The sequence below is a fragment of the Streptomyces sp. NPDC059477 genome, assembly GCF_042749375.1.
Classification (GTDB): domain Bacteria; phylum Actinomycetota; class Actinomycetes; order Streptomycetales; family Streptomycetaceae; genus Streptomyces.
In genome coordinates, this window is record NZ_JBHYUG010000046.1 from 1 (window position 1) to 56257 (window position 56257).

A 56257-nucleotide genomic window follows, 5' to 3' on the forward strand; every position below is an offset into this window, starting at 1 on the left:
CCGACCTGGCAGGGCGGATCGACTGGGGCATGGTCGGCGTCGACTCGACGTCCTGCCGGGCCCATCAGCACGCGGCCGGCGCCCGCAGAGCCCGTCCGCGGATCCCGAAAAAAGGACGACGCCCCGGCACCACCGCCCCGACGAGGGACTCGGACGGTCCCGGGGCGGCCTGACCTGCAAGATCCACCTCGCCGGCGAAGGCGGCTGCCGCCCCATGGCCGTCCTGCTCACGCCGGGTCAGTGGGGCGATGCCCCGCAGATGGTCGAGGTCCTGGACCGGATACGGGTTCCCCGGCCGCTGGGCGGACGGCCCCGCACACGGCCGGACCACGTCAGTGGCGACAAGGCTTACAGTTCACGCCGAAACCGCCGCTACCTGCGAAGACGCCACATCAAGCACACAATCCCCGAGCCGAAGGACCAGCGGGCCAACCGCCGACGCAGAGGCAGCAGCGGCGGCAGACCCGCCGGCTTCGACCGCGACCGCTACCGGCGCCGCAACGAGGTCGAGCGGACCATCAACCGGCTCAAGAACCCCCGCGCGGTCGCCACCCGCTACGACAAGCGGGCCTACGTCTTCCACGGCACCGTCACCGCCGCAGCGATCCGACTCTGGCTCCGCCAGTGATCCGCCGGACAGGACCTAGGGCGTGTGAGCGGTGGCCGCGCATCCACCTTCCTGGGCGGCCATGACCTCTCCCCCATATGGAAGCGTTCATACCCAGGGAAATCGCCATCCCGGACGACACCGACTCCCCTACTCGCCAACCGCTTCGCGAGCGCCCGGAGCGAGGTCACCACAATCGCCGGATGCGCCTTCGGGCTCGGCCGGAAGTCCTCCTCGACGCCCAGATGCACCTCCAGCCCACCACCCCGGAACCAGCACCCGCCCCGAGCCGCCAGCACCGGAGGCTTCTCCACCTCGGCCATCCAAAGGGCACGGCGCCGTGCTTGACCGCTGTCGTCCAATCGAGGCGTTCGACAGCGAACCTGGTCGTCTGAGGTGTCGACGCGGCACCTGCCCCAGAGTCAGCGCCTGTCACACGTCGCCCACGGGGCCAGGGCTGAGCCAGGCCGTCTCTTTCGGATCTTGCATGATGATCGGCATGAACACGGAAGCCTGCGACCCGGCCGAGTTGGCCACGCTCCGCGAGATCTTCGCACCCCGTCCCGAGGCGGCGCCGCCGGCCGGCTGGGAGGCGGTGCGGTCCTTCGAGTCGGGGCACGGCATCGTGCTGCCGGAGCCGTACCGCACATTCGTGGCGGAGGTCTGCGACGGCCTGCGGGCCGGGCCGCCCTACTACGGTCTGCTGCCCTTCGCGCAAACACCCTCGGACTGGGGCTCCGACCGCCCCGAGCGCCTGCTCACCGAACCGTTCCCCCTCACGACGACGTGGATGTGGGAGAACGACGAGGAGGAGGAGAAAGCGCTGTCGGAGCAGGAGTTCGAGGCCCGGATGGACGCCGCGTTCGACCACGGCTCCCTGTTGCTGGGAACCGATGGCTGCGGCATGTACTGGCATCTGATCGTCACCGGCCCGCAGCGCGGTCACGTCTGGCTGATCGACGAATACGGCGCGATGCCCTTCGGTACCTCGCCGAGCACCTCCCCGATGCCGGGCACCCCTGGTTTCACCGGATGGGTGACCCACTGGGCCCAGGGCCGCTCCTGGTTCGCCGGTGCTCCGGGAGGTGATCCGGAAGAAGCGGCCTAGCCCCACTCCCTGGTCGAACGGACTGGCTCGGATGGCAAAGGACAGCGCCGTCCAAGGGCGGTGACGACTCGCCGCGTCTCCGGCCGACCTTTCAACGCGAGGCCGGCGTTCGCGCCGGAACGCGACCTGCCTCGGGCGGATCGACGGCCGCGCGGTGATCCTTCCGCACGACCGGCTTCCCCGCTCTGCCACCTCTCCCGCACACGAGCGAGCGGATCCGGCCGACGGGATCCGCGATTGTAGGATGACCTAATGCGCTGGACCAAGGACGATGTCATCGACGCCGCGTTCACCCTGCTGGAGCGGGACGGGCTCGAAGGGCTGACGCTTCGGGGGGTGGCCCGGGAGCTGGGGGCCCATCTCAATTCGGTCAGCTGGTACGTGAAGACCAAGCGCAGCCTGATCGAGACGATGGCGGACACGGTGGTGGGCTCGGTCCGCACCGACGACCTGCCCGCCGCCCCCGTGGAGCGGGTCCGGGTCGTCGTCGGCCGGTACCGCGCGGCGATGCTCGCCCACCGGGACGGCGGCCGGCTGGTCGCGGGGACGTTCGCCGGGACCGGCCGGACCCTGCGGGTCGCCGAGGTGGTCGTGGCCGGCCTGCTGGAGGCGGGCTACTCGGAGGAGGACGCGGCCCGGCTGTGCTGGGCGCTCGTCTACTTCACCCTCGGCCTCACCCAGGAGCAGCAGACCAGCCCGCCGGACACGCGGGCCCAGGCCGGTTATCTCAGTGCCGAGGAGGGTTTCCCGGCGCTGGCGAAGGTCGGGGCCCGGCTGATGACCCAGGACTCCTTCGACGCCCGTTTCGACTACGGCCTGGCCCGGCTCCTGGACCTCGGCTGAGACCAGCCCCGGACCTCGGCGGAGACCTGCCCAGGACCTCGGCCGAGACCAGCCCGCGGGGTCACCCGGTGTCCCCGTCCGTGTCCCCGCCGGGGGTTCCCCGGCCAACGCGCCTGCCAGTGAGCCCTCCTCACTCCTAAGCACCCATTCATTCAACTCGCCCCCCATGCGCCACAGTTGCCCCGGATGAGGTCAACGGCAGGGCAATTCCGGTACCAAGTCTCTCCCCGGCCCCCGATGCCGACCGGTGACAATGTGTACTGTGCTGCGAGCATCACGTCACCGGGGTTGTGGATCGTCCCAACCCCCGGCCCGCTCCTGCCCGTTGTTCGCGCCGACCTCCCTGGAACGCCCTCGATGATCGAACTACCGGAGCTTGCCGTCGGCTCTCTCGCCGCCGGCACCCTGTCCGCCCTGGCCCTCGGCGGCGGCCTGCTGCGGTCCCGGAAGAGACAGGCCCGCCAGCGGGCAGAGATCGCCGCCCTGCACGGCCGGCTCGACGACACCATGGCCTCCTTCATCGCCGAACTGGAGCAACTGGCGGACCACCGGATGCCGTCCGCCGCCCGCCAGCTCACCCACCCCCATATCGCCGTGCCGGGCCCGCGCCGGCCGCAGACCGCCGGCACCCCCCTCGGTATCGCCCTGGAGGACGTCCTCAACGGGCTGCGCGTCGAGTTGCAGGCCCAGCGCACCCGGATCGACGCCGCCGCGCAGGCCGGGATGCGCGGCGCCACCCGGGAGATCCAGGCCGCCCTCTACCGTCTCCAGGACGCGCTGCGCGGACTCCAGCAGCGCTACGACGACCCCGAACTGACCCAGACCCTGTTCGCGCTCGACCACGAGAACGAGCAGTCGCTGCGCCGGGCGCAGGTGGCCGCGGTGGTGTGCGGGGCGTGGGTGGGGCTGGCGCGCGAGGAATCGCATGTGGTGGACGCGGTCACCGGCGGCCAGTCCCGGCTCGCGGGCTACCACCGGGTGCGGGTGCACAACCATCTGGAGGCGGGCACGGCCCTGGTGTCGCACGCCGTGGAGCCGGTCGCCATCATCGTCGCGGAGCTGCTCGACAACGCGCTGCGGCACTCGGCTCCCGACACCGAGGTGACGGTCAATCTGGAGCATGTCCACCACGGGGCCTGTGTCACCGTGGACGACGCCGGGCTCGGTATGACCCAGGACGAGCGCGGTCGCGCCCAGCGGCTGGTGGCCGGTTCCGACCCGATCCTGCTGACCGACCTCGGTGATCCGCCGCGGATGGGGCTCGCCGCGATCGGCCAGCTGACCCGGCAGTTCGACCTGGGCGTCGATCTGTCGTCCCCCTCTCCGTACGGCGGGGTGCGGGCGGTGCTGCGGGTGGACAGTCATCTGCTGACCCGGATCGACCCGGATGTGAAGCCTCCGGCGGCCAGTGCCCCGCGCTCCACCCGCGTCGGCGGCGACCGGCCGCCGGCCGAGACCCGCGACCCGGACGCCGAGCCGCTCGCCGGGCCCGTTGAGCCGGTCACCGCGCACGGCTACGGCGCTGACCTTGACGAGGAGGCGACCGCGCCCCTGAGCGGGCCCGAGCCGGAGGGACTGCCCCGGCGCAGGCGCCGTACCCGGGCCGAGATCCCCGCTCAGGGCCCACCGGTACGGGAGCCGGTCACGCCGATACGTCCGGCGCCCCGCCCGGAGGACGCAGCCGCCGCACTCGGCGCGCTCCAGTCGGGTACCGCGGCGGCGCGCTCCTCGGCCCACGGCGAACCGGCGGCCGTATCGGACGAATCAGCCGGGCAGGACACCGAAATCACCGACCATGAAGAGGGAGCGGCCCGATGATCAGCCGCGACGCCGCAGACACCGCGTGGGTGCTGGATCCGATCCTGGAAGTGCCGCATGTGGTGGCGGCCGTACTGCTCACCCGAGACGGGCTGGTGACGGGGTACACGGACGTGCTGTCCCGCCCGTCCGCCGACCGGGTGGCCGCCATCATCAGTACCGTCCAGGGGGCGTGCCGGACCGCCGCGGCGGCCTTCGCCGACCGGGACCGGGCGGAGGTGCGGCAGATCGTGATCGAGTCGGAGCACGGCTATGTGCTGATCGTGCCGACCGACCACGGCACGGTCGTCGCCGGGTACGGGGACGCCGAGGTACGGCTCGACCTGCTCGCGCACCGGGTCCACTCGCAGGTGGCCCGGCTCGGCGAGAAGGCCATGGCCGCGGCGCCCCGAGGGACCGACGGCGGCGCACCGGCATGACGGGCCGCCCCGGCGGCCGTCCCCTGGTTCCCGCGTATCTGTCGACCGGAGGGGTGGCGCGGCCCAGCCGCCCGCACCTGGAGCGGCTGTCCGTCATCACGGCCGGCTGCGCGGACGAACCCGACGATCTGCCCGCCGCCCAACTGGCCCTGCTGGACGCGCTGGACGAGGGATCGCTCACCGTGGTCGAGGCGGCGGCCCTGCTGCGGCTGCCCGTCTCCGCCGTGCGGGTGCTGGCCGCCTGTCTCGTCGACCGGGGCCTGGTCCTGGCCCGCGCGCCGATCCCGCCCGCCGAACGGTTCGCCCCCGACCTGCTGAAGAGAGTGGCCGATGGCCTCCGCGCCCTCAAGCACTAGCGACACCGCCCGTGAGGGCTCCATCCATCTCCCGGACACCGCCAAGGATTTGGTGAAGATCCTGGTCACCGGGCCGTTCGGGGTGGGCAAGACGACCCTGATCGACTCCGTGTCGGAGATCCGCCCGCTGCACACCGAGGAGCAGCTCACCGAGGCGTCCGCGCAGGTCGACGATCTCGACGGGGTGCGGGAGAAGTCGACGACGACCGTCGCCATCGACTTCGGGCGGATCAGCCTGGACGGCGGGATCGTGCTGTATCTGTTCGGCACCCCGGGGCAGGAGCGGTTCCGTTCGCTGTGGGACGACATCGCGTACGGGGCGCTGGGCGCGCTGGTCCTGGTCGACAGCCGCCGCATCGACGCCTCGTTCGACGTGCTCGGTCTGGTGGAGGAGAGCGGGCTGCCGTACGCGGTGGCCTTCAACGCCTTCCCGGACGCGCCCCGGCACTACACCGGCGAGCAGTTGCGCGAGGCGCTGGACCTGGAGATCGACACGCCGATGGTGACGTGCGACGCCCGGGACCGGAACTCCTCGATCGACGCGCTGCTCGCCCTGGTCCAGCACCTCATCGACAGCAATCCCGCGGAGCACCGGTGACCACCTATCCCCCCGCTCAGGACGCCTTCTCCCGGTCCGCTCCGGTCCGGCTGTGGGAGGACGGCTTCGCCGTCGATCCATACCGCTACTACGCCGCGCTGGCCAAGCAGGGCCCGGTGGGCTGGGCCGAGCTGGCGCCGGGGGTACCGGCGTACGTGGTGACGGACCGGCGGGCGGCGCTGGATCTGCTGCGGGACGCGGAGACGTTCTCGCACGATCCGCGGCCGTGGGAGGCGACCGTCGCCGATGACTCGCCGGTGCTGGGCATGATGCGCTGGCGGCCCAACACGCTGTTCGCGGACGGGGCCGAGCATGTCCGCTACCGCACGGTGCTGATCGATTCCCTCGATCTGGTCGAGCCGCACGATCTGCGCGACCGGGTGCACCGGGCGGTGCATGTGCTGGTGAGCCGGTTCGGGCCGCGCGGCGAGGCCGATCTGGTGGCGGACTTCGCCCGGCCGCTGATGGCGCTGGTCTTCAACAGCCTGTTCGGGCTGCCGGAGAGCCAGAGCGACCGGCTGCACGCGGCGCTCGGGAAGATGATGGAGGGCGGGGCGCAGGCGACCGAGGGCGAGCAGGAGTTCGGCGGGTATGTGCTGGAGCTGATCGCCGGGAAGGTGCAGCGGCGCGGCGGGGACGTGCCGAGCGCGCTGCTCGACCATCCGGAGGGGCTCAGCCCCGAGGAGGTCACCCATCAGGTGTTCCTCATGCTGGGCGCCGGGCACGAGCCGACCACGAACCTGATCTCGAACGCCCTGTCGCGGATCCTCGGCAACCCGCTGTACTACTCCACCCTGACCAATGGCGCCCGGCCGGTGATGGAGGCGGTGGTGGAGGTGCTGCACCACGAGACGCCGATGGCCAACTACGGCATCCACTACGCCCGCAAGGCGCTGACCTTCCACGGGACCTGGATCCGGGCCGCCGTGCCCATCGTGATCTCCTACGGGGCGATGGGGCACTTCGCCGAGCAGGCGGACGTGAAGGACGGCCGGCCCCGGGACGCCTCGCATCTGTCCTGGTCGGCCGGGCCGCACGCCTGCCCGGTCAAGCAGCACGCGCTGCTGATCACCACCGAGGCCATCGAGCGGCTCACCCAGTGGCTGCCCGATCTGGAGCCGGTGCTGCCCCGCGAGCGGCTGACCTGGCGTCCGGGACCGTTCGTCCGCTCGCTCACCGCACTGCCCGTCCGGTTCAGTCCCCGCTCCCCCGACCAGCCCGGAGAGTGACCAGGACCGTGACCGACCGCATCGTCCTCGACCCGTTCGGCGCCGACATACCCGCCGAGAGCGCCCGGTTGCGCGCGCTCGGCCCGATCGTGCCCGTGACGCTGCCCGGCGGTATCCCCGCGTGGGCGCCGACCGGCTACGACACCCTCAAGGAGCTGATCCTCGATCCGCGGGTCAGCCGGGACCCGCGTCTGCACTGGAGGCTGTGGCCCGAGGTGGGCGACCATCCGTCCTGGGGCTGGGTGCTGGGCTGGGTCGGTGTGGTGAACATGTTCTCGACGTACGGCACCGACCATGCCCGGCTGCGCAAGCTGGTCTCACCGAGCTTCACCCTGCGGCGCACCGAGACCCTGCGCCCCCGGGTGGAGGCCATCACCGCCGAACTCCTGGACGCGATGGAGACGGGGGGCGAGCGCGCCGATGTGCGCGAGCAGCTCGCCTTTCCGCTGCCGATGCGGCTGATCTGCGAGCTGTTCGGGGTGCCGGACCACCTGTGGGAGGGGGCCGGACGGGTGGTGGCCGCCATCATGGACACCTCCGATCCGAGCGCCGAGCACGCGGCGTTCGTGCAGGAGCAGATCTCCGTCGTGCTGCCCGCGCTGATCGGGTACCGCCGCGAGCATCCGGGCGACGATCTGACCAGCGAGCTGATCCGGGTCCGCGACGAGGACGGCGACCGGCTCAGCGACGAGGAGCTGCTGTACACGCTGCTGCTGGTGATAGGCGCCGGGTCCGAGACCACGGTGAATCTGATCGGCAACGCGGTGGTGGCGCTGCTGCGGGATCCGGGGCAGCTCGCGGCGGTGCGGTCGGGGGCGGTCGGCTGGGACGCGGTGATCGACGAGACGCTCCGGGTGCACCCGTCGATCGCCTCGCTGCCGTTGCGGTACGCGGTGACGGACCTGAAGGTCGGGGACGTGACGATCCCGGCGGGGGACGCGATCATCACGACGTACGCCGCCGCGGGGCTGGATCCGGTGCACTACGGGCCCGGCGCGGGGGTGTTCGACGCGGCGCGCGGGGCGGAGGACCATCTGTCGTTCGGGATCGGGGTGCATCGCTGCATCGGCGCTCCGCTGGCCCGGCTGGAGGCGCTGACCGCGCTGCCGGCGCTGTTCGAACGGTTCCCCGAGCTGACGCTGGCCGTGGACGCGGGTGAGCTGCGGCAGGTGCCGTCGTTCATAGCGTTCGGCTGGCAGGAGGTGCCGGTGCGGCTGCGCGGCTGAGTCCGCTCCGGGCGCCGCGCGTCGCAGCCGCGTTCTCGTGTACGGGCCGTGGGAGCCCGACCGGACCCCCGTGCCGGTCGGCCTCCCACGGTCCGTTGAACTTACGTCGGCGACCGGCCGATTGTGAACCGTGTCGATGCCCCATCCCTCGGCGGAAACACTCAACCGTGCACAGGTGAGTCCGGTTTGTTTCGCTTTGCAGCGGCCCGGGTTGTCATCCGGGTTCAGCTCGCCCGGTCCAGATCCGGCGGTGTCAGTTCCCCGAGCGCCAGATGGGACAGCACGACCTCGTACAGATCGCTGCCCGCGGCCAGCAGTTGCCGTTCCAGTACGGGTTCGGCGCCCCGGACGTGTTCGCGTACGGTCTGCGCGTGCACGCCGAGGAGCTGGGCGGCCCGTTCGGCGTTGGCGCCGGCCGCGAGCCAGGTACGCAGGGTGCGGCGCAGATCGCGGCCGTCGGTGTCCAGGCGGGCCAGGAGGTCGCGGGACCAGGTGCGCAGCGCGGGTCCGGCCAGCAGTTCGCCGAGTTCCGGGCGGCCGGGCCGGGGGTCGGTGCCGGTCGGCTCCGGCTGTCCTTCCTGGGTGTTCAGCGCGAGATGGACGGCGGCCCGTGCGGGCAGGTCGGAGAAGTCGGTGCCGAGCATGCTCTCCACCCGGTCCATGCGGGCGCGCACGGTGTTGCGGCTGACGCCGAGCACCTTCGCGGCGCTGACGGCGGTGAACTCCAGGCCCAGCCGGGTGGTGGCGAGGAGTTCGGCGCGGGTGTGGTGGGGCAGGGTGTCGAGCGGGCGCAGCAGCCGGGTGGACCAGGCGCGCAGTGCGGCGGGGTCCATCAGCCGTTCGGGGTGGGTGCGCTCGGCGTACACGGCCGACTGTTCGGGGCGGAAGCGGGCGACGGCGAGCGCGCTGACGGCCTGGCCGTAGGCGGTGGCGGTGCGGGCGAGGTCCTGGCGGACGCTGCCGCCGAGGAAGGTGCCGGGGCGCGAGCCGATGAGGGCGCGCAGCTCCCGTACCTCGGCGTCGTCCGGGAGCACGACGATCACATGGGCGTCGACGGCGGGGCAGCGCACCACCAGGGCCCGTTCGCCGGTGGCGTGCAGGCACTCCTCGGCGAGCCGGTCGCGTTCCTCGGGGGTGGACTCGGCGACGTACACGCACGCCGAGTCGGTGTCGAGGAGGCCGGGCCACAGTCCGGCGGCGACCCGGCGGGCGGCGACGATGTCCTGGACCATCAGCAGTTGCAGGATGGCCAGCCGCAGATCGGCGGCGGCCCGCCGCAACCGGCGTCCGGCGGCCGTGGACTCGCGGGCCCGCAGCAGGAGTTCGAACACGGACGCGGTGTGGGTGACGACCTCGGCGGTGTGCCGGTCGAAGGGTTCGGTGCGGGCGACGGCCAGCACCCCGGTGGTGGCGGGCGGGGGCAGTTGGACCCGGACCAGTCGCAGATGGCGGCCGGCGTCCTCCACGGAGGCGGAGGCGATCCGGCCGGTGGCGACGGCACGGACGATGTCCGGTTCGACGGGGATCCTGCGGCCCGCGAGGAGTGCGCCCCCGGCGTCCTGGACGCACACCGTGGCGTCCACCGCGTCCGCGAGCCAGGCGGCGAGCCTGCCGGGGTCGCGGCCCGCGGGGCGGAGCTGATCGAGCAGTTCCCCGGCCCAGGTGGCCGCGCGGTCCTGTCTGTCGCCGTCGGTGACGTTGCCGTCCCCTTCCTGGCCGGCCATGTCTCCCACTCCTCGTTGTCTCGCGTCGGCCCGGTCCTGCCCAGGGACGTTACCTCACGGCCCTGTGGGGCCCGGTGTACTGACCACCACGGCGGGGGTGTGACCGGGCGGGGCGGGCGGTGCGCTGTGGGCTCGTGCGGGTCCGGCGCGTCGGCGGCGGCTCAGAGTGCGCCGACAGCGGCTCAAGGTGGCTCGGACGGATGGACCGTACGCCGCCCCGTGCGCACCCCGCCCGGCGGCGGTGCGGGTCGCTCGGAGACGGGGACCGGCGCCGTCCGGCGTACCGTGGGCCCCTCCTGTGCCGCCCGCCTCCCCCGTACCGCATAAGCTCGGTCAATGGCGAAGTACTACGACGTGCACCCCGACAATCCTCAGCCGCGGACCATCGCGCAGGTCGCGGAGAGCATCCGCGCGGGCGCGCTGATCGCGTATCCGACGGACTCCTGCTACGCGCTCGGGTGCCGGATCGGCAGCCGTGACGGCATCGAGCGGATCCGGTCGATCCGGCGGCTGGACGACCGGCACCACTTCACCCTGGTGTGCCAGGACTTCGCGCAGCTCGGCCAGTTCGTGCGGGTGGACAACGATGTGTTCCGGGCGATCAAGGCATCCACACCGGGCAGTTACACCTTCATCCTCCCGGCGACGAAGGAGGTGCCCCGGATGCTCCAGCACCCGAAGAAGAAGACCGTCGGGGTGCGCATCCCGGACCATGTGGTCACCCAGGCCCTGCTGCACGAACTGGGCGAGCCGCTGCTGTCCAGCACCCTGCTGCTGCCGGACGAGGCGGAGCCGCTGACCCAGGGCTGGGAGATCAAGGACCGGCTGGACCATGTGCTGGACGGGGTGGTCGACTCCGGCGACTGCGGCACCGAGCCGACGACGGTGATCGACTTCTCGGACGGCGAGGCGACGATCGTCCGGCGTGGGGCGGGCGACACCTCCCGCTTCGAGTGACGTCCTCGCAGCGTTCGTTGTACACCACATGAAACGATGATCGGCGACCGGGCCCGCGGGGTGCCCGTCGTCGAGCGCACAGGAGGCAGCACGACATGACGGCCGTACAGGGCACTCTTGTCGACATTCCCACGGCGGACGGCATCGCCGACGCCTATCTCGTCCGGCCCGCCGAGGGCGGCCCGTACCCGGGCGTGCTGATGTACATGGACGCCTTCGGGCTGCGGCCGGGGCTGAAGGCCAAGGCGGACCGGCTGGCGGCGGCCGGGTACACGGTGCTGCTGCCCAATGTGTTCTACCGCCAGGGGCGCGCGCCGGTCATCGAGTTGCCGGACTTCATCGACCTGGCGGCCCGGCCCGGCCTCTTCCAGCAGCTGATGCCGATGATCCAGGCGCTCACGCCGGAGCCGGCGATGCGGGACGCCGATTTCTATCTGCGCCGCCTCGCCGAGGACCCGGCGGTCCTGGACGGACCGTTGGCCGTCACCGGCTACTGCCTGGGCGCCCGGCTGACCCTGTTCACGGCGGGGACGTATCCGGAGCGGGTGGCGGCGGCGGCCGGTTTCCACGGCGGGAACCTGGCGTCGGAGGCCCCGGACAGTCCGCATCTGCTGGCCGACCGGATCACGGCCGAGCTGTACTTCGGACACGCCGACGGTGACGCGTCCAACCCGCCGGAGGCCATCGAGCGGCTGGAGAACGCGCTGACGGACGCGGGTGTGCGCCACACGTGCGAGGTGTACACGGGCGCGCACCACGGCTTCACCCAGCAGGACACCTCGGTCTACAACCCGGAGGCCGACGACCGGCACTGGGCGGCGATGCTGGGGCTGTTCGGCCGTACGTTCTAGACCGGTCGTTCCCTCCTTCCGTACTGCCGCGCTTCCGCGCGGAGGGGCCCGTCGCGTTCCGGTGCGGCGGGCTCCGCGTGTCTCCGCCTGCCTTCCCCTCTTCGCGCACCCCCTCTCGACGCCCTCCCCTCTTCACACCCTCCGCATTGACATGCTCACGCCGCAGCGAGACGGTGAGAGCGCTCTCAAGTCTCGTACGGACCCATCCCCCACACCCGCACGGAGGTGGAGAGTGCTCACCGTCAACAGGCGCAGGCTCCTGGCCGCATCCGCGGCGACCGCGCTGCTCGCCGCACTGGTCTCGCTCGGCGGACCGGCCGGTACGGCCGCCGCCGTCCCCGCCACGATCCCGCTGTCGCTCACCAACAACTCGGGCCGCGCGGAAGCGGTCCACGTCTATGTCCTCGGCACCTCGCCGGACGGCCGGCAGGGCTGGGCGGACGCGTCCGGTACGTTCCACGCCTGGCCGGTGGGCGGGAATCCGCCCACCCCCGCGCCGGACGCGTCGATCCCCGGACCGGCCGCTGGACAGTCCAAGACGATCCGGATCCCCAAGCTGTCCGGCCGGATCTACTTCTCCTACGGCCAGAAGCTCGACTTCCGGCTCACCACGGGCGGCCTGGTGCAGCCCGCCGTGCAGAACCCGGCCGACCCCAACCGCAACATCCTCTTCAACTGGTCCGAGTACACCCTCAACGACGCCGGGATCTGGCTCAACAGCACCCAGGTCGACATGTTCTCGGCGCCGTACTCGGTCGGCGTGCAGCGCGCCGACGGCAGCGTCGGCAGCACGGGCACGCTCAAGGCGGGCGGCTACAACGGGGTCTTCGCGGCCCTGCGGGCCCAGCCCGGCTGGTCGGGGCTGGTCCAGACCCGGCCCGACGGCACCGTGCTGCGCGCGCTGGCACCGCTGTACGGGGTGGAGACGGGCGCGCTGTCCCGGTCGGTGATGGACGACTACATCAACCGGGTCTGGCAGCGGTACGCCACGACGACCCTGACGGTCACCCCCTTCGGGGACCGGCCGGACATCAAGTACTTCGGGCGGGTCTCCGGCGACGTCATGAACTTCACGAACGGCACGGGCGCGACGGTGACCAGCTTCCGCAAACCCGACGCCGACAGTGTCTTCGGCTGCCACCGGCTGCTCGACGCGCCCAACGACCAGGTGCGCGGCCCGATCTCCCGCACCCTGTGCGCGGGCTTCAACCGGTCGACGCTGCTGGTGAATCCGAACCAGCCGGACACATCGTCGGCGAACTTCTACCGGGACGGGGTGACCAACCACTACGCCCGGGTCATCCATGAGCGGATGACCGACGGCAAGGCGTACGCGTTCGCCTTCGACGATGTCGGCAACCACGAATCGCTGGTGCACGACGGGAACCCGCAGCAGGCCCGGCTGACCCTCGATCCGTTTAACTGACACCTGTCCCCATTGCCCCCATCCTCCCCATGGATAATCCACACAACATCCACATCATTGGGGAGTAAGCACATGGAAGGTACGGTCGACGGTTTCCGCTATGGCGCGGTGACGCCGATAGCCGCGTATCTCATGGCGTGCCTGGGCGGTGCGCTCGGTCTGCGCTGCACCGTCCGGTCGCTGCTGGACGAGCGGAAGTGGCGGCCCGGCTGGCTGGCGCTGGGCGCCGCGTCGATCGGGTGCGGCATCTGGACGATGCACTTCATCGCCATGATGGGCTTCCATGTCCCGCAGTCCTGGATGCGCTACGACATGGGGCTGACGGTGCTCAGCCTGGCGGTCGCGGTGGTCGTGGTCGGCATCGGCGTGTTCCTGGTCGGCGTGCGCGGGGCCGGGCGGGGCACGCTGCTGGTCGCGGGCGTGATCACCGGGCTCGGGGTCGCCGCCATGCACTACCTGGGCATGGCCGCCATGAGCCTCGACGGCGCGTTCCGCTACGACGCCCTGACGGTGGCGCTGTCCATCGTGATCGCGATCGTCGCGGCGACCGCCGCGCTGTGGGCGGCCGTCACCATCCGCGGCTTCCTGGCCAGCCTCGGCGCCAGCCTGGTGATGGGCGTGGCCGTCTCCGGCATGCACTACACGGGCATGGCCGCGGTGACCGTCGAGCTGAACACCACGCTCTCCACGTCCTGGAGCGGCAGTTCGGCCTCGTCGCTCGCGCTGCCGATGCTGCTCGGGCCGGTGATCTTCCTGCTGCTGGCCGGCGTGGTGGTGATGTTCGATCCGCTGCTGGTCCTGGGCGACGGGGAGTGGAACCGGTCCGACAGGTCCCGCCGGGCACGGCGGCCGGAGCCGGAGCCGGTCGCGGTGGCGGAGGGCGGCGCGGACCCGGCGAGACCCTTCGGTGAGTCGCCCGGCCCGAGCCAGTGGTGAGCGCGCCGGGAACACCGGAGCCGACCGGGCGGTTGACAGGCAGTGGACATGTGTCCACCGACGCCTGCTGGAGGAATCCGTGTCGTCCACCCCACGCCCCCTGCGCAAGCTGGGCTTTCTGACCATCGGGCTGTTCGACGGGGCGGATCCCCGCCGGGGGCACGAATCGACCCTGGAGATCATCGAGCTGGGCGAACAGCTCGGCTTCGACAGCGCGTGGGTACGCCATCGCCATCTCCAGTACGGCATCTCCTCCCCCGTCGCCGTGCTGGCCGCCGCCTCGCAGCGCACCCGCCGGATCGAACTCGGCACCGCGGTGATCCCGCTGGGCTGGGAGAACCCGTTGCGGCTCGCCGAGGACCTGGCCACCGTCGACATCCTGTCCGGCGGCCGGCTCAACCCGGGGGTGAGCGTCGGTCCGCCGATCCACTTCGAGCGGGTCAGGGGCGCCCTGTACCCGGACACCGCCGACGCCGAGGACTTCGGCTACGGGCGGGTGCGGCGCCTGCTGGACCTCGTACGGGGCGAGGCCGCGAGCGACTTCGGCGGGACGGAGGGCTTCGAGGTCTACTCGGACCGGGTGCAGCCCCATTCCCCCGGCCTGGGCCACCGGCTCTGGTACGGCGGCGCGAGCCTGTCCTCCGCCCGCTGGGCCGGTGAGCACGGCATGAACTTCCTGACCAGCAGCGTGGTGAAGGCGGAGGGGCCACAAACAGCGGGAGGCCCGGACGGGCCCGAGGGGTCCTGGGACTTCGCCGGGATCCAGCTCTCGCTCATCCGGGCCTTCCGCGCCGCGCACCCCGACGGCGAGGCCGCCCGGGTCTCCCAGGGGCTGGTGGTCGTCCCGACGGACTCGGCGACGCCCGCGCAGCGCGCGAAGTACGAGGCGTTCGCGGCCCAGCGCGCCCCCCGTACCCGGGTCCCGCAGGGTCCGGCGCGACTGCTGTTCGCGCCGGACATCGTCGGCACGTCGGAGGAGATCGCCGAACGGCTGCACGCGGACCCGGCGTTCCGCGAGGTCGACGAGGTGGCCTTCGCGCTGCCGTTCACCTTCGAGCACGAGGACTATGTGCAGATCCTCACCGACATGGCGACCAAGCTGGGCCCGGCGCTGGGCCGGCCCGCCGGGTAGGGGACGCGGCGGGTCCTTTGACGCCGGACGCGGGTCACCAGCTGCCGGGTGGGGGTCACCAGTTGCCGGGTGCGCTCCCCACCAGCGGCTCGGACGGGGTGCCGTCGACGCCGACCGGGATGTCTCCGGTGAGCATCACGCGGTGCATGGTCCGGGGGTGGCCGAGGTGGGCGTTGTCGGAGGGGGCGAGGTGGATGGTGGCGCGGTTGTCCCAGAAGGCGACGCTGCCGGGCTCCCAGCGGAAGCGGACCGTGTACTCGGGGCGGGTGGCCTGTTCCAGGAGCAGTTCGAGGAGCAGGCGGCTCTCGGCGCGTGAGACATCGGTGATCTGCTCGACGTAGTAGCCGTTCACGAACAGGACCCGCTCGCCGGTCTCCGGGTGGACCCGGACCAGCGGGTGCACGGTGGCGATCTGGTGGTCCAGGAGGTGGCGGACGTAGGCGTCGTCGCCGGGGCGCGGTTGGTAGCCGACGCCGAGCCGGTGCTCGGCGCGCAGGCCGTCCGCGAACTTCCGGACCGGCGCGGACAGTCCCGCGTAGGCGGCGGCCAGATTGGCCCAGGTGGTGTCACCGCCGTACGGGGGTACGGTCTCGGCGCGCAGGATCGTCGCGGCGGGCGGGTCGATCCGGGCGCCGTGGTCGCAGTGCCAGCCGCGCAGCGGGACGTGCCGGCGCCGCCGCAGCCATTCGTCGTGCTCCATGCCGAACCGCCCGCCCAGCTCCAGCCGGTCGGCGGTGGTCTCGATCTCCGGGTGCCCGGCGGGCGAGGCCGAGCCGCGCCGGGGCAGCACCACCGGCTCCCCGAACCGCCGCGCGAACCGCACGTGTCCGGCGTGGTCCAGCCGCTGCCCCCGGAAGAACACCACCTTCCAGCGCAGCAGCGCCGCCCGGACGGCCGCGACCTGTGTGTCGTCCAGCCCGGCCGCCAGGTCGACCCCGGTGATCTCGGCCCCGATGTGCCCGGCGACCGGCCGCACCTCGATGCCGCCGTCCTGCTCCGTCGTCATGCCCACTCCGTCACTGGCTCAGGTTCTCCGCGAAGAACTCCATGGTGACCTCCATCGAGTCCGGCCACTGTCCGTGGAAGGCGTGCCCCTCGCCCTCGTAGGTGCGCAGCTCCACGTCCTTGCCGGCCTCCTCGAACGCCGCCGCGGTCTCCTCGGACCACTCGATGGGGCAGGAGGTGTCCTCGGTGCCGTGGTGGATGAGGAGCGGTTCGGTGACCCGGTCGACATAGGTGAGCGGGGACGCCTCGCGCCAGAAGCCGGGGTTCTCCTGCGGGGTGCCGTACTCCGCCTCGATCTCGTCGACCAAGGGGTCGCCCTGCTGGAACTGCGCGAAGTTCTCCTCGGGGCGGGCGCTGACCGGTGCGAAGACGACGGCCGCGTCGACCAGGCCGGGCGCCACGGCCAGCGTGTTGTAGACGACTCCGCCGCCCATCGACCGGCCCAGCAGTCCGATGCGCTCGCCGTCGATCTCCGGGCGGCCGGAGCCGCGCAGGGCGAGGACCGCGCCGATGACGTCCTCGGTGTAGCCGAGGCGGAGGTTGCGGTCGTTGTCGGGGTCGTCGTCGGAGCCCGCGTGGTTGCGGTAGTCGGTGTGCAGGACGGCATAGCCGTTCTCGGCCAGCAGTTCCTGCTCGCGGGTCAGTCCGCGGCCGGTGGTGTACTCGGCCGGGTCGATGTAGCCGTGGGCGAGGACCAGCGCCGGGAACGGTCCGTCGCCGGTGGGGATGTTCATGATGCCGGAGACGGTCACCCCGTTCGCCCGGTAGGTGACGGCGTACTGGGTGTAGGCGTCGGTGCGGCTGCGGACGTCGCCCAGGCGCAGGTCGGTGCCGGTGTGGTCGCGGGCGATGAGCCCTGGGATGGACACCGGCTCGGGTGGCTCGGTGCTCGATCCGGGGCTCGGTGGGGGCGTGCCGGTGGCCGCGCCGGAGGTGGCCGTCGGGGACGGGCCCGGGGCGGCGTCGTCGTCGCTGCCGGTGCAGCCGACCGCGGTCGTCATCATGAAGGTGACGGCGACGCAGGCTTTGCTCAGCAACCGCATGCGGTGCAGTATCGCGAACGGCCGTCCCGTGGACCACTGTTCGAGAGATCAATCACGCCGGGCGCGCAGGGCGGCGAGCGCCCGGTCGGCGTGGGTGTTCATGCGCAGTTCGCTGCGGACGATCTCCAGGACGGTCCGGTCCCGGGCGATGACGAAGGTGGCCCGCTTGGTCGGTACGAGGCTGAAGCCGCGCTTCACGCCGAACCGTTCACGGACGGTGCCGTCCGGGTCGGACAGCAGCGGCATGCCGAGGCCGTGGGTGCCGGCGAACTCGCGCTGTTTGTCGACGGAGTCACCGCTGATACCGACCGGGCGGGCGCCCGCTTCGGCGAACTCGGCCGCCAGATCGCGGAAGTGACAGGCTTCTGCGGTGCAGCCGGGGGTCATCGCGGCGGGGTAGAAGAACAGGACGACCGGGCCGTCGGTGAGCAGTTCGGACAGCCGCCGGGCGGTGCCGGTCTCGTCCCGCAGCTCGAAGTCCTCGACCTGGTCACCGACGTTCACTCGTCCTGACATGGCTTCCTCCGGGCGGTCTCGCCTCGTCGCGCTGCCGTGGCGGGGCTGGCGAATGTGCGGCGGATCCTACGCGACCACAGGGTGACCATGGGCGTCGGCCCCGGGGTGGCCGCGGGTCAGCGTTTGATGCGGCCCCGCACGGCCAGGACGGCGACGGCGAGCAGGGCGGGTTCCAGAAGCCGGGACGTCATCTCGATATAGGTGCCGGACGTGGTGAGGTCCTGTCCGCTGGAGCGGAACACCACGGAGTTGAGGGTGACGTTCAGGGCCTTCTCGAAGCGCGGGCCGGTGAACCGGTCCCCGGTGGGGTTACGTGGGTCCTGGGCGTCGATCTCGAAGGTCACCGTGCCCCCGCCGGGCGGCACGGTCCCGGTCGCCTCCTGCTTCGGGGACTGCGTGGGCAGGCCGAAGCCCATCAGCAGGACGACGGTGACGGCCATGCAGGCCAGGAGCCAGCTCAGGGCGCGGGAGGCGCGCAGACCGTAGCCGGACAGCAGCCAGTAGGCCCACAGGAGACGGCGTTCGACCGCCGGGGTGCCGGTGCGGTCGTGGCGGCGCATCTCGCACTCGCCGTAGTAGAAGTCGGCCGCGCCGGGCTCGTCCTTGCCGTCCTCCAGGGCCTTGCGCAACTGCCGGTAGAGGACGACGACGTCCTCGGGGCCGGGGGTGTGGGCGGGGAGGTGGAACGGGGCGGAGGTCCACGCGCCGGAAGCCCGGTCGGTGCGGGCGCGCCAGTGGTGTTCCTCGGCCAGGGTGCGGCGCCGGGTCCAGTGGGTCAGACGGATCCCCCGGCGCCGCCATCCGGTGGGTGCGGCGGCGAAGGTGCTGCGGCCTTCCAGGCGGATCTGGTCGAGGTGGAAGGCACCGGAGAAGAAACAGCCGCTCAGATCGGTGTCGGTGAGGACGAGGAGCGAGGCGTCCACGCCCTGGAGCGAGGCCACCCGCACCGTCGATGGTTCTTTGAGGCCGTGCTCGGTCACCACGCCCTCGTTGGTGAGGAAGAGCCCCGGGTGGGCGGTGACCGCGACGGGGGCCGCCAGGACCGCGTGGCCGAGGTTCACGGTGGCGTGCCGCAGCCGTACGGTCGCCGTCGACTCCCAGCGGGTACGGACACAGCGCACCGAGCGCGCGGCGATCTCCAGGGTCACGGGGTCCTCGAACACGGCGGCCGAGAGATCCACCCGCTGCTCGCAGACCAGCGGTCCCAGGTGGGGGTTCTGCGAGAAGCGCGCCCCGTCGAAGTGGGCCTCGTGCCGGAACCATGTCCCCTGGAAGACCGTGCCCCGGGAGAACTCCGCCTCCTTGAAGCTCGCCTCGTGCTCGAAGGTCGCTTGCTCGTAGCGGGCGGGGCCGCCGAACCGGGCCCCGTCGAAGGTGGCCCGGAGACCGAAGGACACGAGGCCGAAGCCCGCCGCACCGGAGAACCGCGCCCGCTCGAAACCGGCGGTAGCGCTGAAGTGGGAGAGAGCGAATTCGGCGGATTCGGCGAAGGCCGTGTCGGCGAAGGCGGCAAAGCCGGAGACGCCTACGTCGATGAACGAGGCATCGCGGGCGAAGTGTGCGCCGGAGAAACTGGCGGGGCCGGTGAACCGCGCGTGCGCGAAGGTGGCGGGACCGTCGAACTCCGCGGCGTCGAAGGTGCCCTGACCGGCGAACACCGCGTCCTCGAAGCTGACGGGACCGGCGAACCGGACCCCGGTGAAGTTCGCGTGCGCGAGCCCTGCGCCGTCGAACCGCGCCGTGCCGAGGACGGGTTGTGCGGTGCCGGGGTCGCGGAGGGCGTCGAGGAGCAGGGCCAGGAGTTCGGGGCCGAACTCGGTGGCCCGGTGGTCGATGTCGGCGCCGGGTGCCAGGCCGGCCAGATAGGCGTCGCGGTCGGGGTCCGGCACATGGGCGAGGCAGCCGGAACCGCCGGGTATGCGGCTGCCGGGACATCCGTCGGGGTCGCCCGCCGGGTCGGCGCCATGACCGCAGAGCGGCTCGTCCGGGCCGCCGGGAACCGGGGCTGTGGGTGCGCTCATGTCGGGCGGCTCCGGGGGTGGATGGCGGGTACGGAGAGGCGACCTTCCCCGCCTGCCGGGGCGGAAACCCCGGGGCCGCCGTCGGCTGGGCGCGGCGGTTGCGGGTGCCCGGGGTGTAGCCGAAGGAGCGGTGGAAGACGTCGATGAAGGCGCTGGCGGAGGACCCGCCGCAGCGGTGGGTGACCGTGGTGACGGGCAGGTCCTCGGCCAGCATGCGCAGGGCGTGGCGATGCTCGGGGCGCTCGCCGACGCCACGGCCGTGCGGACCGCCCTGGTGCCGCTCGTCGCGCTGCCCGCGATCGGCTGGCTGCTGGTGCGGGGGCTGCGGGAGCCGGGGCAGGGCGGTACGGCCGGGTAGGCCATCGGCGTGCGGCGGTCCTGACGCCGGCCGGGCCGGGCCGGCGCCCGTCGGGGTCCCCCATGGGTGCCGGGCGGGTTCTCCCCGTCGGAGTTCCTCAGTCCGTGGCGGGCGGGTCCTCCCGCTCCTCCTCCGTCATGTGTGCGTGGAAGTCGTCGACCATGCGGTGGAAGAGGGTGGCGAGTTGGCGCAACTCCTCGGGCTTCCAGTCGGACAGGGCGACCTGCATGCGCCGGGCGCCCGCGTCGCGGATCCGGTCGATGGCCTCGCGGCCCGCCTCGGTCACCTCGATGCGCTGGGCGCGGCGGTCGTCGGGGTCGGGGACCCGCACGACGTAGCCGGCGCGCTCCAACTGCTGGACCGTGCGCGTGACATGGGACGCCTCGACGCCGAGCCGGGCGGCCAGTTCGCCGGGGCGGGGCGGCTCGCCGTCCGCCATCCGGCGCAGTACGCCCGTGGCCGCGCGGTCCAGCGGCACCCCGGCCACGGCCATCACCTTGTCATGCTGCCGGGCGCGCGAGCTGAGGAAGGTGATCCGGGCGAGCGCGTGCTCGATCTCCGTCGTTTCCGGGGAGGCGGGGGTGGGGGGCAGCGGCGGCGTGGGCATACCCGCACTTTACCATATCGTTGCGTAACTCAAGTAATTCACTCAGGGTGGAGGTAATTAAGTTAGGCTTACCTCACTTTCATGGCGCACCCCTCGGTGAACGAGAAGAGGAGCGATGCCCGTTCTCATGACCGTGCCGCGCCCGGTGCGGGCGACCGGTCCACGGATCGCGCGGCTCGTGGCGGAGCTGCCGGCGGCCGACGACGCCGGGCGGGCGGCCCTGACCGCCGCGTTCTGGAGCGAGGTGGAGGGCGTCGGCACACCCCTGGTCGAGGAGGCGGCGGGCGCGCCGGAGCACCGGGTGGTCACCTTCCTGTGGCGTGGGCACCGGGCCACCCGTCAGGTGCTGCTGTGCGGCAACCGACTCGTCGACCGCGAGCAGCTCGCGGGCGCGCTGCTGGAGCGTGTGCCCGGCACCGACGTATGGCATCTGGGACTGCGGCTGCGCGCCGATCACCGGGGGTCCTACCGGCTGGCGGCCGACATCTCGGCCAAGGAGCCGCCGACGGATCCGGCCGGACTCCAGCTCCGGTTGCGGTCGCTGTCGGTGCACGCGGCGGCGGACCCACTCAACCCGCGCCGGATCGCGAGGCGTTGGCAGCGGTCCGACAGCTCGGTCTTCGCGCTGCCGGACGCGCCGGGTCCGGCCGTGGCATCCGCCGCCCGGGGCGAGGACGGGGCGGCCGGCGGGCGGGTGGAGCGGTGTCCGGTGCCCACGGAGGCGCTGGGCGGGCGCCGGGACACCTGGGTGTATCTGCCGCCGGGGCATCCGCGCGGTGAGGGGCCGCCGCCGCCCGTCCTGGTGCTGACCGACGGCGACATGTGGTTCGGCCGGCTGCGCCTGGAGCGCACGCTGGACGCGCTGATCGCGGACGGCTCGCTGCCGCCGCTGGCCGTGCTGGCGCCGGACGCGGTGGACCGGCTCACCCGGCGGCGCGAACTGGGCGGGCGGGACGCCTTCGTGACCTTCCTCGCGGGCGAGCTGCTGCCCTGGGCGAGGGGCCGCCGGCCGCTCACCGCCGACCCCGCGCGCACGGTCGTCGCCGGTCAGCGCCTCGGCGCGGTCACCGCCCTGTACGCGGCCCTGCGCCGGCCCGACCACTTCGGCGCCGTCCTCGTCCAGTCCGCCGCGCTGTCCTGGCGCCCCGGCGAGAGCGGCGAACCGCCCCTCGCCGAGGCACCCTGGCCGGTCACCCGGTCCGCCGCCGTACCGCCCCTGCCGGTACGGGTCCATCTGGACGTCGGGCTCCAGGAGGGCCCGGTGCTCGACCGCCACCGCACGCTGTACGAGACACTGCGCACCGCCGGGAACCAGGTCACCTACACCGAGTTCAACGGCGGCCACGACTACGCCTGCTGGGAGGTCGCCCTGGGACGGGCGCTGGTGGGACTGCTCGGCGGCGCGACGGACGGCACGACCGGAGCGACCGGGGGCTCGGCGGGCCGCGACTGACCCCCGCAGGGGCTGCCGATGGATCCCCGCCCGGCTACTCCACCACCCGGATGGCGCCCGCCGGGCAGAGGCTGACCGCCTCCCGCACGTCGTCCAGCACGTCCGGGCCCGGGCTGTCGTCATGGACGTAGGAGATGCCGTCCTCCTCGCGCTGGTCGAAGACGTCCGGCGCCGACAGCACGCACTGTCCCGCGGAGACGCACCTGGCGCCGTCGAGTTCCACGCGCACGGTCCGCTCCTTCCGGGTCACCATGTGACGGGCAGTTCGTCGACGCCGTACACCGTGCTCGTCGGCTTGAACGACAGTTCGTCGCGGGCGATCGCCAGGCGCAGGGTCGGGATGCGGCGGTACAGGGTGCCGTAGACGACCTGGAGTTCCAGACGGGCCAGCGGCTGGCCGAGGCACTGGTGGACGCCGAAGCCGAAGGCGACGTGGCGGCGGTTGCCCCCGGCCAGGTCCAGCCGGTCGGGGTCGGGGAAGACGGCGGGGTCGCGGTTGCCGAGGTCGTTGGGCATGATCAGGCCCTCGCCGGCCCGGATGAGCTGACCGTCGAACTCGATGTCCTCCAGCACGGCCCGGCGGCGGCCGAGGTGCACGACCGTCAGATAGCGCAGCAACTCCTCGACGGCGGCGGCGATCAGCTCGGGGTCGTCGGTGTCGCGCAGCAGCGCGAGCTGCTCGGGGTGGTCGAGCAGCACGGCCGTACCCAGCGAGATCATGTTCGCCGTCGTCTCGTGCCCGGCGACCAGCAGCAGGACGCCGGTCTGCGCGGCCTCGGTCCGGGTCAGCTCCCCGGCCGCGACCCGGCCCGCCAGTTCGGAGAGCAGATCCTCGCCGGCGTGCGTCTCCTTCTCCCCGAGCAGATCCTCCAGAAAGCGGACGAGCCGCTTGAAGGCGCCCACGCGCTCCTCGACGGGCGCGCTCTGCCGGATCAGGGTCCCGCTGTTCTCCTGGAAGAAGTCGTGGTCGGCGTACGGCACTCCGAGCAGCGCGCAGATCACCAGCGAGGGGACCGGCAGCGCGAGCGCCTTCACCAGGTCGACGGGGGTCGGGCCGGCCAGCATCTCGTCGATCAGGTCGTCGACGATCCGCTGCACCCCGGGGCGCAGGGTCTCCACCCGGCGCAGCGCGAACGGCCCGGTCACCATGCGGCGCAGCCGGGAGTGTTCGGGGTCGTCCATGAGGATGAACGTGGTGGCGTCACCGCCCGTGAGCGGGCTCGGGCGGGGGTAGCCGGGGCGGTTGAAGTCGGCGCTGACGCGCGGGTCGAGCAGCAGGGCGCGCTGGTCGGCGTGGCGGGTGACGAGCCAGGGGGTGCTCCCGTCCCAGATCCGGACCCGGACCAGGCGTCCGCTGTCCTGCTGGGCACGCAGCGCGGGCGGCGGGTCGAAGGGGCAGCCGGCCGCGCGGGCCATCGGGTAGGCGGGGACCGGGGGCGCGTCGGGGCGCGGGTCGCCGGTCAGCGTATCGGCCATGTCTCTCCTCGGTGTGGGCTCACCCGGGCACGAGCGCGGGGTGATGCCGGGATGACGGGGCGAACGGGGACGAGGTATCGGCAGTGCCATGCAAACAGAGCGGACTGACGCCTTCCGGACAGTTCCCTGACAGAAGGCTGACGTGACGGGGGTCACATTCTGGGGGGGGATGGGGGGTGGGGAGTGGGTTCATGCCGTGGAGTTGTCCGGGGGCGAGGGCGGGGGCGGGGACGAGGGCAGGGGCACGCGGCCGGGGTCACGTCTTGCGGCGGCCAGGGTCATGCCCCGGGGCGGCGCCGGAGCGGAGTCGGGACCGGAGCCCCGCCGCCGGGCCGACGTGACGTGCTGAGTTCCACCGTGAACTGGGATCAAACCCCGAAGGCCGCCGTCGGACCGACGTCACGCCCCGCCCCCGTGAACCGGAGACCGCGAGCCGCGACCGTGGACCGGAGACCCTGAGCCGGAGACCCTGAGCCGGGATCAAGCCCCCGGGCCCCACCCGAGCGCCCGGGTCACCTCCGGAAACCCACCCTGAGCCGAAGCCCCCAGAGCCCTACCGTGGAGCGAACGTCACATCCCCACCCCCGCCGCCCCCTCGCTCCCGCCCAGCCAGTAGCCGAAGCCGCGGCGGGTGTGGATCAGGGCCGGGGCGTCGTGGTCGACCTTGCGGCGGAGACGGGAGACCAGTTGCTCGATGGCGTTGGCGCCGCGGAGGTCGCCCCAGACGCCACGGCCGATCTGCTCCTTGGACAGCACATGGTGGGGGTGGATCAGCAGATGGCGCAGCAGCCGGTACTCGGCGGGGGTGAGGTCGAGGGTGCGGGTGCCCCGGCAGGCCTGGCACAGGGTGTCGTCGAGCAGCAGATCCGCGTAGCGCAGCGGGTCGCGGGGGCGGCCGGGGCCGGTGCCGCGCAGCAGGCCCTGCATCCGGGCGAGCACCTCGGCGACCCGGAAGGGCTTGGTGACGTAGTCGCGCCAGCCGTGCGGTGGAGTCGCCTGGAGTCCCCCGAGGGAGTCGTACGGGGTGAGCAGCAGTACCGGAGGGCAGGGCCCGGGTGCCCGGCGGTCCCGTCGGTTCAGTTCCTCGGTGTCGGGTAGCGGCGCGTCCACGACGGCCAGATCGAAAGGCTGTGCCCGGACCCGGTCCAGGGCCTCGACGACGGAGCCGGCGGCACAGACCCGGTAGCCCGCCAGCGCCAGGGTGGTCAGGAGCAGCTCGGCGGCGCTCGGATCGGCGGCGACGACCAGGACCCGTTGCCCGGCGCCGCGGGCGAGTACGGGTGCCTCCGCGAGGGCTCCGCCCGCTGCCGGAGGAATGGGGGCTGCCGACGGTACGGGGTACATGCGGATCACCCAATCTCCCTGCCTGCCTGCGTCCAGTAATCCATGTGGGGTTGGCCCACTCAAGTGACTGCCAGGCCAAGATCTGGGTGATGGCGGGCGGAACTTTGGCGGAACCACTACTGGGCCAGTGTCCGGCCGGCGGTCCGGGCGCCAGCCGTCCCGTGCCCGCCGTTCAGGGGAAACCGGCCCGCCCCACGCGTGAGCGCCCCCGGCGCCGTCCACACCTGATGGCGTGGCCCTCCCCCTGATCTCCCCCATGCTCGCCACGCCCGGCGGGCTGCCGCCTGCCGCGCAGGACGCGCAGTGGGCGTACGAGACGAAACAGGACGGGCAGCGGACGGTGGTGTATCTCGCCGGGGACGGGAGCGTCGTCCTGCGGGCGCGGTCCGGGGAGGACATCACGGCGGCCTATCCCGAGCTGGCGGCGCTGGGCCCGGCGCTCGGGGACACTCCGGCCGTGCTGGACGGGGAGGTGCTGGCGCTGGACGCGGACGGGCGGGCCGATTTCCAGTCGCTCCAGTCGCGGATGGGGCTCGCGCACGCGCCGGGGCGGGCGGCGCGCAAGGCCGCGCGGGCGCCGGTCCATCTGGCGCTGTTCGACGTGCTGCATCTGGCGGGCAGTGAACTGCTGGGGGAGCCGTACCGGCGGCGGCGGGCGGCGCTGGAGTCGCTGGGGCTGGCCGGGCCGTTCTGGTCGACGCCGGGCGCGCTGGTGGGGCACGGCGAGGAGGCGTTGCGGGCGACGCGCGAGCACGGGCTGGAAGGGCTGGTGTGCAAGCGGCTGGACTCCCGCTACGAGCCCGGGATCCGCTCGCGGGCCTGGATCAAGATCCGGAACACGCGGGGGGTGGATGTCGTCGTGGGCGGCTGGCAGCCCGGCAAGGGCCGGCTCACCGGGCTGCCCGGCTCGCTGCTGCTCGGGCAGTTCGACGGTGCCGGTCGGCTGCGGTACGTCGGCAATGTGGGCACCGGCTGGAGCGAGGCGGAGCGCGTCGAACTGGCCGCGCTGCTGCGGCGGTACGCCTCCGACGCCGCCCCCTTCGACCCCGTACCGCCCGTACCGCCCGCCGCGGGCGTGCGCTGGGTGCTGCCCCGGCTGGTCGGCGAGGTCCGGCACAGCACCCGGACCCGGGCCGGACTGCTGCGCCAGCCCTCCTGGCTGCGACTGCGGCAGGACCTCACACCCGAGGACTCGGCGGCGCTGCTCCCCGAGGAACTCCGCTGACACCACCGCACGGAGATGCCGGGACTGCTCCGCTGACACCACCGCACGGACATCGCGGAGATTGCCCCGCCGACACCACCCCGCGGAGACCGCGAAAACTCCCCCGCCGACACCACACCGCGGACATCGCGAAGACTGCCCCGCCGACACCACCCCGCAGAGACCGCGAAGACCGCCCCCCGACACCACCCCGCGAAGACCGGCGGAGCCACTTCCGCTGACGCGCCGTCCGGAGGTCGCGGAGATTATTGGCCTGCGCTTCACCGGTGTGACGCCTGTGCCCTCTTGGCGCGGAGGGTGCGGCGGCGGCACTCTGAAGCCCCCTTGAACTTCCCTTCCCCCCACAGTCGTTGGGCTGCCCCTTCGAGCTTCGAGGAGACGCCGTGTCGTCGCAGAAGTCCTCCCTCCACCCCAGGCGCTGGCTGACCGGTCTCGCCGGTGCCTTCGCCCTCGTCCTCGCCTTCCCCGCCACCGCGCTCGCCGCCCCGCCGCCCGGACTCCCCGCCAACGCCGACGGGTTCGAGCAGACGTTCCAGCCTGCCTACGACTACGACACCGACGGCTGCTACTCCACACCGGCCATCGGCACGGACGGCACGGTCAATCCCGGCCTCAACCCGACCGGCGCGCTCAACGGCAGCTGCCGGGACTCCTGGGACCTGGACAACACCAACGGCTACTCGCGCTACAAGTGCAACAACGGCTGGTGCGGCATCGTCTACGCGCTGTACTTCGAGAAGGACCAGGCCCTGCCCGGCGTCAGCCTGGGCGGCCACCGCCACGACTGGGAGCATGTCGTGGTGTGGGTGCAGGACAACCAGGTGAAGTACGTCTCGACGTCCAACCACGGCTCGTTCACCGTGCACAACGCGTCGGCGATCCGCTTCGACGGCACCCACCCGAAGATCGTCTACCACAAGGACGGCATCAGCACCCACTGCTTCCGCGCGGCCGGTACCGGCGACGAGCCGCCGGAGAACCACGAGGGCGCCTGGCAGTTCCCGCCGCTCGTCGGCTGGAACGGCTACCCGGCCGGTATCCGCGACAAGCTGACGTCGTACGACTTCGGCAGCGCCAACTTCGGCCTCAAGGACAGCAGCTTCAACTCCCATCTGTCGTCGGCCAAGCCGGCCGGGATCGCGTTCGACCCGAACGCCTGACGGGTCCCCGCGAAGTACGGCGGCGACGACCGGGACCGGCAGGGGACCCACTATCGTGTCCCCATGCCGGTCCCCGAACTGATCCGCGTCGTCTCCCGCGACTCGCCGATGGCGCTCGCCCAGGTGGAGCGGGTGCGCGCCGAGTTGCGCGTCCTGCACCCGGATGTCCGTACCGAGGTCGTGCCGGTGAAGACCACCGGCGACAAGTGGCTGGGCGATCTGTCCCAGGTGGAGGGCAAGGGCGCCTTCACCAAGGAGGTCGACGCGGCGCTGGTGGCCGGTCAGGCCGATCTCGCCGTGCACTGCGTCAAGGACGTGCCCGCCGACCGGCCGCTGCCCGCGGGCACGGTCTTCGCCGCGTTCCTGAAGCGTGACGACATCCGGGACGCCCTGGTCCATCCCGGCGGGCTGACGCTGGACGCGCTCGCGCCGGGCACCCGGATCGGCACCTCCTCGGTGCGCCGGGTCGCGCAACTCGCCGCCACCCGCCCCGATCTGGAGTGCGTGCCGTTCCGCGGCAACGCCAACCGGCGGCTGGAGAAGCTCGCGGCCGGGGACGCGGACGCGCTGCTGCTCGCGGCGGCCGGTCTGGAGCGGATCGGGCGGCCCGACGTGATCAGCGAGGTGCTGTCGCCGGACACGATGATGCCGCCCATCGGCGCGGGCATCCTGGCGCTCCAGTGCCGTGAGGGCGACACCGACGTGATAGACGCGGTCAGCGCGCTCGGCGACCCGGACACCCATCGCGAGGCCACCGCCGAGCGGATGTTCCTGCATGTGCTGCAAGGGCACTGCAACAGCCCGATCGCCGGTTTCGCCCGCGTCGACGCCAGCGGGGAACTGTCCCTGCGGGCGTGTGTCTTCACCCCGGACGGCAAGACCCGGCTCAACGCGCACGAATGGGCGGGCCGGCTGGATCCGGCCACGCTGGGTACGTCGGTGGCGGTGGCACTGCTGCGGCAGGGCGCCCGGGAGATCATCGACGCCATCGCGCACTGAACCCCGGCCGCCGGGCGGGCCCCGTCAGGCGGTGCCCTCCTCCGCCTGACCGCGCAGGAAGTTGCTGACCTGGCAGGCGAGGCCCTCGTGGGCGGTGGCCGCGGCCGGGCCGGTGCCGTCCTCCTGGAGGCCGAGGCCGCCGGACCACATCCGGCGATCGGCCCACTCCTCGTCGATCCGCAGATGCACCTGGATGTCCACGCGCGCCAGCGCCGCCTCGGGTCCGGCGGCGAACAGGACGGCGGTGGCCCGGCGCAGCGGGTAGATGTCGTAGCCCTCGATGAACTGGGAGTTGCGCCAGTCGAGGAAGGCGCTCTCGCCATCGGGGCCGATACGGACGTCCAGCTGGCCGTCCTCCAGGTGGATACCGAAGCGCTCCGGGCCGCGGTTCTCGACGGTCACGCGCAGGCTGAAGTACGCCAGTCCCTCGGCGGCGGCGTCCCGTCCGCGCGGCGGCTCCTGCGCGTGCAGTCCGTGGACGCGGACGCGCAGGCCGGCATGCTCGTCGTACTCCTGCCAGTCCCCGACCACGTTCGGCTCGTACACTTTTTGCACCCCTCGCACTCCAAGAGCTGCTTCCTATCCGTGGGTCCAGCGGGCTGTCAAATAGGTAACTGGCGCTGTGATCAGGGAAAATCCGCTGGTGATCGGTGATCAAGCCCTGCCCAGGGAGAACTCCCCCGCGGGCCGGACGGCGTCCGGCCCGCACGTGCCGCACATCACGTCGGCGCGCCGGCAGGCGGGACGTCCGCGCACCGGCCGACGTGGCGTCGGCGCCGCCGTCAGCGGGCGAGCCGGCCGAGCAGCGAGGAGGCGGCGGCGATGCCCACGGCGGCGGCCACGGCCAGCACCCCGAAGTCGAGCGCGAGGTGCGAGGGCGTGCCGATCAGCAGCCCGCGCAGGGCGTCGACCTCGTAGCTCAGCGGGTTGGCCTTGCTGATCGCCTGGAGCCAGCCCGGCATGATGGCCACCGGGTACAGGGCGTTGGAGGCGAAGAACAGCGGCATGGTGATCGCCTGGCCGAAACCCATCAGCCGGTCCCGGTTGAGGACGATCCCGGCGATGGTCATCGACAGACAGGCGAAGAAGGCCGAGCCGAGGATGACGATCGCGGCGACGCCGAGCAGCTTGAGCGGGTTCCAGGTCAGGGAGACGCCGAGCAGGGCGGCGATGAGGATCACCACGACGGCCTGGATCAGCGCCTTCACGCCGGACGCGAACGCCTTGCCGGTGATGAGGGCGGCCCGGGGGGTCGGGGTGACCAGCAGTTTGTTGAGGATGCCCGCGTCGCGCTCCCAGATGATCTGGATGCCGTAGAAGATCGCGATGAACATCGCGGACTGGGCGATGATGCCGGGGGCCAGGAAGTCCGTGTAGGGGACGCCGCCGGTGGGGATCGCGTGGATCTGGGTGAAGGTCTGGCCGAAGATCAGCAGCCAGAGAGCGGGCTGGACGGCCCGGGTGTACAGCTCGGTGCGGTCGTGGCTGAGCTTTTGCAGCTCGACCGCGCACATGGCGACGACCCGGGCGGGCAGCAGCCGCCAGCCCGCGCGCGGTGACGGCGGCTTCAGCAGCAGATCGATGTCACCGGTGAGGGGGGCGTCAGCCGACACGGCCGGCGGTGCGGCGGGTGCTTCGGACATCGCGGAAACCTCCAGGCTCGTCTTCCAGGCCGCCGCCGGCGACGTCCCGGAAGACGTCCTCCAGCGTCGGCAGCGGACCGGTGGCGGATGCGGAGCCGGCCCGGCGGTCGGCCAGTCCGCGCCGCAGTTCGTCGGGGGTGCCCAGGGCGCGGACCCGGCCGTGGTGCATCAGGCCGACGCGATCGCAGTACTGGTCGGCCTCGTCCATGTAGTGGGTGGTGACCAGCACGGTCATGCCGGTCGCCTCGCGCACGGCGTTGATGTGCTCCCACACCCCGGTGCGGGCGATCGGGTCCAGGCCGATCGTGGGTTCGTCCAGGATCAGCAGGCGGGGCGCGCTGACCAGCGCCTGGGCCAGTTCGAGGCGGCGGACCATGCCGCCGGAGTAGGTGCTGGCGAGCCGGTCGGCGGCGTCGGCGAGACCGACGGCGCCGAGCGCCTGCCGGACCCGTTCGGCGCGTTCGCGGCGGGAGACGTCGTAGACGCGGGCGAACAGAGTGACGTTCTGGCGGCCGGTGAGGCCCGCGTCGGCGGACAGTTGCTGCGGAACGTAGCCGAGCATCCGGCGGACGCCCATCTTGTCGGTGGCCGAGTCATGGCCGAAGACATGGACCATGCCGGCGGGAACGGGCAGCAGGGTGGTGATGCAGCGGATCGCCGTGGTCTTGCCCGCGCCGTTGGGGCCGAGCAGTCCGAAGACCTCGCCCTCGCGCACGGTCAGGTCCAGGGAGTCCACGGCCTTGGTGTGACCGAAGGCGTAGGTCAGTCCGGTGCAGGAAACAGCGCTGTCGGTGGTCACGCGTCCTCCTCACGCAGGGTGTCGGTCAGCCGGCGCAGCGCCGGAAGGGCGGCGCGCAGGGCCTCGCGGTCGGTGTCGTCCAGGCGGGAGACCTGTTGCCGTACGAGTTCGGCGCGGCGTCCGCGCCAGTCCGCGAGCCGGGTCTCGGCGGCCGGGGTGGGCAGCAGCAGGGCGGCCCGGCGGTCGGCGGGGTCGGTCTCGCGGACCAGCCAGCCGTCCCGGGCCAGCTGGTTGACCAGTGTCGACACCGAGTTGCCGGCGAGGCCCAGTTTCTTGGCGGCCTCGGAGATCCGGATGCCGGGGTGGGCGGTCACCAGGCGCAGCAGCTCCACTTCGGCGCCGCGCAGCCGGGCGTCCGGCATCTCGGCGCGCACCCGGCGCCGGATCAGCCGCTGCACGCCGACCAGCGCGTCCGCGAGCTGCTCGGGGAAGGTGTCGATGCCGGTTTCCGGGTCGGTGTCGGTTTCCAGGTCCATGCCCATGTCCATATGAGCAACATTAGCTCTGCTACAGAGGTAATGCCCCAAGGGGAGGTCAAGAACGGTTCCGGTTTTCTTGGGGGTGGGCGGGAGACGGCCGGGGACGGCCGACCATCGGGAGTTTCACCCCTCCCTGGTGGGGGTTCGTCCGTTTCAGTGACGCTATGTCCGGGCATCGCCACCTCAGCGCTGCCCGGCACTGCCCGGCGCCTGCGCGACCCCGGTGTGGCCGGACCGCACCGCACCCGGGATCCCGGTGGAGGGAGGTGCGCCCCATGCGCGAGACCGCCAGGAACCAGCACCCGCACGACGACGCCCCCGACACCGCCGACGCGTTCGCCCGGCTCACCCGATTGCCGCAAGGACCCGCGCGCAAGGCTCTCCGGGACGAGCTGGTACGGGCCTGGCTGCCGATGGCCGAACGGATCGCGGTCGGGTTCCGGGGCCGCGGCGAGACCCTGGAGGATCTCTACCAGGTCGCCGCGCTGGGCCTGGTCAAGGCCGTCGATCACTACGACCCGGGGCGCGGCCACGCCTTCGAGGCGTACGCCGTGCCGACCGTCACCGGGGAGCTGAAACGTCACTTCCGGGACCATCTGTGGACGCTGCATGTGCCGCGCCGGATTCAGGAGCTGCGCAATCAGGTGCGGCGGGCCGCCGGGGAGCTGGCGCAGTCGGGCCGGTCGCCGACCGTTGCCGAGCTGGCCGCGCACACCGGCCTCGGCGAGGGCGAGGTGCGGGCCGGCCTGGAGGCGCTGGACTGTTTCACCGCCCTGTCCCTGGACGCCGAGCCGGCCGACGGCCACGCCCTCGCCGACATCCTGGGCGGAAGCGACCCGCGCTACGACACGGTGGTGGACCGGGTCGCCGTACGGCCGTGTCTGCGGGCGCTTCCCGAACGCGAGCGGACCATCCTCTACCTGCGCTTCTACCGGGGGATGACACAGCGCCGGATCGCCCAGCACCTGGGCATCTCGCAGATGCATGTCTCCCGGCTGCTCAGCGGCTGCTGCGCCCGGCTACGGGAGGAGGTGCTGGCGGAGACGGGGTGAACGACGGCGTGCGGGCGGGCCCGGCGGGGCCCGGAACCGATCCGGGTCGACACCGGGGGAACCACCGCGCGGGGACATCGTCGGCCGCCTCGGAACCCATCCGGCTCGACACCGGGGGGAACGACCGTGCGGGAACATCTTCGGCGGCCTTGGAACCCACCCGGCTCGACACCCAGGGGAACCACCGCGCGCGGACATCCTCGGCAGGCCCGGAACCCACCCGGCTCGACACCGGGGAACCACCGGGCGCGCCGCGGACGTGCTCGTCGGGTCCCGGAATCGATCCGGATGGGGAGCGGACGGTGATCGGATGATCAAACACGCCCGGCGGTACTCGGCGGCCCGGAACCGATCCAGTGGGAGACCGGATGAACGACCGCGCCGGGCGTGCTCGGCGGGCCCCGGAGGCGATCCGGACGGAGACTGGGGACTGACTGACCGGATCGGCCGAGGGCCGACGGCCGACGGGAGCAGGACGAGCGCCATGAATCAGCACCCCCCTACCCGCGCGAGGCCCGTGGCGGACGTCGTCACCACGCGGGCCGTCTTCGGTACGCCCTGCTGGGTCAGTCTGACCAGCCGCGATCTGGACACCACCGCCGCGTTCTACAGCGCGGTGCTGGGCTGGCGCTGGCGGCCGGCCACCCTCGGCGACCACTTCCGGATCGCGCTGGTGGACGGGGTGCCGGTGGCCGGGGTCGCCGCGGTGGCCGCGATGTGGCAGATGGCGGTCGCGTGGACGCCGTACTTCGCCGTGATCAGCGCGGACAAGGCCGTCGCCCGCGCCAAGGAGCGGGGCGGCACGGCGGCCGTCGGGCCGATCTCGCTGCCGCCGGGACGCGCGGCGCTGCTGGCCGACCGGGACGGGGCCACGTTCGGGGTGTGGGAGGGCGAGCTGGTGGGCCACTGGGAGGTGTGGCACCGCTCGGCACCGGCGTTCATACGGTTGCACACGCGGGACGCGTTCGACGCGGCGATCTTCTACGGCGAGGTCCTGGAGTGGGCCTCGGCCCGGCCCGGCTCCTGCGAGGTCCACTACGAGGGCGACGAGGTGGTGCTGCGCCGGGGCGGCGATGTGGTGGCCCGGATCAAGTCGGGCGCGCTGGGCGCCGCCCCCGATCCCACCATCCGCCCGCACTGGCAGGTCCACTTCGCCGTCACCGACATCCCGGCCTGTGTCCGGGCGGCCGAACTGCACGGCGGCAGCGTCCTGTCCACGGACCGCGAGAGCGCGATCCTGCGCGACCCGGACGGCGCCCAGTTCACGGTGACGTCCCAGCGCGGCCCGTAGCCGGACTCCGTCAGCAGCGGACCCGGGAGAGCAGCGTCAGGCTGCGCTCCCCCACGCTCACCACCGTGCCCGCCTTGTGCTCGGTCTCGTCCGGGGTGTTCTCCGGGTCGAAGGTGTCGATCAGGGTCGTCCAGTGGGCGCCGAAGGAGGCGTCGGGGAGCCGGAAGCGGACGGGCTCCCAGTGGGCGTTGAACAGCAGCAGGAACGAGTCGTCGACCACCCGGCGGCCACGCGGGTCCGGTTCGGCGATGGCGTCGCCGTTGAGGAAGACCCCGACGGTGTGGGCGTCGGCGCGCTGCCAGTCCCCCTCCGTCATCTCGCGGGCGTCCGGGGCCAGCCACACCAGGTCGGGCAGCGGCTGACCGGCGTGGGTGACGGTCTCGCCGCGGAAGAACCGGCGGCGGCGCAGTACCGGGTGGGCGGCGCGCAGGGCGATGAGCCGGCGGGTGAAGCCGAGCAGCGCCCGCCGCTCGCCGGTGAGCCGCCAGTCGACCCAGGAGACCGGGTTGTCCTGGCAGTAGGCGTTGTTGTTGCCGCCCTGGGTGCGCCCGATTTCGTCGCCGTGGCCGAGCATGGGGATGCCCTGGGACAGCAGCAGGGTGGCGAGGAAGTTGCGCTGCTGGCGGGCGCGCAGTTCCCGGACGGCCGGGTCGTCGCTCTCGCCCTCCGCCCCGCAGTTCCAGGAGCGGTTGGTGCTCTCGCCGTCGCGGCCGTCCTCGCCGTTGGCGTCGTTGTGCTTGTCGTTGTACGACACCAGGTCGCGCAGGGTGAAACCGTCGTGCGCGGTGACGAAGTTGACGCTGGCGCGCGGCCGTCGGCGGCTGTGCTGGTAGAGGTCGGAGGAGCCGGTGAGACGGGAGGCGAACTCACCGAGGGTGTGTTCCTCCGCCCGCCAGAAGTCCCGTACGGCGTCGCGGTATCGGCCGTTCCACTCCGACCACAGGGGCGGGAAGTTGCCCACCTGGTAGCCGCCCTCCCCCAGGTCCCACGGCTCGGCGATCAGTTTGACCCGGCTGATCACCGGGTCCTGCTGGATCAGGTCGAAGAACGCGGAGAGCCGGTCCACCTCGTGGAACTGCCGGGCCAAGGTGGCCGCGAGGTCGAAGCGGAAGCCGTCGACATGCATCTCGGTCACCCAGTAGCGCAGCGAGTCCATGATCAGCTGGAGGACATGGGGGTGGCGCATGAGCAGGCTGTTGCCGGTGCCCGTGGTGTCGTAGTAGTGGCCCCAGTCGCCGTCCACCAGCCGGTAGTACGAAGCGTTGTCCAGGCCCCGGAAGGAGAGTGTGGGGCCGTGTTCGCTGCCCTCGGCGGTGTGGTTGTAGACGACGTCGAGGATCACTTCGAGACCGGCCGCGTGCAGCGCCTTGACCATGGTCTTGAACTCGGTGACCTGATCGCCCCGGCCGCCGCCCGCCGCGTAGGCGTTGTGCGGCGCGAAGTAGCCGATGGTGTTGTAGCCCCAGTAGTTGGACAGCCCCTGGTCGGTCAGGACGCCGTCCTGGACGAACTGGTGGACCGGCATCAGCTCGACGGCGGTCACCCCGAGCGAGGTCAGATGCCCGGTCACCGCCGGGTGCGCGAGCCCGGCGTAGGTGCCGCGCAGTGCGGCGGGCACCTCGGGGTGGCGCATGGTGAGGCCCTTGACATGGGCCTCGTAGATCACGCTGTCCGCGTACGGCCGTTGCGGCGGGCGGTCGTCGCCCCAGTCGAAGTACGGGTCGGTGACCACGCCCAGCAGGGTGTGTCCGGCGCTGTCGCCGGGGTCGGGCCCGCGCGCCGCGCGCTCGTACAGCGAGGGGTGATTGTCGATCTGCCCGGCCACGGCGGTGGCGTACGGGTCGAGCAGCAGCTTGGCCGGGTTGCAGCGGTGGCCGGCCGCGGGGTCCCAGGGGCCGTGCACCCGGTAGCCGTAGCGCTGGCCGGGGCCGATGCCCGGCAGATAGCCGTGCCAGACGAAACCGTCGGCCTCGGTGAGGCGCACGGTCCGGGTGCGGGCGCTTTGGGACGCGCCACGCCGGCCGCTGCCGGCCCGGTCCCCGTCGCCCCCGCCCGCATCGTCGCCGAACAGTACGAGGTCGACCCGTTCGGCGACCTCGCTGAAGAGGGCGAAATTGGTGCCCTCGCCGTCGTAGGAGGCGCCCAGCGGATAGGGGTGACCGCTCCACACGGACAGCCCTTGCCTCTTCCCCCGGGGCGGGGACTTCTGTCGGGACGGGGGCCTGTCTCCGTACGGGGACCGTGTCACCACGCGCCCTCCAGGACGCCGCCCGACCGGGGCCCGGGTCCGGCGAGGCCGGCGACCGGGGTCGCGCGGGGCACCGGGAGGACCGCGCGCAGCCGGGGCCCGGGCGCGGTCGGCACCAGCGGGACCCGCTCCCCGTCGCGGGCCCGCTGCGAGAACCAGATGACTCTGCCGCCGCTGCCGGTGGCACAGCAGCCCCAGCCGTCGCTCATCGCGGCGATCCACTCCAGGCAGCCGCGCAGCTCCTGGTCCGGGCGCAGCTCGCCGCCGTTCTCGCCGATGGCGGTGATCAGATGCTGGCCGTTCCACCACAGCTCGATCGACGTCGTCTTGTCGGTGGCGTGGGCGTCGATGGCCTCCAGCAGCAGTCCGGTGTTGCCGCAGACCGGGTCGACGAGCGGGTCGAGATCCCAGTGACGCAAGTGGGCCGCCAGGATGCGCTGGACCTGTCCCACGCGCTCCGGGCTGACCTCCACATCGACGTGGTAGTAGCAGGGCACTGCACTCTTCATCGTGGTCGGCTCCTCACCCGCGGCGCTCCCGTGTCTCCCGGCCCTGGCGGACCCGGCCCCGAACACGAAACGTGAGCACCGATCGCTTCTGAGTAACTCCACAGTGCTTGCGCTAGGCCATTCGTGCAACACGAGCGCGCCTCCGACGCATCTGAGCGCACATTTGAGATAAATGCATACACATCTGAGATTGTTGAAGCTCCAACAAGACGCTGCGTCGCCGCGCGTGCACCATGAGTGAAGGCTTCGAGCGGCGCCCGAGGGTCGGGAGCGTGCCTTCGTCGCCCGGAAGGTGAACCGCGCCATGCTGCTACCCGCCAAGGCCGAGGTCACCCGGCAGTTGGGGCGGTACCGGGCCTGGGAACGGATGATGCTCGCCTCACCCGCCGATCGCGCGGTGCGGGCCGTCTTCGAGGACTCCGGCTATACGTTGTGCGTGCTCATGGGCAAGCGGTGTGCGCGGGAGGCCGCGGACGCCGCGGAGCGCTATCTGCGCACCACCCTGACCACGTACTTGCAGGAGCAGAACGGGCGTCGGCATCTCGGCCGGGCCGCCCGGCGGGGTCCCCCCACGGCCCTGCCCACCAGCGCGGGGAGGTAGTCACCCCCTGCGGGGAGGTAGTCATCTCCCCTCACGCAGTTCCCCAGCCGGGCCGCCGATGGGCCCGGCTTCGAGCACGACGGAGGTGAGGACCATGAGCGCGAGTCCGAGCATCGGACGCATCCCCGTACGGGACGTCCGCCCGGCGGTCGCGGGCGGCAGTCGCCCGGCGAAGGCGGTGGTGGCCGAGACCTTCCAGGTCACCGCCACCGTGTTCCGCGAGGGCCATGACGCCGTCGCCGCCAATGTGGTCCTCGTCGACCCCGAGGGCCGCCCCGGACCGTGGACGCCGATGCGTGAACTGGCCCCCGGCACCGACCGCTGGGGCGCCGACATCACCCCGGACGCCACGGGCCGCTGGACCTATGCCGTCGAGGCCTGGAGCGACCCCCTGACGACCTGGCGCAAGGCCGCCCGCATCAAGGTCCCGGCCGGTATCGACGCCGGACTCGTCCTGGAGGAGGGCGCCGAACTCCACGAGCGCGCGGCGGCGGGCGTCCCGGGCCGGGCGCGCCGGGCCACGGTGCTGCGCGCGGCCCACTCCCTGCGGGACGACGACCGGCCGGTCCTGGAGCGGCTGGCGGGGGCGCTGACGCCGGAGGTGGAGGCGGTGCTCGCCCGGTATCCGCTGCGGGAGTTGGTGACCGCGTCGGAGCCGTTGCCGCTGCTGGTCGAGCGGGAGCGGGCGTTGTTCGGGTCCTGGTACGAGTTCTTCCCGCGCTCGGAAGGGACCGCGGCCGAGCCGCACGGCACGTTCCGCACGGCCGCGCGCAGGCTGCCCGCCATCGCGGCGATGGGCTTCGACGTGGTGTATCTGCCCCCGATCCATCCCATCGGCACGACGTATCGCAAGGGTCCCAACAACACCCTCTCGTCGAGCCCTCGGGACGTGGGGGTGCCGTGGGCGATCGGGTCGCCGGAGGGCGGGCACGACGCCGTGCATCCGAGGCTGGGCACGGTGGAGGACTTCGCCCGGTTCGTGGACACGGCCAGGGGACTGGGCCTGGAAGTCGCCCTGGACTTCGCGTTGCAGTGCTCGCCGGACCACCCCTGGGTGGACAAGCACCCCCAGTGGTTCCACCACCGCCCGGACGGGACCATCGCCTACGCGGAGAACCCGCCGAAGAAGTACCAGGACATCTACCCCATCGCCTTCGACACCGACCTCGACGGCCTGATCACCGAGACCGTGCGGGTACTGCGGCACTGGATGACGGTGGGGGTGCGGATCTTCCGGGTCGACAACCCCCACACCAAACCCGTCGTGTTCTGGGAACGGGTCATCGGCGAGATCAACACCGCCGACCCCGACGTCATCTTCCTCGCCGAGGCCTTCACCCGCCCCGCGATGATGCACACCCTCGCCCAGATCGGCTTCCAGCAGTCGTACACCTACTTCACCTGGCGCAACACCAAGCAGGAGCTGACCGAGTACCTCACCGAACTGTCCGGCGAGACGGCCTCCTACATGCGGCCCAACTTCTTCACCAACACCCCGGACATCCTGCACTCCTACCTCCAGCACGGAGGCCGCCCCGCCTTCGAGACCCGCGCCGTCCTCGCCGCCACCCTCTCCCCCACCTGGGGCATCTACTCCGGCTACGAACTCTGCGAGAACACCCCCCTCAGGGAAGGCAGCGAAGAGTACCTGGACTCCGAGAAATACCAGCTCACCCCCCGCGACTGGGACACCGCCGAACGCGAAGGCCGCTCGCTGGCCCCCCTCATCACCCGGCTCAACGAGATCCGGCGAAGCCACCCGGCCCTCCGGCAGCTACGCGATCTCCACTTCCACACCACGGACAACGAGTCCGTCATCGCGTACAGCAAGTGCGCGGGCGACGACCGGATCCTGACCGTCGTCAATCTCGATTCCCACCAGGTCCAGGAGGCCACGGTCTTCCTGGACCTGCCCCGGCTCGGCCTGGCCGAGGGCACGGCCCTGACCGTCCACGACGAACTGTCGGGCGAGACCTACACATGGGGCGGCGCCAACTATGTGCGCCTGGAACCCGGCCGGACCCCGGCCCATGTGCTGCACGTACTACGACAAGCACCGCACACACCACACGCACCGCAGGCCGGCCCGGCGTCCGCAGCATCGCGAAACGGAGGGTGACCCGCCCCATGACAGTCAATGAGCCCGTTCCGGACACCTTCGAGGACACCCCCGCGAAAGACCGGGACCCGGAATGGTTCAAGCGCGCCGTCTTCTACGAAGTCCTCGTCCGCTCCTTCCAGGACAGCAACGGCGACGGCGTCGGCGACCTCAAGGGCCTCACCGCCAAGCTCGACTACCTCCAATGGCTGGGCGTCGACTGCCTCTGGCTCCCCCCCTTCTTCACATCCCCCCTGCGCGACGGCGGCTACGACGTCTCCGACTACACCGCGGTCCTGCCCGAGTTCGGCGACCTCGCCGACTTCGTGGAGTTCGTGGACGCCGCTCACCAGCGGGGCATGCGCGTCATCATCGACTTCGTCATGAACCACACCAGCGACCAGCACATGTGGTTCCAGGAGTCCCGCAAGGACCCCGACGGCCCCTACGGCGACTACTACATGTGGGCCGACGACGACAAGCAGTACCCCGACGCCCGCATCATCTTCGTCGACACCGAAGCCTCCAACTGGACCTTCGACCCCGTCCGCAAGCAGTACTTCTTCCACCGCTTCTTCTCCCACCAACCCGACCTCAACTACGAGAACCCGGCCGTCGTCGAGGAGATCCTCTCCGCCCTCAAGTTCTGGCTGGACCTGGGCATCGACGGCTTCCGGCTCGACGCCGTCCCCTACCTCTACGCCGAGGAGGGCACCAACTGCGAGAACCTCCCCGCCACGCACGCGTTGCTGCGGCGGGTGCGCAAGGAGATCGACGCCCACTACCCGGACACGGTCCTGCTGGCCGAGGCCAACCAGTGGCCCGAAGACGTGGTCGACTACTTCGGGAACTACGCGACCGGCGGCGACGAATGCCACATGGCGTTCCACTTCCCCGTCATGCCCCGCATCTTCATGGCCGTCCGCCGGGAATCCCGCTACCCGGTGTCGGAAATCCTCGCCAAGACCCCGGCCATTCCCGCCACCTGCCAGTGGGGCATCTTCCTGCGCAACCATGACGAACTGACCCTCGAAATGGTCAGCGACGAGGAACGCGACTACATGTACGCGGAATACGCGAAGGACCCGCGTATGCGCGCCAACATCGGCATCCGCCGCCGACTCGCCCCGCTCCTCGACAACGACCGCAACCAGATCGAACTCTTCACCGCCCTCCTCCTCTCCCTCCCGGGCTCACCGATCCTCTACTACGGCGACGAGATCGGCATGGGCGACAACATCTGGCTCGGCGACCGCGACGCCGTCCGCACCCCCATGCAATGGACCCCCGACCGCAACGCCGGCTTCTCCTCCAGCGACCCCGGACGCCTCTTCCTCCCCACGATCATGGACCCCGTCCACGGCTACCAGGTCACCAACGTCGAGGCATCCATGTCCTCCCCCTCGTCGCTGCTCCACTGGACCCGCCGGATGATCGAGATCCGCAAACAGAACCCCGCCTTCGGCCTCGGCACCTACACCGAACTCCCCTCCTCCAACCCCGCCGTCCTCGCGTTCCTGCGCGAGCACGAGGACGACCTGGTGCTGTGTGTCAGCAACTTCTCGCGGTTCGCCCAGCCCACCGAGCTGGATCTGCGGGAGTTCGACGGACGCCATCCGGTCGAACTCTTCGGCGGGGTGCGTTTCCCGGCCATCGGTGAGCTGCCCTATCTGCTGACCCTGGGGGGGCACGGCTTCTACTGGTTCCGGCTCACCCGGGTGGCATCCCGTATCGGCCGTCGACTGTGAGCGTGCGCCGCCGAAAGGACGCGTCACCATGCCGAAGACCGCTTTTCCGCACCCGGACGCCAGCGGACTCGCCCGGCCCATGGCCTCCCTCGACGGGCTGCTGCGCGACTGGCTGCCACGGCAGCGCTGGTTCGCCGGCAAGGACCGGCCCGTCACGGAGCTGCGGCTGCTGTCGATGACCGAGCTGTTCCCGGGCTGTCTGCATCTGCTGGTGCACGCGGGACACGCGGGCGGCCCCGGCGCCGGGCACGGCCAAGTGCCCTCGCCCGGCGGCACCCCACCGCCCGGGGACTGCTACCAACTGCTCCTCGGCGTGCAGCAGCATCTGTCACCACGTCTGGGCCGGGCGCTGATCGGCACGACCCAGGAGGGTCCGCTGGCCGGACTCGTGGTGTACGACGCCCTCCAGGACCCGCGCTCGGCCCAACTGCTCCTGGAACGGCTGCGGCACCCCGGCACGGCCGGCCCGCTGCGCTTCGAGGCGGACCCGGCCGTACGGATCCCGCCCGCGCTGCCGCCCCGGCTGCTGGACGCGGAGCAGTCCAACACCTCCCTGGTGTACGGGGACGAGTTCATCCTCAAGGTGTTCCGGCGGATCCAGCCCGGCGTCAATCCGGACCTGGAGGTGACCGGCGCGCTGGCCCGGCAGGGGTGCCGCCGGGTACCGACCCCGGCGGCGTGGTTCCGTACCACTCAGCCCTACGGCGCCACGCTGGGCGTGCTCCAGCCGTTCCTGCGGGACGCGTCCGACGGCTGGACCCTCGCCCTCGACGCGCTGGCCACCGGCCAGGACTTCGCCACGCAGGCCGGCGAACTGGGCCGGGCGACGGCCGAGGTGCATCTGTCGCTGGCGGCGGCGTTCCCGGTGGGCGGCGACGCGGGGGCGGGCGGTGCGACGGCTGATGCCGGTCCCCTCGGCAGTGCCGATGCGGCCGATATGGCTGATGTGGTCACCGGACCCGGCGAGAGCGGTGGGCGTACGGCGGCGGCGATGGCCGAGCGGCTGGACGCCGCCGCGCACAGCGTGCCCGCGCTGCGGCCCTATGTACCGGGGCTGCGGTCCGCGTTCAGCGCGCTGGTCAGCTGTGACGCCGGGCCGCCCGCCCAGCGGATCCACGGGGATCTGCATCTGGGGCAGGTGCTGCGGGCGGGCCGGGAGTGGTTCGTCATCGACTTCGAGGGCGAGCCGTCGCGTCCGCTGGCCGAGCGGCGCAGCCCGCACTCCCCCGTCCGGGACATCGCGGGCATGCTGCGCTCCTTCGACTACGCGGCCCGGCAGCGCCGCCCGTGGCGTCCGGAGTGGGCCCGTCGCTGCCGGGAGGCGTTCTGCGCGGGCTATGCCGCCGGGTCCGGCTGGGACCCCCGAAAGAAGCACGCGCTGCTGCGTGCCTACGAGACAGACCGTGCCGTATATGAGGTGCTGTACGAGGCCCGGCACCGCCCCGACTGGCTGGCCGTACCGATGGCGGCCATCGAGCGGCTCGCCGTGAGAGGAGACTGAAAGCCGTGGCATTGCGCGACACCTCTTTGCCGGAGCCGTCCGGACCGGCCAGGTCCCCGGCGCCCCGACCGTCCAGGTCCCCGGCGCCCGGACCGTCCAGGTCCCCGGCGTCCGGACCGACCGTACCGACCGCGCCGGTCACGCCGACCGCACCGGTCACCCCGGTCCAGGAGGCACCCGGTCTGTCCCCGGAGGACCGGGGGCGGCTGCTGTCCGGCTCGCATCACGACCCGCACGCGCTGCTGGGCGCGCATCCGGTGCCGGGCGGGGTGGTGTTCCGGGCGCTGCGTCCGTTCGCCCGCGCGGTGGACGTCCGGATCGGCGAGCTGCGCCACCCGCTGGTGTCCGAGGGCGACGGCCTGTTCGCGGCGCTGCTGCCGACGGCCGGGATCCCGGCGTACACGCTGGTGGTGTCGTACGACGAGGGCGAGCAGGAGACGCACGACCCGTACGGTTTCCTGCCCGCGCTCGGGGAGCTGGACCTGCATCTGATCCGCGAGGGCCGGCACGAGCAATTGTGGAAGGCGCTGGGCGCCGAGCCGATGACCCATGAGGGGGTGACCGGCACCCGCTTCACGGTCTGGGCGCCGAACGCCCAGGGGGTCCGGGTGGCCGGCGACTTCACCTGCTGGGACGGCACGGCGTTCCCGATGCGCTCGCTGGGCGCGTCCGGGGTGTGGGAGCTGTTCCTGCCCGGCATCGGTGAGGGCGCCCGCTACAAGTTCGAGATCACCGCCCGCTCGGGCGGCCGTTTCCTCAAGGCCGACCCGATGGCCCGCCGCGCCGAGGTCCCGCCCGACACGGCGTCGATCGTGCACGCGTCGCACTACGAGTGGGGCGACGAGCGGTGGCTGGCCCACCGCGACGATCTGCCGGTGCACGAGGCCCCGTTCTCGGTGTACGAGGTGCACCTGGCGTCCTGGCGCCCGGGGCTGACGTACCGGGAGCTGGCGCGGGAACTCCCGGCCTATGTGAAGGACCTGGGCTTCACGCACGTGGAGCTGATGCCGATCGCCGAGCACCCGTTCGGCGGCTCCTGGGGCTACCAGGTCACCGGCTTCTACGCGCCGACCTCGCGGCTGGGCACCCCGGACGACTTCAAGCACCTGGTGGACGCCCTGCACCGGGCGGGCATCGGCGTGATCATGGACTGGGTCCCGGCGCACTTCCCCAAGGACGACTGGGCGCTGGCCCGGTTCGACGGGGAGCCGCTGTACGAGCCCGGGGACGCCCGACGGGCCGAGCACCCCGACTGGGGGACCCTGGTGTTCGACTACGGCCGGGTCGAGGTGCGCAACTTCCTGGTCGCCAACGCCGTGTACTGGTGCGAGGAGTTCCATATCGACGGGCTGCGGGTGGACGCCGTGGCGTCGATGCTCTACCTCGACTACTCGCGGGACTCGGGCCAGTGGACGCCGAATGTGTTCGGCGGCCGGGAGGATCTGGACGCGGTGGCGTTCCTGAAGGAGCTGAACGCGACCGTGTACCGGCGGGTGCCCGGGATCGTCACCATCGCCGAGGAGTCCACCGCCTGGGACGGCGTCACCCGCGCCACGGACGGCGGCGGTCTGGGCTTCGGGCTGAAGTGGAACATGGGCTGGATGCACGACTCGCTCCAGTACATGTCCCATGAGCCGGTCCATCGCAAGTACCACCACCACGACATGACGTTCTCGATGGTCTACGCCTACAGCGAGAACTACGTCCTGCCGATCTCGCACGACGAGGTGGTGCACGGCAAGCGCTCCCTGGTGTCGAAGATGCCGGGCGACTGGTGGCAGCAGCGGGCCGACCACCGCGCCTACCTCGCCTTCATGTGGGCCCACCCGGGTAAGCAACTCCTCTTCATGGGCCAGGAGTTCGCGCAGGGCGCCGAGTGGTCGGAGGCGCACGGGCCGGACTGGTGGCTGCTGGATCAGGGGTACGGGGCAAGGGCCGACCACCGGGGGGTACGGGACCTGGTGCGCGACCTGAACACCGTCTACCGGCGTACGCCCGCCCTGTGGCAGCGTGACACCGACCCGGCCGGGTTCGAGTGGCTCATCGGGGACGCGGCCGACGACAACGTCTTCGCGTTCGTACGGCGCGCGGCCGACGGCACCCCGCTGATCTCCGTCAGCAATTTCTCCCCGGTGGTCCGGCAGGGCTACCGGATCGGGGTCCGCGACGCCGTCCCGGCCTGGACGGAAGCCCTCAACACGGACGCGTCGCGGTACGGGGGCGGCGGGGTGAGCGCCGAGGGGCCGCTGAAGCCGCAAGCGGGCCATATCACCCTGACGCTGCCGCCCTTGGCGACCCTCTGGCTGCGGCCGGTCTGAGGGGGGCGGGGACGCGCAGGTCACAACCGACTCTCAGTTGTGTTTTCGGGTGACGCCCCGCACGGGAACCGGCTAGATTCCGACCACCGGTGATAACCGAGCCCGTCGGCGCAGTCACCCCCCGTACACCTCTGGAGCAGCGCATGCGCGAGAGGGCCCTCGCTCCCTCGGCCGGTCCGCCCCTCACCGCCGGCCTCGCCGACAGTGTCTTCCGCAAGGCCGACGAGGACCCCACCCTGCCGGTCCTCGCCCGTCGCCCCGACCCGGCCGCGCAGGTCTGGCAGGACGTGACGGCGGTGGAGCTGCGGGACCAGGTCCTGGATCTGGCCAAGGGGCTGGTCTCCTGCGGGATCAGCCCGGGCCACCGCGTGGCGATCATGTGCCGCAATCGGTACGAGTGGACGGTGTTCTGCTACGCCCTGTGGGCGGTGGGCGCCGAGGTCGTGCCGATCCATCCGGCGTCCTCGCGCGACCAGATCGCCTGGATCCTGCGGGACGCCGCCTGCTCCGCCGTGCTGGTCGAGGACGAGCACGGGGTGATGACGGTGGGGTCGGTGTGCGCGTCGCTGCCGACGCTGCGCCATGTGTGGCAGCTGGACGCGGAGGCCGTCGAGCAGATCGTGGCGCGCGGCACGCTCATACCGGCCACGACGGTGGACTCGCTGCGCCGGATCGTGCACCCGGACTCGACGGCCGCGATCACCTACACCTCGGGCACCACCGACCGTCCGCTGGGCTGCGCGATCAGCCACCGGGGCCTGGCCCACCCGTGCGATGTGCTCCTCGACGGCTGGGGCGGTACGGCGGCGGCGCCCGGCGAGCAGGCGCGGGTGCTGGCGTTCCTGCCGTTCTCCCATGTGTACGGGCTGATGGTGCAGACCCTGTGCGTCCGGGGCGGGGTGCGGTTGGCGCACGAGCCCGAACTCACCCAGGCGGCACTGTCCGCGGCCCTGCGCTCCTTCCGGCCGACGTATCTGTATCTGGTGCCGTCGCTGCTGGAGAAGATCTACAAGAATTTTCTGCGGGTGGCCCAGCAGGCCGGGCGGGGCGCGGTGTTCGAGCGGGCCGCGGAGACGGCACGGGCGTACGCGGCGGCGAGCGAGCGGCAGCGGCTCGGGCGGGGGTCGGGCCCCGGGCTCGATCTGCGGCTCCAGCACGCCCTGTACGAGCGGACGGTGTACCGGCGGCTGCGGGCCGCGCTGGGCGGCCGGGTGCTGCGGGGTGGCTCGGGCGGCACGCCCCTCAACCGTGATCTGGCCCTGTTCTACGAGGGCATCGGCATCCATGTGTCCGACAGCTACGGGCTGACGGAGACCAGCGGCGCGGTCACCATGCAGCCGCTGGGCCGGGAGAAGTCGGGCACGGTCGGCCAGGCGCTGCCCGGCATGGAGATCGCGATGGCGCCGGACGGGGAGATCGTGGTGCGCGGTCCGTCGGTGTTCCACGGCTATGTGAACGACGAGCGGGCGACCCGCTGGGTGCTGCGCGGCGGCTGGCTGGCCACCGGGGATCTCGGGTATCTGGACGGCGACGGCTATCTGACGATCACCGGCCGCAAGAAGGACGTCATCATCACGGGCGGCGGGACGAGTGTCTCGCCGTCGGCGCTGGAGCACCGGATGCGGGTGCATCCGCTGATCCATCAGGCGGTGGTGGTCGGGGACGGGCGGCCGTGCGTGGGTGCGCTGATCACCCTGGACCCGGATTTCCTGGCGCACTGGCGGACGGCGCTGGTGTGGCAGAGCGGGGCGCCGGGGCACGAGGACCGGGAGGAGAACGCGCTGCGCGAGGAGGTGGGGCGGGCGGTGGCGGCGGCGAACAGCGCGGTGTCGCGGGCGGAGTCGATCCGGGTGTTCCGGGTGCTGCCCCGGCCGTTCGCCGTGGAGGACGGGTTGCTGACGCCGTCGATGAAGCTGCGCCGGGACGCGATCGTGCGGCACTACGCCGCCGAGATCGAGGCGATGTACGAGGCAAGGTCGCGCCCGCCGCGTTCGGTGACCCGGGAGGACCCGCTGAGCTGGGACGACGCCGACAACGTCTTCCGCTGACCACCCGCTCGCGGCCCGTACCCGGCGCACAACGTCCCCAGGGCGTGCATCCTGGTCGGTGAGGCAGTCCCCGTCCCCCCTGGACCCGCGGAAGGGAAGGACACCGTGACACGACCCAGGATCCTGGTCGTCGGCGCAGGCTTCGCCGGAGTGGGCTGTGTGCGCCGGCTGGAGCGCAGGCTCGGTCCGGACGAAGCCGATGTCACCCTGGTGACCCCGTTCTCCTACCAGCTCTATCTGCCGCTGCTGCCGCAGGTCGCCTCCGGTGTGCTGACACCGCAGTCGATCGCGGTGTCCCTGCGGCGCAGCGGCAAGTACCGCACCCGGATCATCCCGGGCGGCGCGATCGGCGTGGATCTGCGGTCCAAGGTGTGTGTGATCCGCACGATCACCGACCGGATCGTCGACGTGCCGTACGACTACATCGTGCTGGCCCCCGGCAGTGTGACCCGCACCTTCGACATCCCCGGTCTGATCGACCACGGCTACGGCATGAAGACGCTGGCCGAGGCCGCCTACATCCGGGACCATGTGATCGCCCAGCTCGATCTCGCCGACGCCAGCCAGGACCCGGCCGAGCGGGCCTCACGGCTCCAGTTCGTGGTGGTGGGCGGCGGCTACGCGGGCACCGAGACGGCGGCCTGTCTGCAACTGCTGACCAGCAACGCGGTCAAGCGCTATCCGCGGCTCGACCCGGGCCTGATCAAGTGGCATCTCATCGACATCGCGCCGAAGCTGATGCCGGAACTGGGCGACAAGCTGGGCCTCAGTGCCCAGCGGGTGCTGCGCGAGCGCGGGGTGGAGATCTCGCTGGGTGTCTCCATCGCCAAGGCGCGCGCCCGGGAGGTCACCTTCACCGACGGCCGGGTGGTCCCCACCCGCACGCTGATCTGGACGGCCGGGGTGGTGGCCAGCCCGCTGATCGCGACGCTCGACGCGGAGACCGTGCGCGGACGGCTCGCGGTGAACGCCGAGCTGAATCTGCCGGGGTACGACGGGGTGTTCGCGCTGGGCGACTCGGCGGCGGTGCCGGATCTGGCCCAGGGCGAGGAAGGGGCGGTCTGCCCGCCGACCGCGCAGCACGCCATGCGGCAGGGCCGCACGGCCGCCGACAACGTCATCGCCACGCTGCGGGGCGTGCCCATGACCCCGTACCGCCACAAGGATCTGGGGCTGGTGGTCGATCTCGGCGGGAAGGACGCGGTGTCCAAGCCGCTCGGTGTGGAGCTGCACGGGGTGGCCGCCCAGGCGGTGGCCCGGGGCTACCACTGGTCGGCGCTGCGCACCAATGTGGCCAAGACCCGGGTGCTGACCAACTGGATGCTGAACGCGGTCGCGGGCGACGATTTCGTGCGGACCGGCTTCCAGAGCCGCAAGCGGGCCAAGCTGGGCGACTTCGAGTATGTGCACGCGTACCTCACGCCGGAGCAGGTGCGGGAGCGCACGGAGGGTGGGGCGGATGTGGCGGGGAGGTCATGACCCCAGACGGACGTGGCGGGGAGGTCATGACCCCGGCCGGACGTGGCGGGCAGGGCGTGGCCCTGTCCGGACGTGACTCCCCTCACCCCTTATGACGGTAATTATGTGAAGTTCTGGTGCATGGTTTATCGTTCACCCATACGTGGTCATGGGGTCGACCGGAGCCGTCCCCCATGCGCCACCGCTTACGGCCCTGGCTGGCCACCCCCGTCCAGCCAGGGCTTTTTCATACCCGTGTGCCGGTGGTGGGCGCCAAGGTGCCCGGGGCGCCGGGAGCGGCTGAAATGGGCATAGGGACAGCACGGAACGCCATCCCGGCGGACGTCGTCCCGGCGAGGAGCCCCACGCCATGACCAAAGCGACGAAGCTGCTGACCGCCCTCCCCCAGCCCCAGCGCGACCGGCTGATGGGACTGGCGCACGAGGTGTCCTTCCCCGAGGACTGCCGGATCTTCGAGGCGGGCGGCGACGCCGACCGGTTCTGGGTGATCCGCTCGGGCGCCGTCTCGCTCGACCAGCAGGTGACCCCGGAGCGGCGGGTGAAGGTCGCGGGACTGGGCGCGGGCGATCTGCTCGGCTGGTCGTGGCTCTTCCCGCCGTACCGGTGGGACTTCGGCGCGGAGGCGTTCAGCCCGGTGCGGACGTACGAGTTCGAGGCCGGGGCCGTGCTGGTGCTGTGCGAGGAGGATCCGCAGCTCGGCATGTCGCTGATCCGGCTCGTCGCCGAGATCCTCGCGCACCGGCTGGAGGTGACCCGGGGGCGGCTGCTGGAGGCGTACCAGATGCAGCGGCGGACGTGGTGAGGCGGTGTGCTCAGTCGCCGTTCAGCAGGGCTACGACCCGTTCCGCGACGCCCCTCGCCGAGGACGGGTTCTGGCCGGTCACCACCCGCCGGTCGACCACCACGTGCGGGGCGTAGACCCCGGCGTGGGTGTGCAGGGCGCCGCGCTCGGTGAGGGCGGCCTGGAGGAAGAACGGGATCACGTCGGCCATCTCCGAGGCCCGCTCCTCGTCATCGGTGAAGCAGGTGACCTCCCGGCCCGCCAGCAGCGGCGTCCCCTGCGGGGTGCTGAGGCCGAGCAGCCCGGCGGGGCCGTGGCAGACGGCGGCGATCACCCCGCCCGCCGCGTGGACGGCGTCACCGATCCGCGCGATGTCCGGGTTGCCGGGGAAGTCCCACATGGTGCCGTGTCCGCCGACGTAGAGCACGGCGTCGTAGCCGGCCGGGTCGACGTCGGCCAGCGGTACGGCGGCGGCCAGGTCGACCGTGTCGAGGAAGGCCCGCTGCGCCGGGTCGCCGAGGTCCGCCCCGTCGATCGGTGAGCGCCCGCCGCGCGGCGAGGCGAGGTCGACCGGAGTCCGGCCCGGGTGAACACCTCCCAGGGGTGCGCCGCCTCCGCCGGCCAGAAGCCGGTACGGCGGCCCGTGTCACCGAGTTCGCCATGGCTGGTGAGCACGAACAGGACGGTCTTGCCTGCGCTCATCTCTGCGGTCTCCTGTCGTCACGAGGCGGGACTCACGCCTCCAGCGGGTCCGGGACCCGGGCCGTGCTCGACGGGTCCCGGATCAGGTCGGCGGCCCGTTCGGCGAGGGCGACCACCGGGGCGTTGGTGTTGCCTCGCGGCACCGCCGGGAACACCGAGGCGTCGGCCACCCGCAGCCCGGCGACGCCGCGCACCCTCAGCTGCGGGTCGCACACCGCCCCCGGGTCGCCGCCCATGGCGCAACTGCTGGTGGGGTGACGCATGGTGACCAGGTCCCGGCGGATCCAGTCCCGGATCGCCGTCTCGCCGTCGATGTCCGGCCCCGGGGCCAGCTCACCCTCGGTGAGGTCGGCGAACGGGCGGTGCGCGGCGATCTCCCGGGCGAGCCGCACCCCGGCGGCCAGCACCTCCAGATCGCCCTCGTGGGTCAGATGGCCCGGGTCCAGGGCGGGCGCGGCGGCGGGGTCGGCCGAGCGCAACCGCACCTCTCCCCGGCTGCGCACCTCGACCGCCGTGACCAGGACGGAGATCAGCGGTTCGGCGGCGGATCCCGGGCCGGGCGGCGCGGGCGGTACGACGTGGTACTGGAGGTCGGGTCCGGCCAGCCCCTCCCGGGTGTGCAGGAAGGCGCCGCTCTCGCCGCCGTTGGAGGCCAGCGGGCCCCGGCCCAGCAGCCGCCACAGCAGTTCGGCGCGAGCCGGTGCCAGCAGGTCGGCGCGGGAGGGGAGGGCCCGCCAGACCATCGTGCAGCGCGGATGGTCCTGGAGCCCGGCGCCGACCGCCGGTGACTCGGCCAGCACCGGGATGCCGTACGCGCGCAGTTGCCCGGGGTCGCCGACGCCGGAGAGCATGAGGAGCTGCGGGGAGCGGATCGCCCCGGCGCACAGCACCACCTCGGCGGCCCGGACCTGGTGCGGGACCCCGCCCGACAGATAGGCGACGCCGATCGCCCGGCCGTGGTCGATCAGGACGCGGGTGACCAGGGAGCCGGTGCGCACGGTGAGGTTGGGGCGGGTCAGCGCGGGGCGCAGATAGGCGTCGGCGGTGGACCAGCGGCGGCCCCGGCGCTGGGTGAGCTGGTAGAAGCCGGCGCCGTCGGGCCGGCCGCCGTTGAAGCCGCCGCCGGGGCCGAGGCCCTGGGCGCGGGCGGCGGCCACCCAGGCACGGGTGGTGCGATGGCGTTGCCGGGGGTCCTCGATGGCGAGGGGGCCGGTGGTGCCCAGGCCCGTCGGCCTGCCGCGTCCCGCCCGGCCGTCCGAGCCGGTCGCCGTGGACCGGCCCCGATAGCCCTCGGCGCGGCGGAAGTAGGGCAGCAGGTCCTGATATCCCCAGCCGGCGCAGCCATAGGTGTCGCGCCAGGCGTCGAAGTCGGCGTGGCTGCCGCGGACATAGATCATCGCGTTGGTGGAGGAGGTGCCGCCGAGGACCCGGCCGCTGGGCCAGGCGACCGTGCGGCCCTCGGCGTGGGGCTGCGGTTCGGTGGCGTAGTCCCAGTCGTAGGGGCCCTTCAGCAGCCGGGGCATCGCGGCCGGGACATGGAGGTCGCGGGCGGTGTCGGGTGGGCCGGCCTCCAGGAGCAGGACCCGGGCGGCGGGGTCCTCGCTGAGCCGGGCGGCCAGCACGCTGCCCGCGCTGCCGGCGCCGACGACCACATGGGAGTACTCCTCGTCAGGGGGTGAGGGGTGCGGGGACAAGGCGGCCTCCTGGAGCCACGGCGGGTACGGCGGGGTCAGCCGCGGATCGCACCGGCCATGATCCCGCCGACGATCTGCCGCCCCAGCAGGGCGAACACGACCAGTACGGGCAGGGTGGCCAGGGCGGTCCCGGCAAGAATCAGTGAGTAGTCCTGGAAGTAGCCGGCGGACAGGGTGGACAGGGCTACCTGGACGGTGGGGTCGTCGGGGTTGAGGACCACCAGAGGCCAGAAGAAGTCATTCCACGCCTGCATGAAGGTGAAGACGCCGAGCACGGCTGCGGCCGGGCGGACGGCGGGCACGATGACATGCCAGTAGACACGAGTGGTGTGGCAGCCGTCCAGCATGGCGGCGTCGATCAGTTCGTCGGGGACGGCGTCCAGGATGAACTGGCGCATCCAGAAGACACCGAACGCGGTCACCATGCCCGGCACGATGACCGCCTCCAGGCGCCCGGCCCAGCCCAGCTCGCCCATGAGGAGGTAGAGCGGGATGATGCCGAGCCGGGTCGGGACCATCATGGTGCCGATCACCACCAGCAGCAGTCCCTGCCGCCCCCGGAACCGGAGCTTGGCGAAGGCGAACCCGGCGAGGGAGCTGAACAGCAGCACGGACAGGGTGATCGAGCCGGACACCACCAGGGAGTTCAGAAGTGCCTTCTGGAACTCCACGGTGTCGAACACCCGGGCGAGGTTGGCGAAGAGATGGCCGCCGGGGACCAGCGGGGGCGGGGTCCGGCCGACCGCCTCGTTGTCGTGCGAGGCGACCACCAGGGTCCAGTACAGGGGGAACGCGGAACCGAGGACGATCGCGCCCAGGATCGCGTAGGTGAGCGGCCCGGCCCGGTCGAGCCGGCGCAGCCCGCCCCGGCGGCGACGCCGGGCGGACCGGCCGCGCGGCGGTGGTCCGGAGGGCGGGGCGGTGGTGTGCGGGGTGCCGGCGGTCGTGGTCATCCCGGCCCTCCCAGCGTCGGCCCGGTCATCGGCTGGACCGGATGCGGCGGGTGATCAGGTGGTTGACGGCGGAGGCGATGACGATCACCAGGAACATCACCCAGGCGATGGTGGACGCGTAGCCGAAGTCGAACTGGCGGAAGCCCTGTTCGTAGAGGTAGACGGTGAGGGTCTGGAACTGGCGGTCGGAGCCGCCGGTGACCCCGCCGGGAGTGGGGTCGAACAGCAGGGGTTCGGCGAAGAGCTGGAGGCCCTGGATGGTCGAGATGACGACCGTGAAGATGATCACCGGGCGGAGCGCCGGGACGGTGATGTGCCGGAAGAGCTGGAAGCCATTGGCCCCGTCCGTGCGAGCGGCCTCGTACCGTTCACGCGGGATGGTCTGCATCGCGGCGAGGTGGATGAGCGCGTTGTAGCCGGTCCAGCGCCAGATGACCATGGCGCCCATCGTCCAGGAGGAGATCTTCGGCCCGGTGGTGGCGCTGCTGAGCGTCTCCTCCCTGGAGGAGGCGATCACCGTCGCCAACGGGACGCCGTACGGCCTGTGCGCCGCGATCTTCACCGGCGACCGGAACCGGGGCCGCCGCTTCGCGCGGGCCTGGACGCGGGCCGGGTCGGCATCAACCTGCCGACCTCGGTGGGCGACCTGCGGGTACCGGGCGGTGGCCGCAAGAACAGCGGGCGGGGCGAGTACGAGGGGGCGGGCGACGGGATCGCGTTCTTCACCCACCTGAAGCCGATCTTCTTCGCGACGTAGGTCTGCCGACCGGTCCGGGTAGGGCGGAGCCCCACCGTGGCTTGCATGGTGGGGCTCGCGTACGGGGGCTGCTCGGGCCGGGTCGTCAGATCGCGCCGAATCCCCCGGCCTTGACACCCGCTACGAAGGAGGCGAACGGGCCGACGGGGACGTCCAGTATCGGACCCGTCGGATTCTTGGAATCACGGACGGGGACCACGCCGCGCGCGACGACAAGGTTGGTGGCGACCTCGACGCAGTCGCCGCCGTTGTTGCTGTAAGAAGAGGTGAACCAGCGGGGGGAGTCGGTCGTCACGGGATGCCCTTTCGTACCTGCTCGATCATGGCCACGGATGCCGTCTGGGACATAGCTACGGCCTGTAGCTGATGGTAAGCCGTCAACACGGGCGCCACGGAAGTGGTTTCGCGGTCGAGATTCCCTTGCGCCTGGGACTCGGCGTAGCAGATCACGGACCGGTCCGGCAGGGTCAGGAGATTGACCGGCAGGTCGAACGTGCGGCGCTCCCCTATCTCATACGGCGCCACCTGTAGCAGCGTGTTGGGCAACTCGGCGAACTCGATCAGATAGGCCAGTTGCGCGTCCATGAGAGCAGTCCCGCCAACTGGTCGACGGATACAGCTTTCATCCATGGTCACAAAGACCATGGGGGGCCGAGGGCGGAGCAACGTGGCCTGCCGCTCGGCCAGAAACGTGACGCGTTCATCCGCCTGTTCGGCCGTGATGGCGCCCCTCTGCATGGCGCTGTCGGCAAGCACCCGCGCGTACTCCGGTGTCTGCAACAAACCAGGAATGATCCCAATGTTGTACAGCCGGATTTCTACCGCACGGGCCTCGTACTTGACGTACTCCGGGAAGCCCTCCAGCAACGCACCTTGCTTGATCTCGCGGTAGTAGCGCTCGAACGCGTCTGCGGTGCCGACGAGGCCAAAGACGCGGTCTGCACTACGCGAGAAGCGGAGAGTTGGAGACTTCCGTCCAGTTTCAACCGCCGAAATATGCACGCTGGAGTACTCCATGCACGCGGCAAGGTGCTCTTGAGTCCAGCCGCGAGCCTCTCGCAAGCTGCGCAGACGTGCCCCATAGGCCGCCTGTGGCGATGCATCCGGGTTTAACTCCTTGCGATTCAAGGACTGTCAACCAACCTTTCGTTCTCAACCAGCAGCTTGAAGGATGCCCAGGTGCGAGCCACTCTGAACCTCCCCAGTAGTGACACTACTACGGAGAGGAGCGGCCATGACGGCACAGAACGTTCCCACGGACAGACCAGAACCCGCACACATTCCGGAACTCGGCGCAATCGTGGTGGACACCAGCCGCGACCGCACTGGCGAGTTCCGAGGCGTCGTCGGCCCCTACTGGTCGCTGCGACCAATCCGTGGCGGGACCGAATGGGAGGCCCACCCCGCGCGCGTCCGCCCCGCGAGCCCCGCCGAACGGCTCAGCGCCGAGAACGCTCGGGTGAACGCGCGGAGTCGGAGGGCGTTGCTGTGAGCGCCCCGGGCCGATGACCGTCCCGGCGGAGCCCTCGTGCCACTGGGCCGAGGTGCGGGCGGAGGGACCGGTCCACGGCCGGCGCGGGACAGTGCCGTACGTGCTCGGCACGTTCCGGACGCCCCATCTGGGGCTCGCCCTGCGCCGGCTCCGCCGCGAGGCACTGTTGATCGTGGATCGGCTCGACCCCGACCCCGCGCGCTCGGCGTGGGTGCGGCCCGCGATGCGTACCGCGGCCGTGCCGGTGCCCGGCTGTCCCTCGGAACTGCGGGTGTGGGCCACCGATCCGGACGAGCAGCACGAGGCACGGGAGGTCGTCAGAGGCGGGCACCCGCTCCACGCCACCTTTCCGGACACTGACTGCGCCTCCATCTTGTCCGTCCGGCTGGTCGGGGCCGTCACCCAGCGGCACCCCCTCTTCGTCCTCGCCGACGCCCCCCCCGGACGACCGGCCTCAGATCCGGTACCGCCGAAGCGCCGGTACCGTCACCGCCAGTGCCAGCATCGCCACCACCACCAGCAACCCCCCGCCCGTCACAGCCGCCCGGGGGCCGAAGGCCGAGCCCGCCGTGCCGTGGAGGACGTCGGCCAGGCGGGGGCCGCCCGCCACGACCACCGTGAAGACGCCCTGCATCCGGCCGCGCATCTCGTCGGTCGCCGCCGAGAGGAGGATCGCGCCCCGGAACACCATGGACACCATGTCCGCGACCCCGGCGACGACGAGGAACGCGACGGCGATCCAGAGGGTCGTGGTCAGGCCGAAACCGGCGATCGCCAGGCCCCAGACCACGACCGCGCCGATCACCATCCACCCGTGCCGCCGCACCCGCGAGAACGTGCCGGAGAACAGTCCGCCGGCCACCGCCCCGACCGGGATCGCCGCGAACAGCAGGCCGAGGGCGAGACCCTCGCCGTAGGAGCCGTAGGTCTCGGCGGCGAGTTGCGGGAACAGGGCGCGGGGCATGCCGAGGACCATGGCGATGACATCGGCGAGGAAGGACAGCAGCAGCACCTTGTGCAGGGCGATGTAGCGGAAGCCCTCGGCGATCTCCCGGATGCCCGCCCGGCGTTTGGCGACGGCCTTCAGAGGTGGCAGGGCGGGGAGCCGCGCCACCGCCCACACCGCCACGCACAGGGCCACGGCGTCGATCAGATACAGCTCGGCCAGGCCGATCACCGGGATGAGCGCGCCTGCCAGAAGTGGTCCGGCGACCAGACCTGTCTGCATCACCGTGGAGCCCAGGGCGTTGGCCGCGGCCAGCTCGTCCTCAGGGACCAAGCGGGCGATGGAGGCATTGCGGGCGGGCGCGTTCAGCCCGAAGAACGCCTGCTGGAGCGCGAGCAGCACCATCAGCACGGCGACGGAGTCGAGCCCGATGAGGGCCTGGATCCAGAAGAGTACGGAGGTCACCGCGATACCCGTGTTGGTGACCAGGAGGAGCGTGCGGCGGTCCACGGTGTCGGCGATGGCGCCGCCCCACAGCGCGAACACCACCATGGGCAGCAGCCCGGCGAAGCTGGCGTAGCCGACCCAGGCCGAGGAACCGGTGAGGTCGTAGACCTGCTTGGGCACGGCCACGGCGGTCAGCTGGCTGCCGACGGCCGTGACGATGGTGGACGCCCACAG

The 56257-nt window shown here is 71.9% G+C and carries 53 protein-coding genes and 1 pseudogene (1 of these 54 cut by a window edge); 32 read left to right on the plus strand and 22 right to left on the minus strand.

Translation table 11 applies throughout. The features are described from left to right. The 9 genes and pseudogenes from ACFXAZ_RS22715 to ACFXAZ_RS22755 all read left to right on the plus strand — a co-directional run. Positions 1–628, plus strand: a pseudogene (locus tag ACFXAZ_RS22715) (IS5 family transposase); the annotation flags it as partial. Between the two features lie 466 nt (positions 629–1094). Continuing rightward, on the plus strand, positions 1095–1715 hold the full coding sequence (locus ACFXAZ_RS22720) for an SMI1/KNR4 family protein (protein ID WP_384594111.1): 621 nt from the start codon (positions 1095–1097) through the stop codon (positions 1713–1715). Between the two features lie 252 nt (positions 1716–1967). Next, on the plus strand, positions 1968–2558 hold the full coding sequence (locus tag ACFXAZ_RS22725) for a TetR/AcrR family transcriptional regulator C-terminal domain-containing protein (RefSeq protein ID WP_384594114.1): 591 nt from the start codon (positions 1968–1970) through the stop codon (positions 2556–2558). 357 nt (positions 2559–2915) lie between these two features. After that, a complete protein-coding gene (locus ACFXAZ_RS22730) occupies positions 2916–4376 on the plus strand; it encodes an ATP-binding protein (RefSeq protein ID WP_384594117.1) in 1461 nt (486 codons plus the stop codon). Then, on the plus strand, positions 4373–4795 hold the full coding sequence (locus ACFXAZ_RS22735; protein WP_384594120.1) for a roadblock/LC7 domain-containing protein: 423 nt from the start codon (positions 4373–4375) through the stop codon (positions 4793–4795). The genes ACFXAZ_RS22730 and ACFXAZ_RS22735 overlap by 4 nt, the downstream gene beginning before the upstream one ends. Continuing rightward, positions 4792–5151, plus strand: a complete 360-nt coding sequence (locus tag ACFXAZ_RS22740) for a DUF742 domain-containing protein (protein ID WP_382679337.1) — start codon at positions 4792–4794, stop codon at positions 5149–5151. The genes ACFXAZ_RS22735 and ACFXAZ_RS22740 overlap by 4 nt, the downstream gene beginning before the upstream one ends. Beyond that, the gene (locus ACFXAZ_RS22745; protein WP_382679334.1) at positions 5126–5749 is read left to right on the plus strand and encodes an ATP/GTP-binding protein; all 624 of its coding nucleotides are present in this window, start codon (positions 5126–5128) and stop codon (positions 5747–5749) included. The genes ACFXAZ_RS22740 and ACFXAZ_RS22745 overlap by 26 nt, the downstream gene beginning before the upstream one ends. Further along, the gene (locus tag ACFXAZ_RS22750) at positions 5746–6978 is read left to right on the plus strand and encodes a cytochrome P450 (protein WP_382679331.1); all 1233 of its coding nucleotides are present in this window, start codon (positions 5746–5748) and stop codon (positions 6976–6978) included. Before ACFXAZ_RS22745 ends, ACFXAZ_RS22750 begins: the two co-directional genes overlap by 4 nt. A gap of 8 nt (positions 6979–6986) precedes the next feature. Next, complete coding sequence (locus ACFXAZ_RS22755; RefSeq protein WP_384594125.1) at positions 6987–8204, plus strand: cytochrome P450; 1218 nt, start codon at positions 6987–6989, stop codon at positions 8202–8204. A gap of 224 nt (positions 8205–8428) precedes the next feature. Here the strand turns inward: ACFXAZ_RS22755 and ACFXAZ_RS22760 are convergent, their stop codons facing one another. After that, entirely contained in the window at positions 8429–9928 is a 1500-nt protein-coding gene (locus ACFXAZ_RS22760; protein WP_384594128.1) for a helix-turn-helix domain-containing protein, read from the minus strand. A 336-nt stretch (positions 9929–10264) separates the two neighbouring features. Between ACFXAZ_RS22760 and ACFXAZ_RS22765 the strand changes: the two genes are divergently transcribed. The 5 genes from ACFXAZ_RS22765 to ACFXAZ_RS22785 all read left to right on the plus strand — a co-directional run bounded on the left by ACFXAZ_RS22765 (position 10265) and on the right by ACFXAZ_RS22785 (position 15230). After that, the gene (locus ACFXAZ_RS22765) at positions 10265–10885 is read left to right on the plus strand and encodes an L-threonylcarbamoyladenylate synthase (RefSeq protein ID WP_384594131.1); all 621 of its coding nucleotides are present in this window, start codon (positions 10265–10267) and stop codon (positions 10883–10885) included. Between the two features lie 95 nt (positions 10886–10980). After that, entirely contained in the window at positions 10981–11736 is a 756-nt protein-coding gene (locus ACFXAZ_RS22770; protein WP_384594134.1) for a dienelactone hydrolase family protein, read from the plus strand. 232 nt (positions 11737–11968) lie between these two features. Then, entirely contained in the window at positions 11969–13162 is a 1194-nt protein-coding gene (locus tag ACFXAZ_RS22775; RefSeq protein WP_384594137.1) for a glycoside hydrolase family 64 protein, read from the plus strand. Positions 13163–13234: 72 nt separating this feature from the next. Continuing rightward, complete coding sequence (locus ACFXAZ_RS22780; RefSeq protein ID WP_384594140.1) at positions 13235–14098, plus strand: MHYT domain-containing protein; 864 nt, start codon at positions 13235–13237, stop codon at positions 14096–14098. A 79-nt stretch (positions 14099–14177) separates the two neighbouring features. Continuing rightward, the gene (locus tag ACFXAZ_RS22785) at positions 14178–15230 is read left to right on the plus strand and encodes an LLM class flavin-dependent oxidoreductase (RefSeq protein ID WP_384594143.1); all 1053 of its coding nucleotides are present in this window, start codon (positions 14178–14180) and stop codon (positions 15228–15230) included. Positions 15231–15285: 55 nt separating this feature from the next. On the opposite strand, the gene ACFXAZ_RS22790 is transcribed toward ACFXAZ_RS22785, so the two are convergent. The 4 genes from ACFXAZ_RS22790 to ACFXAZ_RS22805 all read right to left on the minus strand — a co-directional run bounded on the left by ACFXAZ_RS22790 (position 15286) and on the right by ACFXAZ_RS22805 (position 19815). Beyond that, complete coding sequence (locus tag ACFXAZ_RS22790; RefSeq protein WP_384594146.1) at positions 15286–16236, minus strand: TauD/TfdA dioxygenase family protein; 951 nt, start codon at positions 16234–16236, stop codon at positions 15286–15288. 10 nt (positions 16237–16246) lie between these two features. After that, the gene (locus ACFXAZ_RS22795; RefSeq protein WP_384594149.1) at positions 16247–17278 is read right to left on the minus strand and encodes an alpha/beta hydrolase family protein; all 1032 of its coding nucleotides are present in this window, start codon (positions 17276–17278) and stop codon (positions 16247–16249) included. Between the two features lie 48 nt (positions 17279–17326). Continuing rightward, positions 17327–17794: a peroxiredoxin gene (locus ACFXAZ_RS22800; protein ID WP_384594152.1), complete on the minus strand. Its 468-nt coding sequence runs from the start codon at positions 17792–17794 to the stop codon at positions 17327–17329. A 116-nt stretch (positions 17795–17910) separates the two neighbouring features. Continuing rightward, the gene (locus ACFXAZ_RS22805) at positions 17911–19815 is read right to left on the minus strand and encodes a pentapeptide repeat-containing protein (RefSeq protein WP_384594155.1); all 1905 of its coding nucleotides are present in this window, start codon (positions 19813–19815) and stop codon (positions 17911–17913) included. Between the two features lie 175 nt (positions 19816–19990). Here ACFXAZ_RS22805 and ACFXAZ_RS22810 point away from each other — a divergent pair, with 175 nt between their 5' ends. Continuing rightward, on the plus strand, positions 19991–20173 hold the full coding sequence (locus ACFXAZ_RS22810) for a hypothetical protein (RefSeq protein WP_384594157.1): 183 nt from the start codon (positions 19991–19993) through the stop codon (positions 20171–20173). A gap of 97 nt (positions 20174–20270) precedes the next feature. Here the strand turns inward: ACFXAZ_RS22810 and ACFXAZ_RS22815 are convergent, their stop codons facing one another. Continuing rightward, a complete protein-coding gene (locus ACFXAZ_RS22815; RefSeq protein ID WP_384594160.1) occupies positions 20271–20780 on the minus strand; it encodes a MarR family winged helix-turn-helix transcriptional regulator in 510 nt (169 codons plus the stop codon). A 115-nt stretch (positions 20781–20895) separates the two neighbouring features. Between ACFXAZ_RS22815 and ACFXAZ_RS22820 the strand changes: the two genes are divergently transcribed. Then, complete coding sequence (locus ACFXAZ_RS22820) at positions 20896–22233, plus strand: alpha/beta hydrolase-fold protein (protein ID WP_384594163.1); 1338 nt, start codon at positions 20896–20898, stop codon at positions 22231–22233. Between the two features lie 34 nt (positions 22234–22267). Here the strand turns inward: ACFXAZ_RS22820 and ACFXAZ_RS22825 are convergent, their stop codons facing one another. From ACFXAZ_RS22825 to ACFXAZ_RS22835, 3 genes are all read right to left on the minus strand, one after another. Continuing rightward, positions 22268–22462 carry a ferredoxin gene (locus ACFXAZ_RS22825; protein WP_384594165.1) on the minus strand — a complete coding sequence of 65 codons (195 nt, stop codon included), beginning with the start codon at positions 22460–22462 and terminating at the stop codon, positions 22268–22270. A 17-nt stretch (positions 22463–22479) separates the two neighbouring features. Further along, the gene (locus tag ACFXAZ_RS22830; protein ID WP_384594168.1) at positions 22480–23709 is read right to left on the minus strand and encodes a cytochrome P450; all 1230 of its coding nucleotides are present in this window, start codon (positions 23707–23709) and stop codon (positions 22480–22482) included. Between the two features lie 570 nt (positions 23710–24279). Beyond that, positions 24280–25053 carry a response regulator transcription factor gene (locus ACFXAZ_RS22835; protein ID WP_384594275.1) on the minus strand — a complete coding sequence of 258 codons (774 nt, stop codon included), beginning with the start codon at positions 25051–25053 and terminating at the stop codon, positions 24280–24282. A gap of 232 nt (positions 25054–25285) precedes the next feature. On the opposite strand from ACFXAZ_RS22835, the gene ligD reads away from it, so the two are divergent. The 3 genes from ligD (at position 25286) to hemC (ending at position 28437) form a co-directional block, all read left to right on the plus strand. Further along, on the plus strand, positions 25286–26278 hold the full coding sequence (ligD, locus tag ACFXAZ_RS22840; protein WP_384594171.1) for a non-homologous end-joining DNA ligase: 993 nt from the start codon (positions 25286–25288) through the stop codon (positions 26276–26278). Between the two features lie 383 nt (positions 26279–26661). After that, positions 26662–27438, plus strand: coding sequence for an NPP1 family protein (locus ACFXAZ_RS22845; RefSeq protein ID WP_384594174.1), 777 nt, complete (start codon positions 26662–26664; stop codon positions 27436–27438). Between the two features lie 63 nt (positions 27439–27501). Beyond that, the gene (gene hemC, locus ACFXAZ_RS22850; protein WP_384594177.1) at positions 27502–28437 is read left to right on the plus strand and encodes a hydroxymethylbilane synthase; all 936 of its coding nucleotides are present in this window, start codon (positions 27502–27504) and stop codon (positions 28435–28437) included. Between the two features lie 24 nt (positions 28438–28461). Here the strand turns inward: hemC and ACFXAZ_RS22855 are convergent, their stop codons facing one another. The 4 genes from ACFXAZ_RS22855 to ACFXAZ_RS22870 form a co-directional block, all read right to left on the minus strand. Beyond that, positions 28462–28983: a hypothetical protein gene (locus tag ACFXAZ_RS22855; RefSeq protein WP_384594180.1), complete on the minus strand. Its 522-nt coding sequence runs from the start codon at positions 28981–28983 to the stop codon at positions 28462–28464. A 236-nt stretch (positions 28984–29219) separates the two neighbouring features. Then, positions 29220–30080, minus strand: a complete 861-nt coding sequence (locus ACFXAZ_RS22860) for an ABC transporter permease (RefSeq protein WP_384594182.1) — start codon at positions 30078–30080, stop codon at positions 29220–29222. Further along, positions 30040–30879 carry an ABC transporter ATP-binding protein gene (locus ACFXAZ_RS22865; protein ID WP_384594185.1) on the minus strand — a complete coding sequence of 280 codons (840 nt, stop codon included), beginning with the start codon at positions 30877–30879 and terminating at the stop codon, positions 30040–30042. The genes ACFXAZ_RS22860 and ACFXAZ_RS22865 overlap by 41 nt, the downstream gene beginning before the upstream one ends. Beyond that, positions 30876–31355, minus strand: coding sequence for a MarR family winged helix-turn-helix transcriptional regulator (locus ACFXAZ_RS22870; RefSeq protein ID WP_384594188.1), 480 nt, complete (start codon positions 31353–31355; stop codon positions 30876–30878). Before ACFXAZ_RS22870 ends, ACFXAZ_RS22865 begins: the two co-directional genes overlap by 4 nt. 278 nt (positions 31356–31633) lie before the next feature. Here ACFXAZ_RS22870 and ACFXAZ_RS22875 point away from each other — a divergent pair, with 278 nt between their 5' ends. Both ACFXAZ_RS22875 and ACFXAZ_RS22880 read left to right on the plus strand, forming a co-directional pair. Then, the gene (locus tag ACFXAZ_RS22875) at positions 31634–32410 is read left to right on the plus strand and encodes a SigB/SigF/SigG family RNA polymerase sigma factor (protein WP_384594191.1); all 777 of its coding nucleotides are present in this window, start codon (positions 31634–31636) and stop codon (positions 32408–32410) included. 484 nt (positions 32411–32894) lie between these two features. After that, on the plus strand, positions 32895–33701 hold the full coding sequence (locus tag ACFXAZ_RS22880) for a VOC family protein (protein ID WP_384594194.1): 807 nt from the start codon (positions 32895–32897) through the stop codon (positions 33699–33701). A 10-nt stretch (positions 33702–33711) separates the two neighbouring features. Here the strand turns inward: ACFXAZ_RS22880 and glgX are convergent, their stop codons facing one another. After that, positions 33712–35877, minus strand: a complete 2166-nt coding sequence (glgX, locus tag ACFXAZ_RS22885; protein WP_384594278.1) for a glycogen debranching protein GlgX — start codon at positions 35875–35877, stop codon at positions 33712–33714. A gap of 68 nt (positions 35878–35945) precedes the next feature. Further along, complete coding sequence (locus ACFXAZ_RS22890) at positions 35946–36458, minus strand: pep a2 (protein ID WP_384594197.1); 513 nt, start codon at positions 36456–36458, stop codon at positions 35946–35948. Between the two features lie 304 nt (positions 36459–36762). Between ACFXAZ_RS22890 and ACFXAZ_RS22895 the strand changes: the two genes are divergently transcribed. The 8 genes from ACFXAZ_RS22895 to ACFXAZ_RS22930 all read left to right on the plus strand — a co-directional run bounded on the left by ACFXAZ_RS22895 (position 36763) and on the right by ACFXAZ_RS22930 (position 49053). Beyond that, on the plus strand, positions 36763–37059 hold the full coding sequence (locus tag ACFXAZ_RS22895) for a DUF5133 domain-containing protein (RefSeq protein ID WP_382679259.1): 297 nt from the start codon (positions 36763–36765) through the stop codon (positions 37057–37059). A 94-nt stretch (positions 37060–37153) separates the two neighbouring features. Further along, the gene (locus tag ACFXAZ_RS22900; protein ID WP_384594199.1) at positions 37154–39178 is read left to right on the plus strand and encodes an alpha-1,4-glucan--maltose-1-phosphate maltosyltransferase; all 2025 of its coding nucleotides are present in this window, start codon (positions 37154–37156) and stop codon (positions 39176–39178) included. A gap of 8 nt (positions 39179–39186) precedes the next feature. Continuing rightward, positions 39187–40905, plus strand: coding sequence for a maltose alpha-D-glucosyltransferase (treS, locus tag ACFXAZ_RS22905; protein ID WP_384594202.1), 1719 nt, complete (start codon positions 39187–39189; stop codon positions 40903–40905). 28 nt (positions 40906–40933) lie between these two features. Next, positions 40934–42406 (plus strand): maltokinase, encoded by a 1473-nt coding sequence (locus ACFXAZ_RS22910; protein ID WP_384594205.1) that lies wholly within the window; start codon positions 40934–40936, stop codon positions 42404–42406. 5 nt (positions 42407–42411) lie between these two features. Further along, positions 42412–44724: a 1,4-alpha-glucan branching enzyme gene (gene glgB / locus ACFXAZ_RS22915; RefSeq protein ID WP_384594208.1), complete on the plus strand. Its 2313-nt coding sequence runs from the start codon at positions 42412–42414 to the stop codon at positions 44722–44724. A 143-nt stretch (positions 44725–44867) separates the two neighbouring features. Further along, positions 44868–46772 carry an AMP-dependent synthetase/ligase gene (locus tag ACFXAZ_RS22920; RefSeq protein ID WP_384594211.1) on the plus strand — a complete coding sequence of 635 codons (1905 nt, stop codon included), beginning with the start codon at positions 44868–44870 and terminating at the stop codon, positions 46770–46772. A 105-nt stretch (positions 46773–46877) separates the two neighbouring features. Then, positions 46878–48251 (plus strand): NAD(P)/FAD-dependent oxidoreductase, encoded by a 1374-nt coding sequence (locus tag ACFXAZ_RS22925; protein ID WP_384594214.1) that lies wholly within the window; start codon positions 46878–46880, stop codon positions 48249–48251. 349 nt (positions 48252–48600) lie between these two features. Beyond that, the gene (locus ACFXAZ_RS22930) at positions 48601–49053 is read left to right on the plus strand and encodes a cyclic nucleotide-binding domain-containing protein (RefSeq protein WP_384594217.1); all 453 of its coding nucleotides are present in this window, start codon (positions 48601–48603) and stop codon (positions 49051–49053) included. A 10-nt stretch (positions 49054–49063) separates the two neighbouring features. Here the strand turns inward: ACFXAZ_RS22930 and ACFXAZ_RS22935 are convergent, their stop codons facing one another. Further along, positions 49064–49459: a type 1 glutamine amidotransferase domain-containing protein gene (locus ACFXAZ_RS22935; protein ID WP_384594220.1), complete on the minus strand. Its 396-nt coding sequence runs from the start codon at positions 49457–49459 to the stop codon at positions 49064–49066. Here ACFXAZ_RS22935 and ACFXAZ_RS22940 point away from each other — a divergent pair. Continuing rightward, positions 49439–49573: a hypothetical protein gene (locus tag ACFXAZ_RS22940; RefSeq protein WP_384594223.1), complete on the plus strand. Its 135-nt coding sequence runs from the start codon at positions 49439–49441 to the stop codon at positions 49571–49573. The genes ACFXAZ_RS22935 and ACFXAZ_RS22940 overlap by 21 nt on opposite strands. Before the next feature lie 193 nt (positions 49574–49766). Here ACFXAZ_RS22940 and ACFXAZ_RS22945 read toward each other — a convergent pair whose 3' ends face one another. From ACFXAZ_RS22945 to ACFXAZ_RS22955, 3 genes are read right to left on the minus strand one after another with little or no spacing between them, the layout of a single operon-like run. After that, positions 49767–51428: a GMC family oxidoreductase gene (locus tag ACFXAZ_RS22945; protein WP_384594226.1), complete on the minus strand. Its 1662-nt coding sequence runs from the start codon at positions 51426–51428 to the stop codon at positions 49767–49769. Positions 51429–51463: 35 nt separating this feature from the next. Further along, a complete protein-coding gene (locus tag ACFXAZ_RS22950) occupies positions 51464–52381 on the minus strand; it encodes a carbohydrate ABC transporter permease (protein ID WP_384594229.1) in 918 nt (305 codons plus the stop codon). A 25-nt stretch (positions 52382–52406) separates the two neighbouring features. Continuing rightward, positions 52407–52898: a carbohydrate ABC transporter permease gene (locus ACFXAZ_RS22955; protein WP_384594232.1), complete on the minus strand. Its 492-nt coding sequence runs from the start codon at positions 52896–52898 to the stop codon at positions 52407–52409. On the opposite strand from ACFXAZ_RS22955, the gene ACFXAZ_RS22960 reads away from it, so the two are divergent. Next, entirely contained in the window at positions 52819–53115 is a 297-nt protein-coding gene (locus tag ACFXAZ_RS22960) for an aldehyde dehydrogenase family protein (protein ID WP_384594235.1), read from the plus strand. The two genes, ACFXAZ_RS22955 and ACFXAZ_RS22960, sit on opposite strands and share 80 nt — an antisense overlap. 108 nt (positions 53116–53223) lie before the next feature. Here ACFXAZ_RS22960 and ACFXAZ_RS22965 read toward each other — a convergent pair whose 3' ends face one another. Beyond that, complete coding sequence (locus ACFXAZ_RS22965; RefSeq protein ID WP_384594239.1) at positions 53224–53433, minus strand: DUF397 domain-containing protein; 210 nt, start codon at positions 53431–53433, stop codon at positions 53224–53226. Beyond that, positions 53430–54266, minus strand: a complete 837-nt coding sequence (locus tag ACFXAZ_RS22970; protein WP_384594242.1) for a Scr1 family TA system antitoxin-like transcriptional regulator — start codon at positions 54264–54266, stop codon at positions 53430–53432. Before ACFXAZ_RS22970 ends, ACFXAZ_RS22965 begins: the two co-directional genes overlap by 4 nt. A gap of 106 nt (positions 54267–54372) precedes the next feature. On the opposite strand from ACFXAZ_RS22970, the gene ACFXAZ_RS22975 reads away from it, so the two are divergent. Beyond that, the gene (locus ACFXAZ_RS22975; RefSeq protein ID WP_384594245.1) at positions 54373–54630 is read left to right on the plus strand and encodes a hypothetical protein; all 258 of its coding nucleotides are present in this window, start codon (positions 54373–54375) and stop codon (positions 54628–54630) included. A 454-nt stretch (positions 54631–55084) separates the two neighbouring features. Here the strand turns inward: ACFXAZ_RS22975 and ACFXAZ_RS22980 are convergent, their stop codons facing one another. Then, positions 55085–56257 carry the 3' portion of an MFS transporter gene (locus ACFXAZ_RS22980; RefSeq protein WP_384594248.1) on the minus strand. The gene runs 126 nt beyond the window's last position, so the window shows 1173 of its 1299 coding nt (coding positions 127–1299); the start codon falls outside the window, past its right edge — the gene reads right to left on this strand; its stop codon occupies positions 55085–55087.

Excerpts from the sequence above, each read along its gene's own strand:
- ACFXAZ_RS22875 (WP_384594191.1), top strand. The coding sequence starts at position 31,634 with ATGCGCGAGACCGCCAGGAACCAGCACCCGCACGACGACGCCCCCGAC.
- treS (WP_384594202.1), top strand. The coding sequence starts at position 39,187 with ATGACAGTCAATGAGCCCGTTCCGGACACCTTCGAGGACACCCCCGCG.
- hemC (WP_384594177.1), top strand. The coding sequence starts at position 27,502 with ATGCCGGTCCCCGAACTGATCCGCGTCGTCTCCCGCGACTCGCCGATG.
- ACFXAZ_RS22920 (WP_384594211.1), top strand. The coding sequence starts at position 44,868 with ATGCGCGAGAGGGCCCTCGCTCCCTCGGCCGGTCCGCCCCTCACCGCC.
- ACFXAZ_RS22730 (WP_384594117.1), top strand. The coding sequence starts at position 2,916 with ATGATCGAACTACCGGAGCTTGCCGTCGGCTCTCTCGCCGCCGGCACC.
- ACFXAZ_RS22740 (WP_382679337.1), top strand. The coding sequence starts at position 4,792 with ATGACGGGCCGCCCCGGCGGCCGTCCCCTGGTTCCCGCGTATCTGTCG.
- ACFXAZ_RS22765 (WP_384594131.1), top strand. The coding sequence starts at position 10,265 with ATGGCGAAGTACTACGACGTGCACCCCGACAATCCTCAGCCGCGGACC.
- ACFXAZ_RS22870 (WP_384594188.1), bottom strand. The coding sequence starts at position 31,355 with ATGGACCTGGAAACCGACACCGACCCGGAAACCGGCATCGACACCTTC.
- ACFXAZ_RS22835 (WP_384594275.1), bottom strand. The coding sequence starts at position 25,053 with ATGTACCCCGTACCGTCGGCAGCCCCCATTCCTCCGGCAGCGGGCGGA.
- ACFXAZ_RS22735 (WP_384594120.1), top strand. The coding sequence starts at position 4,373 with ATGATCAGCCGCGACGCCGCAGACACCGCGTGGGTGCTGGATCCGATC.
- ACFXAZ_RS22960 (WP_384594235.1), top strand. The coding sequence starts at position 52,819 with ATGGCGCCCATCGTCCAGGAGGAGATCTTCGGCCCGGTGGTGGCGCTG.
- ACFXAZ_RS22780 (WP_384594140.1), top strand. The coding sequence starts at position 13,235 with ATGGAAGGTACGGTCGACGGTTTCCGCTATGGCGCGGTGACGCCGATA.
- ACFXAZ_RS22800 (WP_384594152.1), bottom strand. The coding sequence starts at position 17,794 with ATGTCAGGACGAGTGAACGTCGGTGACCAGGTCGAGGACTTCGAGCTG.
- ACFXAZ_RS22880 (WP_384594194.1), top strand. The coding sequence starts at position 32,895 with ATGAATCAGCACCCCCCTACCCGCGCGAGGCCCGTGGCGGACGTCGTC.
- ACFXAZ_RS22830 (WP_384594168.1), bottom strand. The coding sequence starts at position 23,709 with ATGGCCGATACGCTGACCGGCGACCCGCGCCCCGACGCGCCCCCGGTC.
- ACFXAZ_RS22805 (WP_384594155.1), bottom strand. The coding sequence starts at position 19,815 with ATGAGCGCACCCACAGCCCCGGTTCCCGGCGGCCCGGACGAGCCGCTC.
- ACFXAZ_RS22795 (WP_384594149.1), bottom strand. The coding sequence starts at position 17,278 with ATGCGGTTGCTGAGCAAAGCCTGCGTCGCCGTCACCTTCATGATGACG.
- ACFXAZ_RS22720 (WP_384594111.1), top strand. The coding sequence starts at position 1,095 with ATGATGATCGGCATGAACACGGAAGCCTGCGACCCGGCCGAGTTGGCC.
- ACFXAZ_RS22815 (WP_384594160.1), bottom strand. The coding sequence starts at position 20,780 with ATGCCCACGCCGCCGCTGCCCCCCACCCCCGCCTCCCCGGAAACGACG.
- ACFXAZ_RS22895 (WP_382679259.1), top strand. The coding sequence starts at position 36,763 with ATGCTGCTACCCGCCAAGGCCGAGGTCACCCGGCAGTTGGGGCGGTAC.
- ACFXAZ_RS22900 (WP_384594199.1), top strand. The coding sequence starts at position 37,154 with ATGAGCGCGAGTCCGAGCATCGGACGCATCCCCGTACGGGACGTCCGC.
- ACFXAZ_RS22975 (WP_384594245.1), top strand. The coding sequence starts at position 54,373 with ATGACGGCACAGAACGTTCCCACGGACAGACCAGAACCCGCACACATT.
- ACFXAZ_RS22745 (WP_382679334.1), top strand. The coding sequence starts at position 5,126 with ATGGCCTCCGCGCCCTCAAGCACTAGCGACACCGCCCGTGAGGGCTCC.
- ACFXAZ_RS22860 (WP_384594182.1), bottom strand. The coding sequence starts at position 30,080 with ATGTCCGAAGCACCCGCCGCACCGCCGGCCGTGTCGGCTGACGCCCCC.
- ACFXAZ_RS22910 (WP_384594205.1), top strand. The coding sequence starts at position 40,934 with ATGCCGAAGACCGCTTTTCCGCACCCGGACGCCAGCGGACTCGCCCGG.
- ACFXAZ_RS22770 (WP_384594134.1), top strand. The coding sequence starts at position 10,981 with ATGACGGCCGTACAGGGCACTCTTGTCGACATTCCCACGGCGGACGGC.
- ACFXAZ_RS22820 (WP_384594163.1), top strand. The coding sequence starts at position 20,896 with ATGCCCGTTCTCATGACCGTGCCGCGCCCGGTGCGGGCGACCGGTCCA.
- ACFXAZ_RS22890 (WP_384594197.1), bottom strand. The coding sequence starts at position 36,458 with ATGAAGAGTGCAGTGCCCTGCTACTACCACGTCGATGTGGAGGTCAGC.
- ACFXAZ_RS22725 (WP_384594114.1), top strand. The coding sequence starts at position 1,968 with ATGCGCTGGACCAAGGACGATGTCATCGACGCCGCGTTCACCCTGCTG.
- ACFXAZ_RS22790 (WP_384594146.1), bottom strand. The coding sequence starts at position 16,236 with ATGACGACGGAGCAGGACGGCGGCATCGAGGTGCGGCCGGTCGCCGGG.
- ACFXAZ_RS22950 (WP_384594229.1), bottom strand. The coding sequence starts at position 52,381 with ATGACCACGACCGCCGGCACCCCGCACACCACCGCCCCGCCCTCCGGA.
- ACFXAZ_RS22760 (WP_384594128.1), bottom strand. The coding sequence starts at position 9,928 with ATGGCCGGCCAGGAAGGGGACGGCAACGTCACCGACGGCGACAGACAG.
- ACFXAZ_RS22930 (WP_384594217.1), top strand. The coding sequence starts at position 48,601 with ATGACCAAAGCGACGAAGCTGCTGACCGCCCTCCCCCAGCCCCAGCGC.